The organism is Desulfosoma profundi (genome assembly GCF_055387865.1).
Genome location: NZ_AP042420.1, coordinates 1,555,807 through 1,600,000, shown reverse-complemented (window position 1 = coordinate 1,600,000; position 44,194 = coordinate 1,555,807). Strand labels below are relative to the sequence as shown.

At 55.8% G+C, this 44,194-nt stretch carries 35 protein-coding genes and 2 pseudogenes; 29 read left to right on the top strand and 8 right to left on the bottom strand.

Annotation, left to right across the window (positions count from 1 at the left end):
- The first annotated feature begins 415 nt into the window (after nt 1-415).
- The 15 genes and pseudogenes from ACZ5K9_RS06875 (at nt 416) to ACZ5K9_RS06805 (ending at nt 20,557) form a co-directional block, all read left to right on the top strand.
- On the top strand, nt 416-1,360 hold the full coding sequence (locus ACZ5K9_RS06875; RefSeq protein ID WP_464273685.1) for an acetyl-CoA decarbonylase/synthase complex subunit delta: 945 nt from the start codon (nt 416-418) through the stop codon (nt 1,358-1,360).
- Nucleotides 1,361-1,431: 71 nt separating this feature from the next.
- On the top strand, nt 1,432-3,396 hold the full coding sequence (gene cooS / locus ACZ5K9_RS06870; protein ID WP_464273938.1) for an anaerobic carbon-monoxide dehydrogenase catalytic subunit: 1,965 nt from the start codon (nt 1,432-1,434) through the stop codon (nt 3,394-3,396).
- A gap of 133 nt (nt 3,397-3,529) precedes the next feature.
- Nucleotides 3,530-5,743, top strand: a complete 2,214-nt coding sequence (gene acsB, locus ACZ5K9_RS06865; protein WP_464273684.1) for an acetyl-CoA decarbonylase/synthase complex subunit alpha/beta — start codon at nt 3,530-3,532, stop codon at nt 5,741-5,743.
- An 80-nt stretch (nt 5,744-5,823) separates the two neighbouring features.
- Nucleotides 5,824-7,175 (top strand): annotated as a pseudogene (acsC, locus tag ACZ5K9_RS06860) (acetyl-CoA decarbonylase/synthase complex subunit gamma).
- 106 nt (nt 7,176-7,281) lie between these two features.
- On the top strand, nt 7,282-8,163 hold the full coding sequence (locus ACZ5K9_RS06855; protein WP_464273683.1) for a dihydropteroate synthase: 882 nt from the start codon (nt 7,282-7,284) through the stop codon (nt 8,161-8,163).
- A 141-nt stretch (nt 8,164-8,304) separates the two neighbouring features.
- Nucleotides 8,305-11,046 (top strand): pyruvate, phosphate dikinase, encoded by a 2,742-nt coding sequence (ppdK, locus tag ACZ5K9_RS06850; RefSeq protein ID WP_464273682.1) that lies wholly within the window; start codon nt 8,305-8,307, stop codon nt 11,044-11,046.
- Nucleotides 11,047-11,073: 27 nt separating this feature from the next.
- A complete protein-coding gene (locus ACZ5K9_RS06845; RefSeq protein ID WP_464273681.1) occupies nt 11,074-12,024 on the top strand; it encodes an HpcH/HpaI aldolase/citrate lyase family protein in 951 nt (316 codons plus the stop codon).
- Between the two features lie 157 nt (nt 12,025-12,181).
- A complete protein-coding gene (locus ACZ5K9_RS06840; protein ID WP_464273680.1) occupies nt 12,182-13,870 on the top strand; it encodes an ATP-binding protein in 1,689 nt (562 codons plus the stop codon).
- An 87-nt stretch (nt 13,871-13,957) separates the two neighbouring features.
- Nucleotides 13,958-15,391, top strand: a complete 1,434-nt coding sequence (locus tag ACZ5K9_RS06835) for a sigma-54-dependent transcriptional regulator (RefSeq protein WP_464273679.1) — start codon at nt 13,958-13,960, stop codon at nt 15,389-15,391.
- Nucleotides 15,392-15,664: 273 nt separating this feature from the next.
- On the top strand, nt 15,665-16,123 hold the full coding sequence (locus ACZ5K9_RS06830; RefSeq protein ID WP_464273678.1) for a response regulator: 459 nt from the start codon (nt 15,665-15,667) through the stop codon (nt 16,121-16,123).
- A 361-nt stretch (nt 16,124-16,484) separates the two neighbouring features.
- Nucleotides 16,485-16,712, top strand: coding sequence for a hypothetical protein (locus ACZ5K9_RS06825; protein WP_464273677.1), 228 nt, complete (start codon nt 16,485-16,487; stop codon nt 16,710-16,712).
- Nucleotides 16,713-17,054: 342 nt separating this feature from the next.
- Nucleotides 17,055-18,005 (top strand): hydrogenase small subunit, encoded by a 951-nt coding sequence (locus ACZ5K9_RS06820; protein ID WP_464273676.1) that lies wholly within the window; start codon nt 17,055-17,057, stop codon nt 18,003-18,005.
- Between the two features lie 57 nt (nt 18,006-18,062).
- Nucleotides 18,063-19,703, top strand: a complete 1,641-nt coding sequence (locus tag ACZ5K9_RS06815) for a nickel-dependent hydrogenase large subunit (RefSeq protein WP_464273675.1) — start codon at nt 18,063-18,065, stop codon at nt 19,701-19,703.
- 94 nt (nt 19,704-19,797) lie between these two features.
- Complete coding sequence (locus ACZ5K9_RS06810) at nt 19,798-20,358, top strand: HyaD/HybD family hydrogenase maturation endopeptidase (protein ID WP_464273674.1); 561 nt, start codon at nt 19,798-19,800, stop codon at nt 20,356-20,358.
- Nucleotides 20,318-20,557: a HypC/HybG/HupF family hydrogenase formation chaperone gene (locus ACZ5K9_RS06805; protein WP_464273673.1), complete on the top strand. Its 240-nt coding sequence runs from the start codon at nt 20,318-20,320 to the stop codon at nt 20,555-20,557. The genes ACZ5K9_RS06810 and ACZ5K9_RS06805 overlap by 41 nt, the downstream gene beginning before the upstream one ends.
- 14 nt (nt 20,558-20,571) lie before the next feature.
- On the opposite strand, the gene asnS is transcribed toward ACZ5K9_RS06805, so the two are convergent.
- Nucleotides 20,572-21,972, bottom strand: coding sequence for an asparagine--tRNA ligase (gene asnS, locus ACZ5K9_RS06800; protein ID WP_464273937.1), 1,401 nt, complete (start codon nt 21,970-21,972; stop codon nt 20,572-20,574).
- A 173-nt stretch (nt 21,973-22,145) separates the two neighbouring features.
- Between asnS and ACZ5K9_RS06795 the strand changes: the two genes are divergently transcribed.
- The 3 genes from ACZ5K9_RS06795 to ACZ5K9_RS06785 all read left to right on the top strand — a co-directional run bounded on the left by ACZ5K9_RS06795 (nt 22,146) and on the right by ACZ5K9_RS06785 (nt 24,711).
- On the top strand, nt 22,146-23,384 hold the full coding sequence (locus ACZ5K9_RS06795; RefSeq protein WP_464273672.1) for a 3-deoxy-D-manno-octulosonic acid transferase: 1,239 nt from the start codon (nt 22,146-22,148) through the stop codon (nt 23,382-23,384).
- 97 nt (nt 23,385-23,481) lie between these two features.
- A complete protein-coding gene (larB, locus tag ACZ5K9_RS06790; RefSeq protein ID WP_464273671.1) occupies nt 23,482-24,273 on the top strand; it encodes a nickel pincer cofactor biosynthesis protein LarB in 792 nt (263 codons plus the stop codon).
- Between the two features lie 12 nt (nt 24,274-24,285).
- Nucleotides 24,286-24,711 (top strand): hypothetical protein, encoded by a 426-nt coding sequence (locus ACZ5K9_RS06785; protein WP_464273670.1) that lies wholly within the window; start codon nt 24,286-24,288, stop codon nt 24,709-24,711.
- Nucleotides 24,712-24,719: 8 nt separating this feature from the next.
- Here ACZ5K9_RS06785 and ACZ5K9_RS06780 read toward each other — a convergent pair whose 3' ends face one another.
- From ACZ5K9_RS06780 to thiW, 4 genes are all read right to left on the bottom strand, one after another.
- Complete coding sequence (locus ACZ5K9_RS06780; RefSeq protein ID WP_464273669.1) at nt 24,720-25,283, bottom strand: P-loop NTPase family protein; 564 nt, start codon at nt 25,281-25,283, stop codon at nt 24,720-24,722.
- A complete protein-coding gene (locus tag ACZ5K9_RS06775) occupies nt 25,283-25,924 on the bottom strand; it encodes an energy-coupling factor transporter transmembrane component T family protein (protein ID WP_464273668.1) in 642 nt (213 codons plus the stop codon). Before ACZ5K9_RS06775 ends, ACZ5K9_RS06780 begins: the two co-directional genes overlap by 1 nt.
- 62 nt (nt 25,925-25,986) lie before the next feature.
- Nucleotides 25,987-27,444, bottom strand: coding sequence for an ABC transporter ATP-binding protein (locus ACZ5K9_RS06770; RefSeq protein ID WP_464273667.1), 1,458 nt, complete (start codon nt 27,442-27,444; stop codon nt 25,987-25,989).
- Complete coding sequence (thiW, locus tag ACZ5K9_RS06765; RefSeq protein WP_464273666.1) at nt 27,441-27,923, bottom strand: energy coupling factor transporter S component ThiW; 483 nt, start codon at nt 27,921-27,923, stop codon at nt 27,441-27,443. Before thiW ends, ACZ5K9_RS06770 begins: the two co-directional genes overlap by 4 nt.
- A 417-nt stretch (nt 27,924-28,340) precedes the next feature.
- Here thiW and ACZ5K9_RS06760 point away from each other — a divergent pair, with 417 nt between their 5' ends.
- The 7 genes from ACZ5K9_RS06760 to ACZ5K9_RS06730 all read left to right on the top strand — a co-directional run bounded on the left by ACZ5K9_RS06760 (nt 28,341) and on the right by ACZ5K9_RS06730 (nt 35,428).
- A complete protein-coding gene (locus tag ACZ5K9_RS06760) occupies nt 28,341-29,603 on the top strand; it encodes a glycosyltransferase (protein ID WP_464273665.1) in 1,263 nt (420 codons plus the stop codon).
- Between the two features lie 36 nt (nt 29,604-29,639).
- Nucleotides 29,640-30,713, top strand: a complete 1,074-nt coding sequence (locus ACZ5K9_RS06755; protein WP_464273664.1) for a mannose-1-phosphate guanylyltransferase — start codon at nt 29,640-29,642, stop codon at nt 30,711-30,713.
- On the top strand, nt 30,691-31,245 hold the full coding sequence (locus tag ACZ5K9_RS06750) for an NUDIX domain-containing protein (protein ID WP_464273663.1): 555 nt from the start codon (nt 30,691-30,693) through the stop codon (nt 31,243-31,245). Before ACZ5K9_RS06755 ends, ACZ5K9_RS06750 begins: the two co-directional genes overlap by 23 nt.
- Before the next feature lie 111 nt (nt 31,246-31,356).
- Nucleotides 31,357-32,439, top strand: a complete 1,083-nt coding sequence (gene rfbB, locus ACZ5K9_RS06745) for a dTDP-glucose 4,6-dehydratase (RefSeq protein WP_464273662.1) — start codon at nt 31,357-31,359, stop codon at nt 32,437-32,439.
- Between the two features lie 34 nt (nt 32,440-32,473).
- Nucleotides 32,474-33,574 (top strand): glucose-1-phosphate thymidylyltransferase, encoded by a 1,101-nt coding sequence (locus tag ACZ5K9_RS06740; protein ID WP_464273661.1) that lies wholly within the window; start codon nt 32,474-32,476, stop codon nt 33,572-33,574.
- Between the two features lie 127 nt (nt 33,575-33,701).
- Nucleotides 33,702-33,905 carry a hypothetical protein gene (locus ACZ5K9_RS06735; protein ID WP_464273660.1) on the top strand — a complete coding sequence of 68 codons (204 nt, stop codon included), beginning with the start codon at nt 33,702-33,704 and terminating at the stop codon, nt 33,903-33,905.
- A gap of 164 nt (nt 33,906-34,069) precedes the next feature.
- Complete coding sequence (locus ACZ5K9_RS06730; protein WP_464273659.1) at nt 34,070-35,428, top strand: phosphomannomutase/phosphoglucomutase; 1,359 nt, start codon at nt 34,070-34,072, stop codon at nt 35,426-35,428.
- Between the two features lie 12 nt (nt 35,429-35,440).
- Here the strand turns inward: ACZ5K9_RS06730 and ACZ5K9_RS06725 are convergent, their stop codons facing one another.
- The gene (locus ACZ5K9_RS06725) at nt 35,441-36,754 is read right to left on the bottom strand and encodes a nucleotide sugar dehydrogenase (protein ID WP_464273658.1); all 1,314 of its coding nucleotides are present in this window, start codon (nt 36,752-36,754) and stop codon (nt 35,441-35,443) included.
- Between the two features lie 102 nt (nt 36,755-36,856).
- Here ACZ5K9_RS06725 and ACZ5K9_RS06720 point away from each other — a divergent pair, with 102 nt between their 5' ends.
- From ACZ5K9_RS06720 to ACZ5K9_RS06705, 4 genes and pseudogenes are all read left to right on the top strand, one after another.
- A complete protein-coding gene (locus ACZ5K9_RS06720) occupies nt 36,857-37,828 on the top strand; it encodes an NAD-dependent epimerase/dehydratase family protein (protein WP_464273657.1) in 972 nt (323 codons plus the stop codon).
- 157 nt (nt 37,829-37,985) lie between these two features.
- Nucleotides 37,986-38,573, top strand: a pseudogene (locus tag ACZ5K9_RS06715) (superoxide dismutase); the annotation flags it as partial.
- A 465-nt stretch (nt 38,574-39,038) separates the two neighbouring features.
- Nucleotides 39,039-41,639 carry a [protein-PII] uridylyltransferase family protein gene (locus ACZ5K9_RS06710; protein WP_464273656.1) on the top strand — a complete coding sequence of 867 codons (2,601 nt, stop codon included), beginning with the start codon at nt 39,039-39,041 and terminating at the stop codon, nt 41,637-41,639.
- An 18-nt stretch (nt 41,640-41,657) separates the two neighbouring features.
- Entirely contained in the window at nt 41,658-42,677 is a 1,020-nt protein-coding gene (locus tag ACZ5K9_RS06705; RefSeq protein WP_464273655.1) for a DnaJ domain-containing protein, read from the top strand.
- A gap of 23 nt (nt 42,678-42,700) precedes the next feature.
- Here ACZ5K9_RS06705 and meaB read toward each other — a convergent pair whose 3' ends face one another.
- On the bottom strand, nt 42,701-43,657 hold the full coding sequence (gene meaB / locus ACZ5K9_RS06700; protein WP_464273654.1) for a methylmalonyl Co-A mutase-associated GTPase MeaB: 957 nt from the start codon (nt 43,655-43,657) through the stop codon (nt 42,701-42,703).
- 19 nt (nt 43,658-43,676) lie between these two features.
- The gene (locus ACZ5K9_RS06695; protein WP_464273653.1) at nt 43,677-44,096 is read right to left on the bottom strand and encodes a cobalamin B12-binding domain-containing protein; all 420 of its coding nucleotides are present in this window, start codon (nt 44,094-44,096) and stop codon (nt 43,677-43,679) included.
- Between the last annotated feature and the right edge of the window lie 98 nt (nt 44,097-44,194).

Sequence of the window (44,194 nt, the reverse complement as noted above, 5' to 3'; positions counted from 1 at the left end):
GAGCACAGGACGTGAGCACAAAACCGACTTAACGGCGCCGCAGAGGCGAGTCGGGCCTGCGAAACGAGTTGACAAGCCTCTAGGGATCTTATATGCATAGGTGTCTCATAAGTCGCGTGGGGTCGTTTTGATTACCGGCGCACTGCCTTTATGCCGGAACCTACCTCGAAACCAAGCGTTTACATCGATTCGGATGGTCATCATGAAAAAGGGCTGCAGATGTGAGCGATGGGATCATGGGGCCGAGTCGGCTTCTATCTCGGCGCTCTCAAGGCGGCCCTTTCCATTTGACTGGACCAGGCTTTCCATTCCTAATCCGTGATCACAAAAGGAGGTCTGTGGCAAAGATCCATTAGGCACAATGGGCTGAACTGTAAAATGAAAAAAGGCACAAGCATCGAAAGGAGGGACAACCTTGGCATTCCAACCTGTACAGCAAAAGTATACCGGAAGCATTCGTGAGGTGACCCTGGGCGTCGGCGACAAAGCGGTGGTCATTGGCGGTCGATCGGCTTTTGCATTTTGCACATTTGAAGGCCAGGTGCCGCATCCCCCAAGAATCGCCATGGAAATTTGGGATAAAGACCCCAGTAATGAGTGGTCCGAAGCGGCCAAGGAGCCGTTCAAAGACGTCCTTGGCGACCCGGTGGCGTGGGCCAAAAAGTGCGTCGACGAATATGGGGCGGAAATCCTTGTGATCCAGACCAAAAGCGCCGATCCCAATGCCGACAACAGGCCGGCAGAAGAAGTCGCCGCGGTGGTGAAAAAGGTCGTGGATGCTGTCAATGTCCCCGTGGTGGTCTGGGGTGTGGCCAATCACGAAAAGGACACCCAGGTGATGCGCCTCGTGGCGGAACAGTGTGCTGGGAAAAACCTGGCCATCGCCCCTGTGGAAGAGGGCGACTACAAACAAATTGCGGCGGCCTGTTTAGGCTACAAGCACACGGTGGTCGCTTCGACGCCCATTGATGTCAATCTCGCCAAACAGCTGAATATTCTTCTCGGCAATTTGGGCGTGAAGGAAGACAAGATTGTCATGGATCCGACAACGGGCAGTCTGGGTTATGGTTTGGAATACACTTACTCCGTCATCGAACGCATCAACCAAGCGGCTTTGACCCAAGGCGACGAGAAGCTGCTTCAGCCCATGATCTGCAACGTCGGCAATGAGGTGTGGAAGACCAAGGAAGCCAACCAAACCAATGAAGAGGCACCGCAACTTGGGGATCAAAAGACCAGAGCCGTGATGATGGAAGCCATTACGGCCGTGGATGTCCTGCTGGCCGGAGCGGATGCTGTGATCTTGCGTCATCCTGAGTCTGTGAAATTAGTGAAAAATTTCATTCAGAAAATGTGCTGATCCGGACACAGACCATAGGGGCGTGGGGAACGGCTCAAGAGACCTCATGAAGAGGAAAAGAGGGAATGGCCATGGCTGAGGAAAAAGAGAAGAAGCAGAAGGCATATAATTTCCGTGAGTTTTCGACGTGTGAGGCGACCATTCAGATGCTGCAGAAGGCGGCGGCGGATGGTGTGGAGACGGCGTTTCAGCGGGCGGCGGAGATGAAGGCGTGTCCCATTGGGGCGGATTCGGCGTGTTGTAAGCACTGCGCCATGGGGCCGTGCCGGTTGAACCCGAAGGATCCGTATTCGAAGGTGGGGGTGTGCGGGGCGACCATAGACACGATAGCGGCGAGGAATTTTGCGCGGATGGTGGCCTCGGGGTGTGCGTCGCACACGGACCACGGGATGACGATGTTGGATGTGTTTCGTGAGGTGGTGAACGGGAAGATCGCGGACTACAAGATCAAGGATGAGGAGAAGCTGCGCAGTGTGGCGCGCAGTGTGGGCATAGAGGTGGAAGGTCGCGAGACCATGGAGATCGCGAAGGATCTCTACAAGGAGTTGGAGCGGACATACACGCAGGTGGAGGGGGAGATTCCGTTTGTGAGCCGGGTGCCGGCGAAGACGTTGGAGACGTGGCGCAAATACGGGGTTGTGCCACGTGGGGCGATGCGGGAGATCATGGAGATCATGCATCGGACCCATATGGGGGTGGACCAGGATTACGAGAATTTGGTGCGGCAGTGTTCTCGGACGGCGTTGGCGGACGGTTGGGGCGGGTCGATGGTGGCCACGGAGATTTCGGACATTTTGTTTGGGACGCCGAAGCCTTTGGTGGCCGGGGTGAACATGGGGTTTTTGAAGGAAGACCATGTGAACATCATCGTGCATGGTCACGAGCCGAATTTGTTTGAGTCGATGATCGATTCGGTGAACGATCCGGAGCTGGTGGCGAAGGCGAAGGAAGCTGGGGCGGCGGGGATCAATTTATTGGGGATGTGCTGTTCCGGGGCGGAAGTGCTTTCTCGGCACGGGGTGCCGCATGCGGGCAATTTCATGAGCACGGAGGCGGTGATCGCCACGGGGGCGGTGGATGCCATGGCGGTGGACGTGCAGTGCATCAAGCAGGCTCTGGTGCAGATGAGCGAGTGTTATGGGACGAAGTTTTTCACGACGAATCCTCGGGCGAAGATCGAGGGGGCGCAGCACATCGAGTTTCATGAGCATCATCCGCGGGAGTGCACGAACAAGGTGGTGGAGTTGGCCATTGAGCGGTTCAAGAACCGTCCTGGGCGGGTGGTGATTCCTCAGCGACGGGACATGGGGGTGCACGGGTTCAGCCATGAGTACATCAACTACATGTTGGGCGGGACGTTCCGTGGGAGCTACACGCCGCTCAATGAGAATATCATCAACGGTCGGATTCGGGGTGTGGCCGGGGTGGTGGGGTGCACGAACCCTCGGGTGAAGCAGGATTGGGTGCATGTGGAGTTGGTCAAGGAGCTGATCAAGAACAACGTGCTGGTGGTGCAGACGGGCTGTTCCCAGATTGCCCTGGCCAAGGCGGGGTTGATGAAGCCGGATGCGGCGGTGTTGGCTGGGGATGGATTGGCGGAGGTGTGCGAGACGGTGGGGATGCCGCCGGTTTTGGGGTGTGGGTCGTGTGTGGACAACAGCCGCATTCTCATTGCGTGTGCGGAGATGGTGCGCGTGGGGGGATTGGGCACGAGCATAGCGGATCTTCCCGTGGCGGGGGCGGCTCCGGAATGGATGAGCGAGAAGGCCATCAGCATCGGGCAGTATTTTGTGGCCTCTGGGGTGTACACGGTCTTTGGGGTGACGTTCCCGATCCTGGAGGGGACGAAGTTCCACAAGCTCTTGTTCGAGGGTTTGGAGGAGATGGGGTTTGGCAAGTGGGGGTTTGCGTCGGATCCGTATGAGATGGCCCACATGATGATCGCCCACATTGACAAGAAGCGGGAAGCTTTGGGGATCATGGGCCCGCGCGAACGCAAGCTCTTCGATATGGCCGACCGCCGCGCCCTGGATTAGGCCGCAGGCGTTTTTGGGAAAGGCGGCGCCGGGCCTCCGGCGCCGAGCCTACAGCGTCAAGAAGATCCGGCGAGAAGCTGGAAGGGTTCGGCTTTCAATCAACGGCAGCGTCCTTAAGAAAAGGAGTCTTGCTATGTCTCGGTTGGTGGCCTTTGCGGCGATTCAAGGTGCATACAATATCGTGTCCAAGGTTGAGGGCAAGTTCAAGGAGGCCATGGACAAATACGGCCCGAATCAGCCCTTGGAGTTTCCGAACACCGCGTATTATCTGCCAATTATTTACTCAATTCTGGGGATTAAGGTGGAGAAGCTGGCCGATGCCGAGCCGGTTCTTGAGCGGTGCAAGAAGCTCTTGCCGCCGCACATTAAGGGGCGGATCCATACACCGTATTTAGGAGGCACATTGGACGCAGGGATGGCGGCGATTTTGGCCGAGGAAATTTTTGAGGCCATCCGCTACGTTGAAGATCCCGACTTCTATCAGGCAGTGGAAGATCCGGATGTGGAATCCGGTAAGCTATGGGTGGGTGCCGCCGATGACACGATCATGCGGAAACGCGGGATCGAATTCGTGGACGGGAGTGCGCCGGGCTTTGCGGCCATCGTTGGGGCAGCGCCCGATCCAGAGACGGCGAAGATGATTGCCGAGGAGTACCAAAGGAAGAACCTGTACGTGTTTATGTGCGCCAACCAAGCGGGGACCACGTTTACGCAGCAGTTGCTGGAAGCTGGAGTGCAGATTGGATGGTCCACGCGGCTTGTGCCCTTTGGGCCGGATATTTCTGCAGCCGTTTTCGCTTTGGGCTTCGCCAACCGCGCAGCCATGGCTTTCGGCGGCGTGCAGCCTGGCGATTATCGCAAGATCCTCCTTTACAACAAGGATCGGATCTTCGCCTTTGTCAACGCCCTCGGTGAAGTGAACGCGGAGTGGGCCGCCAATGCGGCCGGGGCCATCAACTGGGGGTTCCCGACCATTGCGGATACGGACATTCCGGAAATTCTGCCCACCGGTATTTGTACGTACGAACATGTGGTTTCCAGCGTTCCGCACAGTCAGATTTGTGCCAAATCCATCGAAGTGCGCGGCTTGAAGGTCACCATCACGGAAGTGCCCGTTCCTGTCTCGTATGGTCCCGCTTTCGAGGGTGAGCGTGTCCGTAAGGAGGATGTCTATCTGGAGTGCGGCGGCGGAAAGACACCGTGTTTCGAATTGGTGCGCATTGCCGAAATGGACGCTGTGGAAGACGGCAAAGTGGAAGTTTTCGGACCAGACATCAAAGACGTGCAACCAGGAAGCCGCCTGCCTTTGGCAGTGATCGTCGAGGTTGCCGGGCGGAAGATGCAAGAAGACTACGAGCCCATTCTGGAACGCCAGATCCACCACCTAGTGAACTATGCTCAAGGTGTCATGCACATCGGGCAACGGGACATTGCATGGTACCGCATTGGTAAGGGAGCGGTGGAAAAAGGCTTCACCTTGGAACATATTGGAAAGATTCTCCATGCCAAGTTCCATCAGGATTTTGGGGCGATCTTTGACAAATGCCAGGTGAAGATTTACACGGATGAAGCCAAGGTCAAAGAATTGCTGCCGATGGCTCAGCAGATGTATCGAACCCGCGACGAGCGGATCGAGGGCATGACCGACGAGACCACGGAAATTTACTATTCCTGCACCTTGTGTCAATCCTTTGCGCCCACCCACGTGTGCGTTATCAGCCCGGAGCGCACCGGGCTCTGCGGTGCGTACAACTGGCTCGATTGCAAAGCTTCCTACGAAATCAACCCCACGGGGCCGAATCAGCCCATCGCCAAAGGGGAGACGTTGGATGCTCGATACGGCAATTGGAAGGGCGTCAACGAATTTGTGGAAAGGGCCTCCCGCGGCGCCGTCACCAGTTATAATTTCTACAGCGTCGTCTACGATCCCATGACGACCTGCGGATGCTGTGAATGCATCGCGGCGGTTCTTCCCATCTGTAACGGCATCATGACCGTGAACCGGGATTATCCGGGCATGACGCCGTGCGGTATGAAGTTCACCACTTTGGCCGGAACCATCGGCGGGGGCAATGTCACCCCAGGTTTTGTGGGCCACAGCAAGTACAATATCACCCAGCGTAAGTTCATCGCGGGTGACGGCGGCATCAAGCGGTTGGTGTGGATGCCCAAGATGCTCAAGGAGGAAATCCGCGAGCGACTCATCCGACGTGGTGAAGAGATTGGCATTCCCAATTTCATTGACATGATTGCCACGGAAGAGCAGGGCGTCACCGAAGATGAAATCCTGCCGTTCCTCCAGGAAGTGGGCCATCCGGCACTGACCATGGAACCGATTCTTGGTTAAAGAGTGGGCCGGGGGTGTCGTGGAGTGCCCCCGGCCTCTTTACGTGTTTCTCACGAGAGAGGCGATGAGGAGAAAAACAGATGGGCCTGACAGGAATTGAAATCTTCAAGCTTCTTCCCAAAACGAACTGTGGTGACTGCGGCGTTCCCACGTGTTTGGCCTTTGCCATGAATTTGGCGGCAGGAAAGGCCGAGTTGGATGCGTGCCCTCATGTGTCTGAGGCGGCGAAAGAGAAGCTGGCCGCGGATTCCGCGCCTCCTGTGCGGCCGTTGGCCGTGGGTACCGGCGAGTACACGGTGAAGGTAGGCGGCGAAACCGTTCTCTTCCGACATGAAAAGACCTTCGTCAATCCTCCGGGGCTGGCCACCCTGGTGACAACGGCGGAAGATGCCGCATCCGTGGATGGGAAAATGGCCCGTTTCAAAGCGTGCCAGTTTGAACGGGTGGGCCTGAATCTGCGACCGGAAATGTTTGCCGTTCAAGACGCCAACGGAGACGCCGCGGCATTCACTGCGCTGGCGAAAAAGATTTCAGACGGAACAGGCGCGGCTCTGATTTTGATTTCCGACAAGGTGGATGTGCTCAAAGCCGCCGTGGAGCAATTGAAAGACAAAAAGCCTTTGCTTTACGCTGCGACGGCCGACAATGCGGATGCTTTGGGAGCGCTGGCGAAGGAAACCGGATGTCCTTTGGCCGTGAAAGGTGAAGGCACAGTGGAAAGTGTCATCGCCGTGACGGAAAAATTGGCCGCCATGGGCCTGAAAGATCTCGTGATCGACACAGGCACACGGGATCTCAAGAAGGCCTTCGAGGAACAGATCCAGATCCGGCGTGCGGCTATCAAGAACCGTTTCGTCCCCTCGGCTATCCAACCATCATCTTCGCATCGGAAATGGCCGATGATCTGCTCAATGAGGCCATGGTCGCGGCAACATTCATTGCCAAGTACGCGGCATTTATTGTGATGAGCGACGTGAAGCCGGAAATTCATTTCCCGCTTCTGCTCGAACGTTTGAATATTTACACGGACCCGCAGCGCCCCATGACCGCTGAACAGGGCATCTACCCTATCAACAATCCGGATGAGAATTCTCCTGTCCTGGTCACCTGCAACTTTTCTCTCACCTATTTTATCGTCAGCGGCGAAATCGAATCCAGCCGTGTGCCGTCCTGGTTGCTGGTGCAGGACACGGAAGGGCTTTCGGTCATGACAGCATGGGCTGCAGGGAAATTCAACGGCGAATCCGTGGGAACGTTCGTCCGAAAATGCGGCATCATGGACAAGGTGAAACACAAATCCATCGTCATCCCCGGCTATGCGGCGGCCATCAGTGGTGAACTGGAAGAAGAAATTCCAGGATGGAACGTTGTGGTGGGGCCTCGAGAGGCGAGCCACATTACGAAGTTCCTTAAGGAGTTCAAACCGCAATAAATTTTCGGGATAGGGGGGGCCTGCCGGCGGGAAAATCGCGCCGGCAGGTGGAGCGACTCCCGGGCCTTACTGAGCCAATGCAAACCCACAAGGAGGGTGCGATTCCATGAAGCTTATCGGCGAAAACCTCAATATTATGAGCAAGAAGTACGGCAAGGCACTGAAGGAGCGCGACGCCAAAACGCTCCAGGAGCTGGCCGTTCAAGAGGCGCAGGCCGGCATGGACTACATCGATCTCAACATCGGTCCGGCGGGCAAGACGGGCGAAGAGCTCATGTCGTGGTTGGTTCCGGTGATTCACGAGGTCGTCGATCTCCCCCTTGCCTTGGATACTTCCAACATCAAAGCCATAGAGGCGGGTCTGAAAGCCCACAAAAAATGCCCGGCCATGATCAACTCCATCATGGTGCGACCGGAACGTATGGAAGCCCTACTGCCCTTGGCCAAACAGTATGACGCGGAATTCATCGGCCTTCTTTGGGGACCTGAAGGGATGCCCCGGGATGAAAACGAACGAGGCGCTCTCTGCGCCGAGATTCTTTTCCGAGCCACGGAGATGGGTATTCCTCCGGAGAAAATCTATATCGATCCCATTCAGACACCTGTCAATGTCCAGCAGTCACAAATCATGAGCGCGCTGAACTTCATGAAAATGTTCCCGGATATGGCTCCGGGGTGCAACAGCACCATCGGGCTTTCCAACGTGTCCAATGGAGCGCCCGAACACCTGCGCCCCATTCTCAATCAGGTCATGCTCATTTTGTGGAAACGCTGGGGTATGCAATCGGCCATCGTCGATACCTTCGATACGGAGCTGCACAAGATTGCCCGCGGCCAAAGGCCTGAGCTGGAGGCCTTGGTGGCCAAGGTGGAGGACGGCGAAGAAATTGACATGGCCTCTCTCACCAAGGAAGAGCGAGATTTTGTCAAGACAGCCCGTGTCATTCTCGGACATACTCTTTATTCCGATTCCTGGCTGGAGGTGTAGCCGCTCAACGAACCTCGCTGCTCACATTCGATCAGTGCAAAAACCCCATCCGTGCGAGGTGGGGTTTTTGTGTCTCTGATCGCCCCGGGGTGAAGACCAGCATCGAAAACCGTTTGCACAACGAGGAGGGAAAAAGACTTTATGGGAACGCGTTATGTGTACTTTTTCGGGGAAGGCAAAGCCGACGGAAGTGCCGCCATGAAACCTCTTCTGGGGGGGAAAGGCGCCAATCTGGCGGAGATGACCAATTTGGGCATTCCCGTCCCCCCAGGTTTCACGATTTCTACCGAAGTCTGCACTTATTACTACCAGCACAAAGGGTCTTATCCTCCGGGACTTGAGCAGGACGTTGAAGCGGCCCTCCGTCGGCTGGAAGGTGTCATGGGCCGACGCTTCGGGGATTCTCAGAAGCCCTTACTGGTTTCGGTCCGATCAGGTGCGGCCGTCAGCATGCCGGGCATGATGGACACAGTCCTCAACCTCGGGCTCAACGATGACACGGTGGAAGGCCTAGCCCGGGAAACCAACGATCCTCGTTTTGCTTACGATTGCTATCGACGGTTTCTTAGCATGTACGGCGACGTGGTCTTGGGATTGAAGGCGGAAAGCCATGACGCCATCGATCCTTTCGAGGAGATTATCGATGAACTGAAAAAAGCCCGGGGGGTCGAGTACGACAACCAGTTGAGCGCGGAGGATCTTAAGGAACTGTGCCAACGCTACAAACAACTGATCCGAAAAAAAATCGGGAAAGATTTTCCGCAGGACCCAAAGGAGCAACTTTGGGGAGCCATCGGGGCGGTTTTCGGGTCTTGGGATAATCCACGGGCCATCGCGTACCGACAGATCAATGGCATACCAGACGATATGGGGACGGCGGTCAATGTGCAGGCCATGGTCTTCGGCAATATGGGAGATGATTGTGCCACCGGGGTCGCCTTTACCCGAAACCCAGCCACGGGGGAAAACGTTCTGTACGGTGAGTACCTCGTGAATGCCCAAGGGGAAGATGTGGTCGCCGGCATTCGGACGCCGCAACCGATTAACATTCGCCAGAAAACGGAACCCCACATGGTCTCTTTGGAAGAAGCCATGCCGGAGGCTTACGCCGAACTGGAACGGATTCGAAAGATTCTCGACCGGCACTACCGAGATATGCAAGACATCGAATTTACAATCCAACGCCGAAAACTATGGATGCTCCAAACCCGAACGGGGAAGCGCACGGGTTTTGCCGCCTTCAAGATTGCCGTGGACATGGTCCGGGAAGGTATTCTCACCCCAAAAGAGGCCTTGCTCCGGGTGGAGCCCAATCAGTTGAACCAGTTGCTGAGGCCCATTTTCGATGCCCAAGCGAAACAAAAAGCCATTGCCTCCAAGGCCCTGTTGGCTAAAGGACTGAACGCCGGGCCAGGTGCTGCGAGCGGCCGCGTGGTGTTCAATGCCATTGATGCGGAAGAGTGGGCGGGAAGGGGTGAACAGGTCATCCTGGTGCGCCTGGAGACGTCCCCGGATGATATTCGAGGGATGCACGCAGCCCAAGGGATTTTGACTTCCCGAGGGGGGATGACGTCACATGCGGCTCTTGTGGCCCGCCAAATGGGGAAAGTCTGTGTGGTGGGATGCGGGGACCTGGAGATTGATTACAAGCAGCGGCAGATGACCGCCAACGGCCGTGTGGTCAGAGAAGGCGACTGGATTTCCGTGGATGGATCCACCGGCGAGGTGTTTGTGGGCCAGATTCCCACAAAGCCCTCTGAAGTGATTCAAGTCCTCTTGGAAAAGACACTGAAACCTGAAGATTCTACAATCTATCAAGATTACGTGGAGCTCATGCGATGGGCGGACGAGCATCGGCGCCTCGGCGTTCGCACCAACGCCGACCAGCCGGATCAGGCCCAGACGGCATTGTTGTTCGGAGCGGAGGGGATCGGGCTGTGCCGCACCGAGCACATGTTTTTCGAAGGGGAGCGGATCCACGCGGTGCGCGAAATGATCCTGGCAGACACGAAAGAAGGGCGCGAAAAGGCTTTGGCGAAACTGCTGCCGATGCAGCGGGAAGATTTCAAAGGCATTTTCCGGGTGATGAAAGGGTTGCCCGTAACCATCCGGACTCTGGACCCGCCTCTGCACGAATTCCTACCCACGGAAGACGCCGACATCCGTACAGTAGCGGTGCAAATGGGGGTTTCGGAGGATCGCGTTCGGGCGAAGATTCAAGCTCTTCACGAGGCTAATCCCATGTTGGGACATCGTGGGTGTCGACTCGGGATTGCCTACCCGGAAATCACGGCGATGCAAGCACGGGCCATTTTGGAAGCCGCCTGCGAAGTCAAAAAGGAGGGCATTGACGTTCACCCTGAAATCATGATCCCTTTGGTGGGGCATGTGGCGGAACTGGCCCATCAAAGGCAGGTGGTCGATGAGGTGGCGCGTCAGGTGATGGAGCAGTACAGAGTCCAGGTGGACTATGTGGTCGGAACGATGATTGAGGTGCCTCGAGGTGCACTGACGGCCGATGAGATTGCCAAGGAAGCCATGTTCTTCTCCTTCGGCACCAACGACCTCACCCAGACCGTTTTTGGCATCAGCCGTGACGATGCCGCAAAGTTCTTGCACGAGTATTTGGACAAGAGGATTTGGGACTTCGACCCCTTTGAGCGGATTGATCAGGAGGGCGTCGGGCAACTCATGAAAATGGGGGTGGAAAAGGGGCGGGCCACCCGGCCGGATCTTAAGGTGGGCATCTGTGGAGAACATGGCGGGGAGCCCTCTTCTGTGGAGTTTTGCCATCGCATCGGCCTCAACTACGTCAGTTGCTCACCTTATCGGGTCCCTGTCGCTCGGCTGGCCGCCGCCCGCGCCGCTATCCGGGATCAGTAAGGAAAAATTCGGGACGAGGGAAAAGTCATGGAGCGCCCCATCCGATTGCGACGGTCGATCCTTTCTGTTCCGGCCAACCGGGAGAAGATGGTGCGGAAAGCGCTGAGTCTTCCCGCCGACGTCATTATGCTCGACCTGGAAGACAGTGTCCCCGTGGACGAAAAGGAAAAGGCCCGCCATGCGGTGGTGGAGGCGCTCACGGCCTCCGGCTGGGAAGGTCGGGTTCGGGCGTACCGCATCAACGACATGGGCACGCCTTTCGCCTATCGGGACCTCATCGATGTGGTAGAAAAGGCGGGTTCCTCTCTCGATGTCATCGTGGTGCCCAAGGTGAACGATCCGGCGGAAATCCAGGCCATTGACTACTGGCTGACCCAAATGGAAGCGCGGTTTGGTTTCCCCAAGAAAATCGGCTTGGAGGCGTCCATCGAAACGGCTCAAGGGATGCTGCGCGTCCGGGACATCGCCACGAGTTCCCCGCGTCTGGAGGCTCTGGTATTCGGGATCGCCGACTACGGGGCATCTGTGGGGATGCCCAGCGGCGGGATCAGCGGTCATGGGGACGCGGAGGACGGCCCAGAGACGCTTCGCTGGCTTTTCCCTCTCAGTCGAATGGTCATGGCGGCCAAGGCTGCGGGTCTCGCCGCTGTGGATGCTCCCTATGGTGATTTTCGCAACCCCCAAGGCCTGGCTCGCTCGTGCGCCATGAGCCGCGCCCTTGGCTACGATGGTAAATGGGCCATCCATCCCGATCAACTGGAAGTGATCAATCGGGCCTTCACCCCTTCAGAGGAGGACGTGGCCAGGAGTTTACGCGTCGTTGAGGCTTATGAATCGGCACGCTCCCGAGGTGAGGGGTCCGTGGCCGTTGACGGTAAAATGGTGGATGCGGCTTCCGTTCGGGTTGCCCAAGTGACAGTGGCGGTGGCAAAAGCCGCCCGCCACCGGGATGACCTTAGCGGGACCGTACGGTCTTAGAAAAATGCTGTGAGGGAGGCGATTACACGTCTTTCGGCAAGCTCACCGTTGCTGCGATACCTTCAACCCCGGCTCACGTCCTGTAGCGCATCCTTCTATGGTACTCCCTCGTAAAAGGTGTTTAACCTCATCAAAGGATGGGAACCATCGAGGAAAAATGAAGAGGATCATGTCACCGGAGTGGACTGCGCTGCAAAATCCCTCCCCAATCGAGGGCGGGGAGTTCGAGACTCCATCGGTGCTCAAGGAACAAATCACCCGCCAGAACAATGAGCTGCAGATCCTGTTCGATATCTCTTCCGCCATTCATAGCTCACCGCGCCTAGAAGACGTGCTCCAGCAATCGCTGATTGCCATTCTCCGCACCTTGCAGCTCAAAATGGGGGCCATTTATCTGTTGAAATCCGACGGCCAAGGTGTGGGGACCATGGTATTGGCCGCTCAACATGGTTTTTCGTCAACTCTTGTGGAGAACATCCGGTCCTTTCGCGTGGGTCACGGATGGTCCGGGGCCGGCCGTTTGAAGAACCCTGTGGCGTGGCTTAAAAGGGAGCAGCTTTTCTTCCCGGCCTTGAGAGACCGCATGGCCGCAGAGGACATCCACGAGATTATCCGTATCGCTCTCTTTACCCAGAAAGGAATTCTGGGGCTCCTCTATGTGGCTAACCATGGAGCGCTCCAGATCCGTCATGACCGTCGAGAGTTTCTGACCACCATCGGGCAACAGATCGGCGTCGCCATTGAAAACGCCCAGCTCTTTGAGTCCGTCCAGCGGGCGAAAACCGAACTGGAAATCAGTTTCGACGCCATCCAGCACAGTATTTTCCTCCTGGAAGCTTCCGGGCGCATCCTCCGGATCAACGAAACCACAGAAAAAACCTATGGACACAGGGACCAGCTGCTGGGCCGGAACTATTGGGAGATTCTGTATCAAGCTTCAGAACCGCCCAGCGGATGTCCCGTCCGTGAATGCTTCCTCAGTCGCCGTCCCGTGCAGAAGGAAGGCCCGCATCCGCGCTGGGGAGGATTTTACCGCCTGTATGCTTTTCCGGTGCTCAATCTGTCTTCCCAATTGGAGCGCATCGTGTATTACGAAAAGGACGAAACCGAGGCGAGAAAGTTGGAGCAACGTCTCCAGCAGACGGAACGCCTCCAGTCCTTGGGCACCTTGGCGGCCGGGATCGCCCATGAGATCCGAAATCCGCTGGCCACGATCAACTTCAATGCGCAGATGCTCCAGCGGGAATTGGATTTGGACGACAATCAGGCGCAAATGCTTTCGGATCTGATTCAGGAGGTCCGGAAAATCGACAATATCGTCCGTGAGGTGCTTAACTTTGCTCGTCCCCGAGAGCCTCAATTCCTGCCGGCCAATCTGAACGACATTGTGCGCTATTGCCATAATTTATCAAAAGTCCACATTCGGAAGGCCAAGATCGAGTTGTTTCTGGACCTAGACCACGCCATGCCCGACATCATTATGGACTCCGACCAGATCGGCCAGGTGGTCATGAATCTCATGATCAATGCCGTGGAGGCCATGCCGAACGGCGGTCGCATGGAGGTCCAAACGCGTGTGGACGAGGCCCAAGAGCGGGTGGTTCTCAGTGTGCGAGATACGGGTGAGGGGATTCTTCCGGAGGATGAGGGCAGAATCTTCGATCCTTTTTTCACCCGCAAAGCGGAAGGCACAGGCCTTGGATTGAGCATCTGCAGGAGAATCCTCGAGCGGCACGGTGCCCATATGGAAGTCGAGAGCCATGTTGGGAAAGGGAGTCTTTTCCGTGTCGTGTTTCCGCTGACCAAGAAAACAAACATGCCGGCGATGGAAGAAACCATCAACTGATGCTGCGGTGCGTCTGAAACATCCTCGAAGAAGTCTTCTCACCCTGTCATGCGATAACTCTGAGCGGACGAGGTATAATGCGAGCCCATGCGAACAGCGCCGACCATTCTCATCATTGACGACGAAACCGGATTTCGCGGAGCCATCAGTCGGTTCTTGAGCAAAAGCTACCACGTTCAGGAAGCGGGCACCGCCGCTGAAGGCCTGAGGTTGGCTGGAGTGCTCGAACCCGATTTGGTCTTGCTGGACATCGGCCTTCCCGACCAGAGCGGGCTGGATCTGCTGCCGCTGCTCAAGGAATTAAGGCCATCGCCCACGGTGATCATGGTCACGGCCTACGAGCAGGTCCGGGACGTGGTTCAAGCCATGAAGAAAGGGGCTTTCGATTATCTGGTCAAACCTGTTGATCTGGAAGAATTCGAGGTCACGATCAAACAGGCTCTGGAATATGCCAGCCTAAGGCATGAGGTGGAGCGGCTGCGGCAAGAAATGCAAAGACTCCATCAGGTTTCCACCTTGGTGGGCAGCAGCCCAGCTTTTTTGGAAGCCCAACAATTGGCTATTCGCAGCGCCCAGAGTCCGGACGCCGGGGTTCTTCTCCAGGGAGAAAGCGGGGTCGGGAAAGAGTTGTTCGCACGGCTCATTCATTCCACAAGCCCCAGGTCCTCCTACCCCTTCGTGGCTCTCAATTGCGCTGTCTTTACTCCGGAGATCATCGAAAGCGAGCTTTTCGGTTACGAAAAAGGAGCGTTCACCGGGGCCCGTGCCGAAGGCAAGAAAGGGCTCTTAGAGGCCGCCGATGGAGGCACGCTTTTTTTGGATGAGGTCATCGACCTGCCACCGGAGGTCCAGGCCAAGCTTCTTCGGGTTTTGGAAGAACATGAATTTTACCCCTTGGGCTCCACGCGAAAGAAAAGAGTGGACATCCGGGTCGTGGCGGCATGCAACCGCGACTTGTGGCAAGCCTGCGAGGAGGGCCTGTTTCGAAAAGACCTTTTTTTCCGCTTGGCGACCATTCAAATCGTCTTGCCGGCTCTTCGGGATCGCCGTGAGGATATCTTGCCTTTGGCCCGTTTTTTTCTTGAGCAGTTCAACGACAAGTACAGGAAAAGATTTCGGGATATCAGCGAAGAAGCCAAGGAAGTCCTCCTCACCCACGACTGGCCTGGGAACGTCCGGGAACTGAGGAACAGCATCGAGCGCATTGTCCTCCTGGAAGACGACGACCTGATTCTAAAGCGGCATTTCCATTTCCTTAAACCGGCCATCTCCCCGTCGCCGGCTTCTCCGGTGTCCCCCGATCGAGGGCGTTTTTTGGTTTGGGACAACATGCCGGAAGACGGCATGTCCCTGGAGGAGCTGGAACAAAACATAATCCGGGAAGTGTATGAAAGATGCGGGAGAAATAAGTCCAAGGCGGCCCGTTTCCTGAGGATCCCTCGACATGTGCTCATTTATCGGATGAAAAAATTCGGCTTGGAATCCTCCTCCGACCCTCGCAAGAATTTTCCAAAGTCCTGAGTGGAGAATAGTCTCCATTGTCCTGGCCACTGGGGAATAGTGTGCACTGGGAGCGAGCCCGCGCCGCGAGGCTGTGCGATAGGGATCGTGTCCCGAGAACGAGGGGGACAATGCTTCTGTGTGAAGAAAATTCTTCACCCCAGAGATCGTCAGGGGGTGAGAGATCTTTTTACCGTTGGGGAAAACTGGGAAACTCGCCGTGGTAACTCGTCTTCTTTGCAATCCACCAAATGGCATGTCTATTGCTTATGAAAAGGTTTGAGTGGAGGCGGTATGCAGCGGAATCTCTCTTCGGGTGCGCGAATTCTTCTCGTGGAAAGTGATGCCCCATTCAGGCGCTCTTTGGAAAATTGTGTAAAGCGGGCCGGGTATCTCTATGACAGCTCCAGTACGTGTGATCAGGCGCGGCGGTTGGCGACGTCTCGGCGATACGACCTGTGTGTAGTGGAATATCATCTCAGGGACGGCAACGGGGCACGGCTTGTTGAGGAACTCAAGAAAGTTCAAGCGACACTTCGAGCGGTTCTTATCTCCTTCTACGATTTCGAGTGGATTTCTCGTGATGTGGTTCCCGTGGCGGATGAATTTCTGAAGAAACCTTTCGACCTGTTGGATTTCGAGCGGATCCTCCAATCTTTGGCACCGACGGTTCATTCTCCATCTTCAATTCGTAGGCTCACAAGTTCCTTGGACCAAGCACCGGCCCCCATTCTCAGGGAAGGGGTTCTTTAGTCGCTTTGCAAGCTCATGCGATTGCGGTTTCTCAATGACCTGCGGATGCAGCAAACATTCTCCTGTGGAAAATCATCTTCTTTTCGTTACAGCGACACCTGACGTTCCAGATCATCTCGTGACGGCGTTCGGATCTCCTTAACTCTTTCTGTTTCCGGATGAAGCTCCAGAGAACCCCTTATTCCTCAAAGGGCCGCAGAGCTCTTGCTCTGCGGCCCTTTGCTTTTCGAAGCCCTGCCGGCGATGTGGAGGGACCCGACGGCACCGGCACTTTGTGACTCTTTTCCCTTGAAACCTGGCTTTGCCATTGGTATATACGCTTACATCAGTGGGCGCCGCGGAGAAGCACGGCAGATGATAAATGAATGGAGCTGGCTCAGGGAAGCGGGCAAAAAGCAAGGGAAGGATGCCTATGCTAGAGGTTAAAACCGAGCTTTTGCAAAAAATGGCCCAAAAAGGCATAGATGTTCAAACACTCGCCCAGACGATGGAATTTGACCCCGTCCTTCTGAAGCTATACCTCGTCAAAGATGAATATCCAATTCCTGCGCGCATCATTAAAAAGATTGAAGAAGTACTAGCCAACTGATCTGCACTGTTCTCGAAATCATAATGCAATGTTCAGCCGTGGGCCTGGGTCTTTAAGCCCACGCCTCGTGAGAATTGTCTGGCACGTCACGCACCGCACGGAAACGGAAGGCCGAGAACCTAAAATGCCGCGGCCGGCGCGCTCTATGACCGATGCGGCGCTGAATCCATATCGAGGGAAGCTCGGCCGTTGTTTCATGGGTGCGAAGTCGGGGCACCCACGTGGTTTCCAAGCCGACACATTGGCAGGGACACCAGACGGTTCTCGTCGGCACAGGCGGGTTCTCCGGGGCTGGAAGCTCTGGGGTGATAGGGACACAGTCAAGGAAACAGGAGGTCGTTGATGGAACAGGAACGGAAGCTTCAGAAGGGCTCGGCGCCAAAGGGTGTAACACGACGCGATTTCATGAAGTTTTGCACCATGGTTTCCGCCACCATGGGATTGGCACCGTCTTTTGCGCCTAAAATCGCCGAAGCGTTGTCTTCAGGCCCACGCCCCCCAGTCGTGTACTTGCATTTTGCCGAATGCACCGGGTGCACGGAAGCGGTGCTCAGGTCAACCTATCCATGGATTGATGAGCTGCTTTTGGAGACCATTTCCGTGGACTACCATGAAACGATCATGGCGGCGGCGGGCCACAGTGTGGAGGAAGTGCTCCACCAAACCGTCAAAAAGTACGAGGGCAAGTTCATCTGTGTGGTGGAGGGCGGTATCCCGACGGCCGATAACGGCATTTACGGCATGATCGGCGGGAAGACCATGCTGGAAATTGCTCGGGAAGTGTGCCCCAAATCGCTGGCTGTGTTGTGTATCGGAAGCTGTTCTTCTTTCGGTGGCGTGCAAGCGGCGGCTCCCAACCCGACAGGCGCAAAGGGTGTTTCGGACGCACTGGGGGATGCCTTGAAGGTCCCCGTGGTGAACATCCCTGGTTGTCCTCCGAATCCCATCAACTTCGTTGGGACGATCGTCAATTACCTCCTTTTCGGCAAGCTGCCTGAGCTGGACGGCAATAAGCGCCCCCTGTTCGCCTACGGGAAGACTGTGCATGATCAATGTCCTCGTCGGTCTCATTTCGAAAACGGCGAATTCGTCAAGGAATGGGGTTCCAAGGAAGCCGAAATGGGCTACTGCCTCTACGAAATGGGCTGCAAGGGTCCAGAAACCTACAACAATTGCCCGCTGGTGAAGTTCAATGACGGCACGAGCTGGCCGGTAGAAGCGGGCCATCCATGTATTGGGTGCAGCGAACCGAATTTCTGGGACGCCATGTCGCCGTTTTATCAAAAGCTTTAATGGACCTGTGGGGACTCAAAACTAAATCAGCAAACCCGCCTCAAGGAGAGACGAAATATGGCACAGCGTATTGTCATCGATCCCATTACCCGAATCGAGGGACACCTGCGGATCGAGGTGGAAGTTGCCAACGGAAAGGTGGCCAACGCGTGGAGCAGTTCCACGCTGTTTCGGGGTTTGGAAATCATCCTTAAAGGGCGCGATCCTCGGGATGCGTGGCTTTTTACGCAGCGCGCCTGTGGGGTGTGCACCTATGTCCACGGATTAGCCTCCATCCGATGCGTGGATCATGCGGTGGGGGTGACTATTCCCGACAACGCCCGACTCATTCGCAACCTGCTCATGGGGGCGCAGTTTCTGCACGATCACATTGTCCATTTTTATCATCTTCACGCCTTGGATTGGGTGGATGTCGTCAGTGCCCTCAAAGCGGACCCTGTGAAGGCCTCCAAGATCGCCAACGATGTTTCCCCGGCCCCGAAGAACGGACCAGGCGACTTCAAGGCCGTTCAGGCCCGACTGAAAAAGTTCGTGGATAGCGGGCAATTGGGGCTCTTCGCTAATGGGTACTGGGGTCACCCTGCATACAAGCTCCCGCCGGAGGTCAACTTGATCGCTGCCGCGCACTACTTGGAAGCGCTTCGGCTGCAGGCGCGCGCGGCTCGGATGCACGCCGTCTTCGGCGCCAAGAACCCGCACCTCCAAAGCCTGGTGGTGGGTGGGGTCAGTTGCGCAGCGGACCTGAATCCCGACCGGATTTCGGAATTCTTGTATCTGTGGAAGGAAACCATGGATTTCGTCAACAACGTCTATATTCCGGACGTGTTGGCCGTGGCTGGTTTCTACAAGGATTGGGGATCCATCGGCGGGACGACCAATTTCCTCTGCTACGGAGAATTTCCGCAAAGCGCCAAAGAGCCGGATAGTTTGTTCATGCCTCGCGGGGCCATTTTCAAGAGGAACCTGACGAAAGTGGAAGCCGTGGATCCGGCTAAGATCACGGAACACGTCAAACACAGCTGGTATGAAGGCGATGGCGCTCTCAACCCCGCTCAGGGAGAAACCAAACCGAAGTACACAAAACTGGATACCGGCGATCGATACAGCTGGATGAAGGCGCCGCGCTACAACGGTGAGCCCATGGAAGTGGGCCCGCTGGCCCGAGTGCTTGTAGCCTATGCGAAAGGCCACGAACCGACGAAGAAAGCTGTGGACGGCGTCCTGAAACAGCTCGGTGTCCCCAAAGAAGCTTTGTTCTCCACCTTAGGACGCACTGCGGCCCGGGCCATTGAAACGAAGGTCATTGGCGAGGCCATGGAAGGCTGGATCATGCAACTGGTGGAGAATATCAAGAAGGGCGATAAGAAGACCTTCGAGCCATACCAGATGCCGGACAGTGCGCAAGGCATGGGCCTCAATGACGTGCCTCGTGGCGCCCTGGGGCACTGGATCGAGATTAAGGAGAAAAAGATCGCCAATTACCAGTTGGTGGTGCCGTCAACGTGGAACTTGGGACCAAGATGCGCCGGCAACAAACCCGGCCCCGTGGAGGAGTCTCTCATCGGGACACCGGTGGCGGATCCAAAGCGACCGGTGGAAATCCTCCGCACCGTCCACTCCTTCGACCCGTGTATCGCGTGCGGTGTGCACGTGATTGATCCCAACAGTAACCAAGTGTATAAATTCAAAGTCGTCTAGTATAGAGATCGCTGAAGACAGGAAACCAGAGAGGGGGACCCCGGCTCTCTAGGCGGGTCCCCTTCTTCCATTCCGAGGGGGCGGGTCGAGGGCCATGGTGTCGCAACGGATTTTGGTCCTGGGAGTGGGGAATGTCCTTTTGAAAGATGAGGGGATCGGCGTGCATCTTGTGCACCGTCTTGAAAGTTCTTACAACTTTTCGGAAAACGTGGAGCTGTTGGACGGGGGCACTTTGGGTCTTAAGCTGCTGGGGCCCATTTCGGAAGCCGATCACGTGATCGTGATCGACGCCGTGCAAAACGGCGCCGAACCGGGAACCATTCATCGGATGTCCGCAGACGTATTGGCAAGGAGGGTCAGTTTCAAGAACTCCCTGCACCAGTTGGATCTGGTGGAAGCTTTAACCTATGCGGAAGTCCTCGGGCGGCGTCCCTCATGTGTCATTTTAGGTATTGAGCCCTTGGACATTGAGCCGTGGGGCATATCGCTGACGCCTCCTGTGGCGGCCAAGGTGGCGGTTTTGGAAAGATTGGTTCTGGAGGAAATCGAGAAAGCGGGCGGCTCTTGGGTTTTCAAGGCCCAAGGATCAGCCCGGACCGATGAGGCAGAAGGCTATGTGTTTGGCGATTCCGGCGGAAATCATAGAAATCCATGATGAAATGGCTACCGTGAAGGTTGGGGGAGCCGTGCGCAAGGCGGTTCTGACGTTGTTGCCCGAAGAAGCCCGCGTTGGCGATTATGTAATCGTCCATGCGGGGTTTGCACTGCACAAGGTCGATCCTCGCGAAGCCGAGGAATCTTTACGGCTGCTTCGTGAGTTGGCGGCCCACGTCTCCGATAGCCCCGATGCATGATCCTTCCGCCGCCTTCAGAAGTCGGCATGGCCTGGAGTGCGGGGAAACGGGATGACTTCACGGATATTCGGGAGGCCGGTGACGAATTGCACGAGCCTTTCCAGCCCGAGACCGAATCCGCAATGGGGAGCTGACCCGAATTCCCGCAGTTCCACATACCAGGTATACGCTTCCGGGGCGATTCCCTTGCGGTGCATTTGCTCCAGCAGCACATCCCGTCGTTCCTCTCTCTGGGATCCACCAATGATTTCTCCAACTCGAGGAACCAAAACATCCATTGCGGCGACCGTCTGGCCGTCTTCGTTGACTCGCATGTAAAATGGCTTGAGGTCTCTGGGAAAATCGATGACGGCGACAGGCCTCCGGAATTTCTTTTCCGTGAGATACCGCTCGTGCTCCGACTGCAAATCGGCACCCCACGTTACAGGAAAGGTAAAGGATTCTTTGCTTTTGTTTAGGATTTCTATCGCTTCGGTATAGGGAATCACCTCGAAAGGTTGTTCCGCCAAAATCCTAAGAGATTCCGGGAGAGAGGGTTCCACAAACTGGGTAAAGAACCGGAGATCTTCCCCTGCGTGTTCCAAGAGATCGGTGACCACATACTGAAGGAAACGCTGTGCCAACGCCAGATTGTCCGAAAGGTCCGCGAAGGCCATTTCCGGCTCCACCATCCAAAATTCGGCCAGATGGCGGCTGGTGTTGGAGTTTTCCGCTCGGAATGTCGGCCCGAAAGTGTAAACCTTTCCTAAGGCCAGGGCGTAGATTTCGGCCTGAAGCTGTCCGCTGACCGTGAGAAATGTGGGTTTTTGGAAAAAATCCCTTTCATAGACCAGTTCCTCCGGCCCTGGGACCGGTTTGGCCGGATCCAAAGTGGTCACGCGGAAAACCTCCCCGGCCCCCTCACAATCGCTGGTGGTGATAATGGGCGTATGAATGTAGATAAACCCTTCTTTTTGAAAAAACGTGTGGATGGCATAGCTCAACCGGTTGCGGATGCGGGCGACGGCCCCGAGCGTATTGGTCCGAGGCCTCAAGTGGGCGATGGTTCGGAGGAATTCAAAGCTGTGTCGTTTCTTCTGCAATGGGTACCGCCCTGGATCGGCCCATCCAAAGAGAACGATCTGCCGAGCCAAAAGTTCGATGCTTTGGCCTTTGCCTGGAGAAGGCGTAACGGTGCCCTCAACCTGGACTGAGGATCCCGTGGTCAGCCGGTCTGCCATGGCCGCCATGTCCTGACGGTTCGTTTCCAAGACGACCTGAAGGTTTTTGATGCACGAGCCGTCGTTCAGCTCGACGAAGCTGACACCGGCTTTGGAATCTCTTCGAGTCCTCACCCACCCGTGGACGAGGACATCCTGACCTCGGAATGCAGATTCGTTTCCAAAAATTTCCGCGATACGTACGGCCTTTCTCATGTCGTGAAAACCTCCGCGCGCTGGGATGGTTCCTGGGGTATCCCGCAGTTGCCTCTCTTTGCGGATTTTGGTAACGGTGCCGCCGGTCTTATAGACTGATTCTTCCGGTAAGGCGGCGTTGGACAAGAATCTCATAAAATGGAACACTTTGAGAGAGCAAGGAGAGAATCCACATGGGGCAGGGCGAGAGAGATTTTTGGAAGCGGCGATTGCTTGCAAATTGGGCCCCGGGTGCCTCCTGCTTTGGTCCTCGTGTGTGGTTTCATGCAGCGTCGGTGGGGGAAGTCGCTGGGGCCCTTGGAGTTTTGAGGCGACTGCACGATGCACATCGCGAAGTCAAACTGTTTCTCTCCGTGGGGACGCCTCAGGGTTACCGATTTGCCCGGTCTCGTGTCCCTGAAACCGTTCATGTCCTTGCGGCTCCTTTAGATGTCCCTTGGGCCGTGTGCCGCACTATTTCACGGCTCCGGCCGGATCTTTTCGTGGCGTTGGAAAGTGAGTTCTGGCCTATACTCCATTGGTGCCTCCGCAAGCATCGGGTGCCAGTGGTCCTTTTGAATGGGCGGGTGTCTTCCCGGTCGTGGCGGCGCTATCGGCGTTTTTTTTCGGTTTTTCGACATGTTTTTCGTTCTGTCCAATGGGCGTCCGTCAAGAGCGAGGAAGATAAAGTTCGTCTGATGAATCTCGGGGTCCCGGCCCATCGGATTGCTGTGACGGGGTCCTCCAAGTACGACGCCCTTGGGGAGCGAGCCGACCGTGACTCGATAAGTCTTTGGAAGCAACGGCTTACGCTCCCGGGCGGTATTCCCGTATTGGTGGGAGGAAGCTTGCGCGGTGGAGAATGCCTGGCTCTGTTGGAGATTTTTTGGAAACTCAAAGAGGAAAATGCGAATCTTGTGGGTATCTTTGCGCCGCGTCACTTGGAAAAGGTGCCCCAAATGGCCGAATGGCTGAAGAACCGAGGACTCAGCTACGACCTTTTATCTTCAGTGCTTTCTGGAATTCAGAGCCGGCGGTCGTCTGATTGCCTTCTGGTGGATGGCATCGGCTATCTCTTTGAACTCTACGGCGTGGGCGACCTGATTTTTTGCGGTGGAACGTTGGCGCCTGTGGGAGGACATAACATCGTGGAACCTGTGGCCTGGGGAAAGACAGTGTATTATGGACCGCACATCCATAAGGTCTTGGAGGAGCACCGGGTTTTACAGAAATACGGTGTGGGGATCATGGTGGACAGCCCTGAGGGGCTGTATCGACGATGGCAGGACATTCTCTCGGCGCGTCTCCTTCACGGGTCGGATGAGACAGCCGCCCGCAATGCCTTGAATGAGCTCTGTGGAGCGGCGGAGCTCCAGATCAAGGGGCTTGAGCCTTTCTTGAAACGATTTGCATCGCGCGGCAGTTCACAATGAGCCGGGCGATCCGGGCAAGACCCATAGAATCCGGTCAATGACCGCCGGTTCTCAAGTCTGGATATCGGCCGAAGGGGAAAGGGGCACGGAAGCGCATATGGAACGACTGATCGCCTTGCTGAGGGCCTACAAAGAGGGCTCCACAGATCTCGAAGACGTGTTGGCTTTTTTGCGGCGGTTACCTTTTGAGAACTTGGAATTCGCCAGGGTGGACCATCATCGAACTCTTCGGCGTGGCTATCCCGAAGTCGTCTATGGTGAAGATAAGGACGCCTCGCAGATTCTCCGAATTTTGCAAGCGATGGAAAAGACGGGCGCTCCGCTGCTGGTGACGCGGGTGAATCGGGAAAAAGCCGCGGAGGTGTGCCGCATCTTACCGGATATCCAATACGAGCCGACGGCCCGGGTGCTCTACAGAAAGCCTCCAATTCAGGGGCCCGAGGACAAGGAGAGACGCCCCGTACAGGTGTTATCGGCGGGATCATCGGATATTGCTGTCGCAGAAGAGGCTGCCGTGACGGCGGAAGTCTTAGGGCAGCGTGTGCAGCGCTTTTACGATGTGGGTGTCGCCGGCCTTCATCGACTGCTCCACCTCTTGGATGAACTTTCGCACGCCGCCGTCTATGTGGTGGTTGCCGGGATGGAAGGGGCGCTCCCTAGCGTGGTGGCGGGTCTGGTGAACCGCCCCGTCATCGCTGTGCCTACCAGTATCGGCTATGGGGCATCGTTCAAAGGCCTCGCCTCACTTCTAGGCATGCTAAACAGTTGTGCTCCCGGAGTGGCCGTGGTAAACATCGACAATGGTTTCGGGGCAGGCTATCTGGCGAGTATGATTGCTGATATGGCCAACGCCCCGTGGCAGGGCGGTTCCGGAGGTTCGGGGATGTGATAAGGAGAGAGTATGGCCCGGGATTATCGACCCAACGTTAGGGAAATGTCCGTCATCTCGAAGCTGGATCAAGCCAAGGAAGTGCAGCGTGTGCGGGCATTGCAACTGCTTCGGGACCATGTGGACGACCTCAGCGGGCGTATCGCAATGAAGCTCATTGAGAACAAACTTGTTGAGACGACGAGCAAAACGGATTTGGAGGAACAGATCCACCGCTGCCTCACCACCTTGCTGACCGCTGAAGACTTTGAAGTGCAGTACCAAGTGGCCAATATCCGAGACCTTGTACCCCGCCCCCACTTCGTTAGCCTGTATGTGACCGCCTTCATCATCGAAAAACTTATTGATCATCGTTGCATCGTCGACATCTACGGCACGGATGAGGAAATTTATCGGTGCGTCAATGCCCAAGTGACGCGACTCATCCCGTTACAATAGCCCGCCTCCTAGAGCCGCACCAACCGGTCGCAGCGCCGCATCAGTTGTTCCATGCGCAAGCGTTCCAGAAGCGAGAAAGCGTCTAAGCCGAGACTCCGTCCGAAGTAACCGTTCACCACGCGTGTGGCGAAACCGTCCAGCCATTTCAAAAATTTTTCGACGGGGCGCGCCTGGAGATAGAGCGAGACGTCGTTCACAAAGACGTGGGGAATGCAGGCCGCGCTCACCTGAGCGAACAGGGTGTCGATACGTTTCGCGTTTTCTTCTGCGAGTCTCCACCTCTCTTCGGCGCAAGCGGCTTGAAGTCGGGGGGCGGCTAGGTTCGTGGAGAAACAGTGCACATGGACCGATTCAGGCAACACGAGGCGTCCCCCGATGCCGGGATGGAATGCCGGATGGGTGCTCGAGCAGGGAACCTGGGGTGCGAGATCAACGACGGCAACGGGTTCAGGGAATCGGCGAAGATAGTCCGCAAGCAGCCGCGACATGAACGTCGTCTTTCCCGAGTTGACTTCGCCGACAATCAGGACAAAGTGTCCTCGGCAATCGTCGGCGGATAACGTTTGAGCCATCACCGGCTCCATCTTTCCCAGAACAACAAGGCCAAAACAGTGGCGATCCCCAGAGCGGTGCATAGGATGTCCCGGGGTGTCAGTGAGCCTAGCCGAGCCTCGGTGTTGGCCCGACGGGCGAAACCTCGGGATTCCATGGCCATCGCCAAATTTTCCCCCAGCATGAAGGCTTGAACGAGCAAAGGCATGACGAGGGCAGACAGTCGCCCCACATTGGTCAGGCGTAAACGCACGTCGATGCCTCTTGCCGTTTGAGCATCATGAATGTTGCGGAGTGCTCGGCCGAGCAAGGGCACATAGCGCACCGCAGTGAGTATGATGAATACCATAGAATGGGGGACTTTGAGGGATCGCAAGGTGAGGGCGAGTTCTTCCGGCCGAAGAGTTTGAAAGAAGGCGGCCGAAACGGCGAAAAAGTTAATCAACCGGATGCTCAGATCTACGGCGGTGTCCAGATCGAACGCCAGCATCGAGATAAGAAAGACCAGGCTCACCATAGGCCAGACCATGTGAACGGTCCCGAAACGGAGCCCAGCCCGGCCGCGGGCCAGGATGGCGCCGAAAAGAAGAACACTTTCGGTGACGAGCACCGGTCTGGTTCTTGTCAACAAAACAGCCGCAACGGCCGCCAACCCCAACATGAGGCGCACCCTGGGATCCAGAGGGCGCGGCCGTTTTATCCTTGATGGAGACCCAGGGCTGCTCATGAGCACTCCGCAGAAGCACACATGGACCGATCCTCCACCAGACGCCCCTGTTCCAGGACAAGGCGGCGATGGCAGGTCGCCTGGGCAAAGTCCGTGTCATGAGTGACGACGACGATGGCGATCCTGTGCCGGCATGCAAGTGTGTTGAGAAGTGCCGCAAGCTCTTGGCGAAATCGGCCATCTTGCCCTGCCGTCGGTTCGTCCAGGACGAGAACCTGAGGGTTAATGGCGAGGACCGAGGCCAAGGCGACGCGTTTTTTTTCCCCTTCGCTGAGCCGGTACGGACTTTCGTGTTTGAGGGAGGACAGTCCAAAGAGATGGATGACATGGTCAACCCAGGCCGGATCCACCGCGTAGCCTTTTTTCAGCAGAAACTTAGGCCCTGCCCACACTTCATCTTCCACGCGGACTTTGAAGAATTGGTCGTTCGGGTTTTGGAAGCTCAGCCCAATGTGTTGGACACGGAGCGGTGGGGGCATCTTGTGGATGTGTTGTCCGCGCCACAAGGCGGATCCTTCGTGGGGTTTGAGTAAGCCGCCGAGGATTTGGACTAAAGTCGTTTTCCCGGAACCGTTGGGGCCGGTGACGGCCACCCGTTCACCCGCTTGAAGCTGGAAGGATACCTTATTCAAGATGGGTCGATTTTCCCGATAGAAACTGACCTCGCGAACCTCGAGCAGGTTTTCCTCATCCCCACGGTAGGACGCGGGTTGAGGTCGAGGATACTGAGGAATGAGCCCGATGTCCATCAAATGGGAGTGAGCTGCCTCGGGCGGACCGTCAAAGCGAATACGACCAGATTCCATCACAAGGCACCGACTCCCAATGAAGGCAAAATCCTCCACCAGATGTTCCGCCACAATGACGGTTGTGCCTGTGCGATGGATTGCTTCTAAAGCATATCGGACGCGTTCCCGGTTGGGAGCATCCAGATGAGCAAACGGCTCGTCCAAGACGAGGAGGCGAGGGTTCACGCACAGTGCCGAAGCGACCGCTGCCAATTGCTTTTCGCCGCCAGATAGATCCTGGGGGGCTCGATGCTTGAGATGCTCGATTTTCAGGAAACTGAGGATCTCCTCAATTCTTTGAGGAAATTGGGAAGGAGAGATCCTGGAGCGTTCCAGACCGAAAAGGAGTTCCGCCTCCACGGTGCCGCAAAAAAGGTACGCATCCGTGTTTTGCAGCACCAAGGCGACCTGTTCGCTGAGGACCGTCGGAGGGGTGTCGGGAATGGGGCATTCACAGACTATGCCCGTCCCGGCGAAATCTCCCCCGAAAAAATGAGGCACCAACCCGTTGAGCACATAGCTCAAAGTCGATTTTCCCGATCCGCTGGGACCGAGGATCGATACGTATTCCCCCGGAGGGACCTCCAGGTCGATACGGTCCAGTGCCCATTGGGACCTCGGCGTGTCACCCGGGTATCGATACGCGACGCGTTTGAGATGAATCACGGTCGCCAGAGGCCCCCCTTGCGCAGAAGATGCAAGGCGGCCAGTCCGAGAAGGGTGCCTCCCAAGGTGCTGACACCAAAAGCGATCATGAGTGTTGCGAGAGGTATGGTTTTTCCCATGAAGACGGGGGCCACGATCCACACGCTGACGAGGGCGCCCAGAAGCCCTGTGCCCACGAGTTCCCCGGCGGCGGCGACATAAATGTTCTTCGTCATCTTGTAGGCAAGGCCGGCCAGAAGTGCGCCAATCATACCCCCGGGGAACGCCAGCAGGGTCCCAAGCCCAAGAAGATTACGAATAATTGCGGCGGCGGCGGCGACGGCGACGGCATACCATGGGCCAAGCATGACGGCGCTCATCACGTTGATCATGTGCTGTGCGGGAAAGCATTTTGCGATTCCCACCGGAATGAAAAGAGGGGACAAAGCCACCGCGAGGGCCACAAAGATGACGGCTCTGGCAATGTGACGCGTCTGCATGATTTTTCCCCGCACGCCTATGAAAAAAAACCAGAGAATCCCGAAACGGGTTGGCAGCCTTCCCGCGGATGGTCAAAAAACAGCGTTTCATGCCGAAAAGATGATAGCAGAAACTCACCCACGGACCCTTTTGGGGCCACAGGGTCTCTCGTCACAGTCTCTGTGCCGCCGAGATCCCGAAGAACCCAAAGGAAAAACTGTGAGCCGCTCTCCTCGCACATTTCCACACATTCATAACATGGGCCTGCCAGGAGCGCAACGGAGCAAAAGGGACGCAGCCGGCTTGGTTGACATCAGCCGAACTCAAAGCTATGGTGATTTCCATGTTTTTGGAATACTGAGGAAAAGCGCCAAGCGAGGCGTCACGTCCCCGAGAAGACCGGGGGCGATGTGGTGCCAACTGATTGAGGTATATTGATGGGAAAGAACATTGGCTTTGTGTCCACGAGGTTTGCGGGCACCGATGGTGTCTCCTTGGAAGCTGCCAAGTGGGCGCAGATGCTTTGGGATCACCACCATGTGTCCTATTGGTTTGCGGGCCTTTCAGATCGGAATCCCGATGTGAGCGTCGTGGTTCCAGAAGCTTTTTTCGACCACGAAGAAAACCAGTGGATCAACCGTCGTGTGTTTGGCGTTCAAAAACGGTCACCTTATATCACCAGTCGTATTCATGCCCTTCGCGAATATCTAAAAATAAAACTGTATGAGTTTGTTTCCAAATTCGACGTGGATATTTTGATCGTTCAGAATGCTGTCACCATCCCCATGCACATTCCTTTGGGGTTGGCCGTGACCGAACTCATTGCCGAATCGGGCATGCCGACGGTCGCTCATCATCATGATTTTTACTGGGAGCGCACACGCTTTTCCGTCAATGCCATTCAAGATTATCTGCAAATGGCCTTTCCACCCAAACTGCCCAACATCCAACATGTGGTGATCAATTCCATCGCCCAGGAATCCTTAGCACTGCGCACCGGGATTTCGTCCATCATCATTCCCAATGTCTTGGATTTTGAAAACGAGCCCCCGGTGGACTGGGAATTCACGAAAAATTTCCGAAAGGAATTGGGTTTTCGGGAAGACGATATCCTTTTTCTACAACCTACCCGCGTGGTGCAGCGTAAAGGGATTGAGCATGCCATCGACTTAGTCCACGCGCTGGGGGACCCTCACATCAAACTCATCATTTCCCACGCCGCGGGCGACGAGGGTATGGAATATTATCAGTGGCTCCAAGATTATGCCGCTGACCACAATGTGGACATGCGCCTCATTTCCCATTATGTGGGCGACAAACGCGGATGGAACGAAGATGGCACAAAACGCTATTCCCTGTGGGATGTCTATCCTCACTGTGACTTTGTCACTTACCCCAGCACTTATGAAGGCTTCGGGAATGCATTTCTAGAAGCCATTTATTTCCGAAAACCTCTTTTGGTCAATCGCTACGATGTTTTTGTGAGGGATATTGAGCCCCAGGGATTTGATGTGGTGGTGATGGATGGGTACGTGTCGGAAAGGGTCGTGCGGGAAGTCCGTGAAATCCTGGACTCGCCGGAACGACGCCGGCGTATGGTGGACCACAATTATGCTGTGGCGACGCGCCACTATTCCTATTCGGTGTTGCGGAGGAGACTAGCGTTCTTGATTTCCAACTTTTTCGGCATCGAAATCTAGAGCATCGCGCGGCGGCGTTCTGAGGAGGGAATACCCATGGTGGCCGTGATTATGGCCGGAGGCTCGGGAACTCGGTTTTGGCCTTTGAGCCGGGCGACTTATCCGAAACAATTTTTAAAAATCGTCGGCGGTATGCCGCTGCTTCGAGTGACCTACGAGCGCATCCGGCCGCTTTTTTCTGACGAAAGAATCCTCGTGGTTGTCGGTGCGGAACATGAAGCGGAAACTCGACGGATTCTGTCTCATACCGGTGTGCGTGTCCTGGTGGAACCCTTTGGAAGAAATACGGCGCCCTGTGTGGGGCTTGCCGCACGTTACGCATCCTGGTTAGGGATCGACGACCCTTTGGTGATTTTGCCGGCGGATCATTACATCGCTGACGCGAACGCTTTTCTGCGGGCGATCCAAAAGGCGGGCACAGAGTGTGTTCAAGGGGGGATTGGCACGCTGGGCATTGTCCCCACTCGTCCGGAAACGGGTTATGGATACATTGAAGCGGCGAAAGAGGAGACTTTGTGTGACGGGGCCTATAGGGTGATCCGATTTGTGGAAAAGCCCCCTCCCGAATTAGCCGCCGTCTATTTTCAGAGCGGGCGCCACTACTGGAACGCGGGCGTATTTTTGGCGACACCGCAGACCCTCTTGCAAGAGTTTTCCCGGCATATGCCGGATTTTTCGGAGCGCCTTCAAACCTTGGATGCGGTTTTCCACACTTCGAAATTCGCCGAACAGTTGAAGTCCATCTACGAGGTGGTGGAAAACATTTCCTTCGACTACGCCATCATGGAAAAGACTAGCGAAAGGGTCTTTGTTGTTCCCGTGGAGTGTGGATGGAGCGACGTGGGATCCTGGCTCAGTGTTTATGAGGTACGGCGGAAACAGGATGGAGATCCTGCAGGGAACATCGTTCAAGGAGATGTCCAGACGATCCGCTGTCAGGAATGCTTCGTTTTGGGGGAGAGTCCTCGCTTTGTGGCGGTCCTTGGGCTTCACCGGGTTTTGGTCGTCGATACCCAGGATGCCCTTCTTGTGGCCAACTTAGATCACAGTCAAGAAGTACGGGCCGTGGTGGAGTATCTCAAACAGCATGGACGAGAAAAGCTCCTATAATTTTTGTCCCCACTGCGGGGCGCCGCTCGGACGAAACGCCAAAGGTCGACCGTATTGTGCGGCCTGTGCCAAGGTTTTCTATCGGAATCCTACGGTGGGAGTAGCAGTAGTCGTCCTGGAAACCGAGGGACTACTTTTGGTTCGCCGTCGCGGTAGCTACTCGGGGCGGTGGTGCATCCCGTGCGGCCATGTGGAATGGGGAGAAGAGGTGCGGGCAGCCGCTGCGAGGGAACTTCAAGAAGAGACGGGGATCAGTGTGGAAGTGGGCCCTGTGATGGCTGTGCATTCCAATTTTCATGATGCGGCCCAGCTCACAGTGGGGATCTGGTTCTACGGTCGCCGGACGGGTGGGGTGCTTCGCCCAGGCTCAGATGCCGAAGCAGTGGGCTTTTTCCCTCTGGACCGCCTTCCTGAACCAATGGCGTTTCCGACAGATGTCCTGGTGTGTGATATGCTGCGCACGCGGTGGCGCAACGGATCCCTGGAGGAATGGATCCGATGCCTCCAGAATGGAGAGAAGCTGAGCAGGTGATGTGAGGAGCGAGCTCATGGGGTGGTTTCCCGTTCATCCATGAAGCGGGAAGTCAACCTCACGGAGCCGGGCTCTTGAAGACATGAGTGGGCGCGAAAGGACAGTGAACCTATGGAAACATGGCTCGTGACAGGAGGGGCCGGTTTTATCGGCAGCAACTTTGTCCATCTGACCCGCCGGCTGAACAGGGCTCGAGTGGTCAACTTGGACAAGTTGACTTATGCCGGCCACCTTGAATCTCTTGAGCCCCTGAAGGATGACGTTGACCACATTTTTGTGCGGGGCGACATTGGCAACGTGGAATTGGTCTCTTACCTTCTCAAGACGTTTGACATTTCCTGCGTGGTCAATTTCGCCGCAGAATCGCATGTGGATCGGTCCATCGACGGTCCGGAGAATTTTGTCCAAACCAACATCGTGGGGACCTTCCGGTTGCTGGAAGCGGCACGCCGTTATTGGAACACATTGGACGCGGAGAGGAAGGGCCGTTTTCGCTTCTTGCATATCTCCACCGACGAAGTGTACGGATCGTTAGGGCCCGAGGGATATTTTACAGAATCGACGCCTTACGCTCCCAATTCTCCTTACTCTGCGTCGAAGGCAGCTTCAGACCACCTGGTGCGGGCTTATCACGAAACATATAAACTCCCAACCCTGACGACCAACTGCTCCAACAACTATGGGCCTTACCAGTATCCGGAAAAACTGATTCCCTTGACGGTTTTGAACGCTTTGGAGGGAAAGCCTCTGCCAATCTATGGCGACGGGCAGAACGTCCGCGATTGGTTGTATGTGGTGGATCACTGTGAAGCGATTCTCCGCGTTTTGGAATCCGGCCGAGTGGGAGAGACATACAACATTGGGGGCGCGAGTGAAAAGACCAACGTGGAGGTCGTTCAGACGCTATGCGCAGTCCTGGAAGAATTGGCGCCCTCCCGTGACAACCCGGCGCTGCGAGGGAAAGGGGTGCGGTACGCGGACCTGATCACGTTCGTGGCGGACCGGCCCGGACATGATCGACGCTATGCCATCGATGCGTCCAAGATTGCCAAGGAACTGGGCTGGCGACCTCGGGAGACTTTTTCGTCGGGTGTGCGCAAAACCGTCCAGTGGTATCTAGATAACAGGGAATGGTGCCGCAGAGTGACCGAAGGGGTCTACGATCGCACGCGCCTGGGTCATCCCGGTTCTTGAGAGAATCTCGGCATACGGACAAAGGAGCGCCTTGATGGACAGCATCAAGCCTGAAAACATGAAGGCTTTAGTTCTCAGCGGAGGCTCGGGGACGCGGCTTCGTCCCCTCACCTATACAGGGGCGAAGCAGCTGGTTCCCGTCGCCAACAAGCCCATCCTTTACTACGTTTTGGAGAACATCGCCGCAGCAGGTATTCGGGATGTCGGTCTCGTGATCGCTCCGGAGACGGGTCAGGAAGTTATGGAAGCCGTAGGGAACGGGAGCCGGTGGGGGTTGAACGCCGAATACATTCTCCAGGAACGGCCCTTGGGCTTGGCCCATGCAGTGCTCACAGCCAAAGATTACCTGAAAACCTCACCGTTTCTCATGTACCTCGGGGATAACCTCATCGGGTGCCGAGTGCGCTGCGAGGTCGAGAGCTTCCTCAAAGAGCCGTCGCTGTCAGCGGCGATTTTCCTCAAGGCCGTGCAGAATCCTAGGGCCTTTGGAGTGGCGGTGGTCAACGGAGATGGGCAGGTGGTGGATTTGGTGGAAAAACCTGCCGAGCCCCCATCGAACCTCGCTTTGGTGGGCATTTACCTCTTCAGGCCCGAAATTTTTGAGGCCATTGCGAACATCCGCCCTTCGGCCCGCGGGGAACTGGAAATTACGGATGCCATTTCTTGGCTCATCAAGAACGGCCGTCGCGTGCATAGCCACATCATTGACACCTGGTGGTTGGATACCGGCAAGAAAGACGATCTGCTGTTGGCCAACGACACCGTGATGGACGATTGGCTGAAGACCCACATCGGCGGCATTGTGGATCCGCACAGCCACGTGACCGGGCGTGTGCACATCGAAGAGGGCGCTCAATTAATCCGTTCTGTGGTTCGAGGTCCTGTCATCATCGGGGCGGGAGCGAAACTTGTGGAGGCGACCATCGGTCCTTTCACCGCCATTGGGCCCGGGGTGTTGATCGAACGTTCGACCGTGGACCATTCCGTGATCATGGAAGGATGTCACATTCGAGATATCGCCCGACTGGAAAATTCGGTCCTGGGCCGCCGGGTGAAAGTGTGCCCTACCGCCACCCCGCACGGTGCCATCAGCTTAATGGTCGGCGATGACTGTGTGATTGAGGTGAAACGATGAAAGATTCTCCGACGGATATTCGTTGACGAGGAACCTTCGCCTTTGCTAGAAAAAGCGGAGAGTCAGAAAAGGGGAACAGCACAAAACTGCCGCCATAGGAGATGCACAGCCTGAAGAGGAGGCCATCATGTGGGAGATGGATTTTCTATGCGCAGCGCTTAAGCGCAGTTTGGCAAGTATGCTTCCATGGGACATCCCATGGTATGATCCCAGCCATGCCGTGTTTTTCGCCGCGCTTTACGGTGCCCTAGGAGTGATCGGCCTTGGCGTGATGGTCGCCGTGCTCGTGACCCTCAAGCAATTGAGAAAAGGCGACAGCGCGCACCACTGATCGCCTCGAACGACTCGGTCAAAGATGCCTTGAGCCTTTCCGTGGCTTTTACAGGCTTTGCCTTCACGGCGGTCTTTCAGACCGCCTTTTTTATCCCCACAAGTTGAAGCCTCAAGATCGTGGTCATCGGGATGAACAAACCGGATGGGAAAGGAGGGCGGTTCATGGACCCCAAAGCGTTTCGCGAGTATGACATTCGCGGTGTGGTGGACAAAGAGATCCACGACGAAGATGTGGTGCGGCTGGGGAAAGCTTACGCGACTTATTTGGCTCCTTTGAACAGACGTCGTGTGGTCGTGGGACGGGATTGTCGCCTCAGTTCGGATCGTTATCGGGATCTCTTGGTCCAAGGGATGCTTTCCGCCGGATTGGATGTGGTGGACGTGGGGGTTTGTCCAACGCCGCTCTTCTATTTCGCCATTCGCCATTTGGACCGAGAGGGTGGCATAATGATTACAGCGAGCCACAACCCTCCGGAATATAATGGGTTCAAGGTCTGCAACGGTTATGACACTATTTCGGGTGCTGAAATTCAGAAACTTCGGGAAGTGATGGACGCAGGCGATTTTATTCAAGGTGCCGGCACGGTCGGCCACTACGACATCGTGACACCCTACTGGGATTTCGTCAGTGCAAATATCCGGCTGGATCGGCCTTTGCGCGTCGGTGTTGATGCCGGCAATGCCGTGGGAGGTCCTGTGGCTGTTCCTCTTCTGGAACGATTGGGGTGCCGAGTCTACCCGCTGTATTGCGACATGGACGGGACTTTTCCCAACCATGAGCCGGATCCCACGGTGATGGAAAATCTCAAGGATCTCATTGAGCTTGTCCGCAGAGAATCCTTGGATGTGGGGATTGCCTACGACGGAGACTGCGACCGGTTGGGAGTGGTGGACCACAACGGCCATGTGGTTTACGGGGACAAGCTCATGATTATTTTCGCTCGAGAGATCCTCAGTCGCAAACCCGGGGCTGTCTTCATCTCCGAAGTCAAGTGCTCCAAGACGCTCTACGATGACATTCGACATCGGGGAGGGACGGCCATCATGTGGCGCACGGGCCATTCTTTGATCAAAGCCAAGATGAAAGAAACCGGGGCGGACTTGGCGGGAGAGATGAGCGGTCACATGTTTTTCAAAGACCGCTATTTCGGGTTCGATGACGGGATCTACGCCTCCTGCCGACTTCTGGAGATTTTGGCTCGCAGTCGGAAAAGCATTCCGGAACTGCTGGAGGGCATTCCCGAAACGGTGACGACGCCGGAAATTCGGGTGGCGTGCCCCGACGAGATCAAATTCGCCGTGGTGGATCGCGCCGTAGCTCACTTCAAGAAGGAGGGCTACGATGTCATCGATGTGGACGGAGCCCGCATCGTGTTTCCTGATGGCTGGGGGTTGGTACGTGCATCCAACACCCAGCCGGTGCTCGTGTTGCGCTACGAGGCGGAAACGGAAGCGCGGCTCAAGGAAATTCAGGGGCTGATTGAGGGCACCATTGAAAAGATCCGATCGGGGGCTCTGTGAGCCCCCAAGGGATCAGGCTTTGACGATTTTGTCACGACCCTCGGTGACGCCTTTTGTGGCGTTTCGGGTGTCGATGACCAGCTGGGCGTGGCGCACAATCCAGCCGTAGTCGTAAGCACTGTGGTCCGTGAGGATGACCACGGCGTCCATGGAAGCCAAGGTCTCTTCCGTGAGCCGCACAGATTCCAGCTCAAATCGATGTTTGCGGCCGGGTTTCAGTTTGGGGATGTGGGGGTCGTTGTAATGCACAATGGCCCCCCGTTCCTGGAGGAGCTGCATGACCTCATAGGACGGGGATTCTCGGTCGTCATCAATGTCTTTCTTGTAGGCCACTCCAAGGATGAGGATTTGCGAGCCTTTGAGGCATCGAAAGCGGTCATTCAGAGCCTCCGTGATCCGTTCCAGCACGTAGTAGGGCATGGAGACGTTCACTTCCCCGGCCAGCTGAATAAATCGGGTGGCGAAGTCGTATTCCCTGGCCTTCCACGATAGATAAAAAGGATCGATGGGGATGCAGTGTCCGCCCAAGCCGGGGCCGGGATAAAAGGGTGTGAAGCCGAAGGGCTTGGTGGCCGCCGCCTCGATGACTTCCCAGATATCGATGCCCATTCGAAAGGCCAACACTTTGAGTTCGTTGACCAGAGCGATATTGACGCTGCGATAGATGTTTTCCAAAAGCTTGGTCAGTTCCGCGACCCGAGTGCTGGACACGGGCACGACCCGTGAGACGGCATGGCTGTATAAAGCTTTGGCGCACTCAAGGCAGGCGGGGGTGACCCCTCCCACCACCTTTGGTATATTGCCCGTGTGGAAATGGGGATTGCCTGGATCTTCTCGCTCAGGGGAAAAAGCAAGAAAAAAATCCCGTCCCACCCGCAGCCCGGTGCGTTCCAGCTTGGGCAGCATGAGTTCTTCGGTGGTTCCGGGATAGGTGGTGCTCTCTAAAACCACCAGGTGACCCGGTCTAAGGTGTTGTGCGATGGTGTCCGTGGTATTCTCAATGAAGCGGAGATCGGGTTCCATTTTGTCGGTGAGCGGTGTCGGGACGCAAATGACGATGCAATCCGCTTCGCGAAGCCGCTCAAAACTGAGGGTGACGTCCAATTGTCCAGCTTCCAAGAACCTTTGGACCGGTTCGATGGGGATGTGTCGGATGTAGCTTCTTCCATGAAGCAGGGCATTGATCTTTGCACTGTCCACATCGAAGCCGATGAGAGGAAATCCCGCTTCTCCGAAACGGATCAGCAGGGGTAGCCCGACGTACCCGAGTCCGATGACGCCGACCGTGGCTTTGCGGTCTTGGATCTTTTGGAGCAGATTCTCCATGGGTGAGCGGCCTCCGTTGTTGGGTTAATGTTGTGTCCAAGGAAAATTCAGCAATGGAAAGCATTTTGGCCAAGAAAGAAACAAAGAGCAACGGAGAAAAGCATGGACCATACCCGAAGATGCCTGGTGACGGGGGCTGCCGGATTTGTGGGCAGCCACCTGTGCGAAAAGCTCCTGGCCTTGGGGCACACGGTGGTAGGAGTGGATAATTTTTTTTCTGGGCGCCGCGAAAATCTGGTGACTTTCGCCGGACATCCCAACTTTTTTTTCCATGAAAGGTCCATTACCGAACCGGAACTGCTCAAAGAACTCAGCGGTAGCCACGGCCCCTTTTTTGCCGTTTTTCACCTGGCCGCCATTGTCAGTGTGCCCTATTCTCTAAGATATCCCGAAGAGACTCATCGTGTGAACTACCGAGCGACCGTCGATTTGTTGCGTGGGGCCCAAGAGTTCGGTGTGGTTTCCTTCGTCTTTGCGGGATCGGCGGCGGAATACGGGGCCAAGGACCGCATGCCGTTATGGGAGGCGGATGCCGGGGACGGGACGCAGTGGTTGAGTCCATACGGAGAGGCCAAGTATCGGGCCACTATGGCTGTGGCCTCTTGTAAGGAAAATCTCCGAGGGATATCCCTGCGGTGTTTCAATATCTATGGTCCTCGTCAGGACCCTTCCAGCCCGTACAGCGGGGTCATCTCACGGTTTGTGGACATGGCCGTTGCCGGGATGTCATTGACCATTTACGGCGACGGTTTGCAGACTCGAGATTTTGTTTTCGTGTCCGATGTGGTGGAGGCCTATTGTCTGGCGGCCTTTCGCGAAAACATCCCAACGGAAGGGGGGAGGATTTACAATGTGGGTTCCGGACATCCAACATCCATACTTGATCTGGCCAGGTTGATTTGCCGCTTGACACGGCGTCCGGAATCCATAACGTTTGGTCCAGAGCGTCCGGGGGATATCCGACACAGCACGGCGAGTATCGAGGCCATTGCGAGAGATATGGGGTGGACTCCACGGATGGGTTTGGAAGATGGCCTCAAGAGGACAATTCAGTGGGTGCGTGGTTCACCGTAACCTTTTGGCATGATAAGATTTTCTCAGAAGTTCACCTCAGCCTTAGCAATTGAAGGAGGATGCCGTGAAAAAGCTGATCGTTTTGGGTATGCTGGGCCTCACATTGACAGCTTTCTTAATAACCTGCAAGCCCGCTGGAGATAGCCGCAAGTCGGCCATGAGTCCGGCCCTTGAAGCCTATCGTGCCATGGATTTCAGTCATCTTTTGGGCATGGAAGGATTCAGCGACGCCCTCCTCAAGATGCATTTCACCTTGTACCAAGGCTACGTGACCAACACCAACGCCCTGTTGGATAAAATCCGCGCTCTGGGGAAGGAAGGAAAGGCCGACAGCCCGGAATATGCGGAATTGAAACGCAGGCTGGGCTTTGAGTTCGATGGCATGAAGCTGCATGAATACTATTTCGGCAATCTGGGCGGATCCGGGGTCCTCCCCAAGGACAATGCCCTGTATGCTGCCATTGAGGAGAATTTCGGAAGCTATGAAAACTGGAAAGCGGATTTTGTCGCTACCGGCAGGATGCGAGGCATCGGCTGGGTTGTCCTTTACCAGGATCCGGCGACAGGCCGCCTTGTGAACACATGGATCAACGAGCACGAAGTGGGCCATTTGGTCGGCTGCCTTCCCCTGGTTGTCATGGATGTGTTTGAACACGCCTATGTGACGGATTATGGGTTGGACCGCAAGGCCTATATCGAGGCGTTCTTCAAGAACCTGAACTGGAAGGTGGTGCTCCAGCGTTTCGGTGTTCCCCTGAGCGAGGCAGACTTTCCAGAGCTCAAGCCAGCGGCCAGAGCCGTGGTGACGAAGGAACAAGGGGCGGCTTCGAGCCAAGCGGAAAAACCGGCAGGGACACCGGCGCCCCCTCAAGAGCGCAAGCCTTAGGCGTTTGCGGACGATGGTCATGCCCATGAGGTCGGGGGGATATTCCCATGCTGTTCTGAAGGGCGCTAAACGCGCTTGAGAGGATGCGCCGATGAATGGAAGCCCATTGACTCATGGGGGTCGCTGACGCACCAAGGAGCGGGTCCCGGTTTCGGAAGACGTCCAGGAGAGGAGGCACTGGAAAAAGCCTGGTTCACTTTGGCATGCACGTCCTCGACTGATTTCGGTTTTAGTAAAATTCTAATGATGACCCGTCCGGCCTTCGGATATCGGCTCGGGCGGGATTCTTTTTAAGACGGCATCGTTTCCATTGGAGAAGATGTGATGGAAAGCATGGTCGAGTCGCTCAAAAGGCAAAGGGAGCAGGTTCTGCAAAGTTCCGATGAGGAAGTTTTGAGACGGCACATGAGCCTCCTTGAGATTGCCGTCATCAGCCTGCACAACCGTCTTGTGAACCGGATGGCCTCGGAGTCTGAACGTTTTCGCTCCAGCGGGGCCATTCTCGCCACGGGAAATCTGGGTCGGGGCGTGCTCGGACCTCAAGATCCGGTCACCCTCTTGTGGCTTCGTACGGAAACCTTCCCGTGGGACGAAAGCGCCCAGCGGGAGATTACAGCCCCTCTGGTGGATGCAGGGTGGCAGGTCAGTGTGCGATGCGCCACGATCCCTGAATTGCTGGAGTGGGGGGAATCACACCTGCCTTTCTTTTTCGAAATGCTCGATGCTCGCTATCTTTCCGGGAACCGCCAACTGGTCAGTGAACTGGATCACGCGTTGGATGATTTTATCGCCAGGCATCAGTCGGTGCTCTTCGAACATCTCTATCAAGGGATTCGAACCCGGCAGGCACGGTTTTCCATGCCTGAAGATTGGTTGGAGCCGGACATCTTGGAGAGTCCCGGGGCTCTCAAAGACATCGATTCCATCCGCTATGCCGCGCGCGTGCTGCTGGATGTGCGGTGTTTTGACGACGCCATCTTTCAAGGATATCTCACGAGAAAAGAGGTGGATCGTCTCCAAACGGCCGAGAAGAAGTTCCTCAAATGGCTGAACCTCCTGAGAAGCGTCAGAGGGGACCGTCACAGTGTATTGGATTTTCAGATCCAAGAAATCTTGGCCGAAAAACTGGGCTACAGCGGCAGATCCGGCTTCCTGCCCGTAGAGTCGTTTATGCAAGAGGTGCACGAGACGCTCTATGACGTCTTTTGTGTCAGTTCGGAGTTTTGCGAACGGTTGCAGGAGACGGGAAAAATTGGAAGCGCCTCCATGCCTCGCGCCGAAAAGGTCCTCATCGAGGAAGGGGTCACCTTGATGAATGGGAGGCTCCAGGTGGATCCGGGGAGATTCGAACCGACGGCGGCCAACGTTATCCGCCTCTATGCATTAGCGGCTCGATATCGCGCCGGGTTTTCCAGCGCCACTCGACGTTGGCTGCACCATCATCGCAGTGTGGTGGAAACCTCTTCCGGGGATCCCGGGGTACAGAAAGCCTTTTTCCAATTGTTGGCTGACGATGACGGGCACGTTTCCGTCATCCGGAAGTTTTATAACGATGGGTTTCTGCGGGCGCTTGTTCCTGAAACAGCTTCAGTGCACGCGCTGGTGCAGCATGACGCTTTCCATGTCTATCCCGTCCATGAACATCACCTGAGGACCCTGAGGGAAATCAAACGGCTTCAGGCGGGAGAGTATCTTGAAGAAGAACCCGAACTGACGGCTTTGGCTCGGGAGACAGGTCAAAATCCATGGCTTTTTTTGGCGGCCCTTTTCCACGACATTGGCAAACATGCGGGAAGCCACCACGCCAAGCACGGGGCCGACATGTTTCCTTTGATCGCCAGACGCCTTGGTCTGAGTCCGGAAGGGGCGGATCTTGTAACTTTTCTTATTCGCAACCACTTGCTTCTCATGGACACGGCCTCCATGAGGGACCTCGGAGACGTGGAGCTCCTTGTCCAGTGTGCGCGTACCATCGGGGATCCAGAGAGACTTCAGATGCTTATGATCTTGAGTTTTGCGGACATGGTGGCCACCGGCCCTCGAGCGATTCAAAAGTGGAAAGAAACGCCGATTCATGAGCTTTATCGGCGCTTATCGGATCTTCTGGAAAAGGGTGAACCGGGTGAGGAGGTCTTGGCCGAGCGTCTCCAGAGGTTGAAGGATGCCGTGTATGAAAGAGTGGCCGACCTGGTGGACCGATCCCGGCTGGAAGAGCACTTCCGCGAATTGGCTCCTCGATACGTTTTGACCACTTCGCCCGAAGCGGTGGCTCGTCACCTGCGGCTGGAAATGGAGCTGGGTTCCGACCCCGACGCGTTTGTCTGGGAAGTCGAGAAAGAAAGCGGCGGAGTGGAAATAACGGTGGTCAGCCGCGAAATACCTGGGTTTTTGGCGAAGGCCGCCGGGATTCTCACCTTGCACGACCTGGATATCCGGGATGCCCGGATCTTTACCAAAAAAGACGGCGTGATGATTCTCGTGTTTCGGTGTCATTACGTGTTCCCGAGAGAGGAAGAACCGGATTGGGCGGCTATGCAGGGGGATTTAAGGCGCGTTTTGGAAGGGCGATTGGCCTTAGATTATCGGATCGCGTCTCACGCCGCGACCAAAGGACTCGGAACATCGAAAACCTTGATTCCAAGCCCCAGCCGTGTTCTGGTGGATAACGAGTCGGCGACGGAATACACCATTGTTGAAGTCTATACCATGGACCGTCCGGGACTTTTGTACACCATCACACGGGCACTGTCGGATTTCCAGGTACGAATCGACGTGGCCAAGATCACCACCAAAGTGGATCAGGTGGCGGATATCTTCTACATTAAGAATCACCGCGGGCAGAAAGTCACGGACTGGGAACAGGTTGAAGAGCTCCGGCAAGCTCTCCTGTTTTATCTGGACGGTCCGAGGCGGTCTGCGCCGTAAGAATCGAGGAAATGCCCCATGTCTCTCTATATCCGTCGCACGAGTGAGGGCTGCCGAACCCATTATGTCCTTAAGGAATCCTACTGGAACGGGTCATGTTTTGCCGCGAGAAACATCCTGGATTTAGGACCGGAACCTGCCGCACATATCATTTATACGGGGGGCAATGGATTCTATTTCAGCGACACGGTGGAAGAGGCCTTCGCCCGTATGGGGCTTGAGCGCGAAACCGAAGATCTGGAGAAGGCTTTTCTCCTTTACGTCGATCCTTACATTCGCCGAATTATCGAAAACTTCACAATGGGGAGAACCGGGTCACATCCATCATGGAATCATGAGGAATCGGCCTATCATCAGCGGTTTCTCCACCCCTTTGACAAAAGACGCATGCACTTTCTTCGGTGTGGCCGTATGGACATCGGCACTCTGGAAGGCAGGAGTTGGAAGTTCTTGAATGTGTTGTGTGACAAGAGCCGCGACGAAATCGAGCATGTCATCGATGGAATGGAGAAAGACTTGCGGCCACAAGAAAGGCGAAATTACATTTTCACGGCCTTGCAGCTCCAAAAGTATTTCCCGAGTCACCTCATGAAAAACAATCCGGCCGCCTTGGATCCGGAGAAGGTCGATGCTTATTTCTTAGAGGAAATATGCAGGCTTAATGAAGATAAAGATTTTTTCTTAGGGGTAGAAGACCACGATTTCCGAAGACTTCATCCCTTTCTCGTGAAGTACGTCATCATGTACTTTGATTACACCTTCACCCCTCAGTCCTTATGGGACAGGATTTTCCATGATTTCGTGCGACACCGGCAGCAACGTTTTCCGTTGCCGAAGGCTTTGTCGGAAGAGGAGGCGTGCGAACGTTTAGGTCTTCATCCAAAAGAATACCGGGCCATGAGCGCTCAGGCCCTGGCCCGGCATTATCGACGCCGGGCGAAAAAACTGCATCCCGATGCGGGAGGGGATCACGAAACCTTTATCCATCTCACCGAGGCTTACGAGTGCCTGGCTCGCCGGAAGACCCGACGGCCATAAGACATGTTACGGGCCGTGGGCTATCACCGAAGTTCACACTGTAACAGATCCTGCACCACGGTATAGGGATCTGTTCGCCGCTCCGTGACTTGGCGCACCAAATCATCCAGGTTCTGCCCCCTCTTTTCCATGCGCCGCATCAGTTCCGCGAGGGCCTCTTCCCGCAAGGTTTCCAGGAGCTGGGTTTTGGCCCGTTTTTGTGTCACCGCTTCCCATTGGCTTCTGTCGTTTTCCAGAAGATAGAGGCGATGGCGTTCTACAGCTTCCATGAGTTCAGGGATACCTCGACCCTTTAGGGCCTCGGTTTCGATAATAGGCGGCTCCCAATGCTGGTCGCCCGTGCGGCGGAGTCCCAGTTCGATGAGGTTTCTCAGTTCGCGCACGGTCTTTCGGGACCCTTCCCGATCCGCCTTGTTGACCACAAAGATATTCCCGATTTCCATGATCCCGGCTTTGATGGCCTGGACTTCATCTCCCATGCCAGGAATGGTCACCAACACGGTGGTATGGGCGCAGTTGGCGATATCCACTTCATCTTGCCCCACACCGACCGTTTCCACCATGATAACGTCCTTGCCCATGGCGTCCAACACGGTGATCATGTCGTTTGTGGATTTGGTGAGGCCGCCGAAATGGCCACGAGTGGCCAAACTGCGGATAAACACGCCACCGTCTAGGAAATGGCGCTGCATGCGGATCCGGTCTCCCAAAATGGCCCCGCCGGTGAACGGACTTGTCGGATCAATGGCCAGGATGCCTACGGTCAGCCCTTTTTTTCGGTATTCCATGGCCATTTGATCCACCAGGGTGCTCTTGCCGACACCCGGGGATCCGGTAAACCCTAAAATGTAGGCCCTGCCGGTATGAGGATAAAGTTCTTTGAGGATCTCCCGGGCAGAGGGCATCTGGTCGTCAATGTCCCGCAAGAGTCGCGCCACGGCCCGCACATCTCCGGCCAGGATTCGTTCCACGATGCTCATCGTCTGTGCCTCTTTCTCTTTAGGCGACCATGGCTTTCCGAGGTCTCACATGAGTGCGGACCCAGTGGACGATATCGTCCAATTTGGCCCCGGGCTCAAAAATCTCCTTGATGCCGATGGCCTTGAGCTTGGGGATGTCTTCCAGAGGGAAGATACCGCCTCCGATCACGGTGATGTCTTCGGCATTGTGTTCTTTGAGAAGCTCCATGATTCGCGGGAAAGAGTAACGGTGAGCCCCGGAAAGAATGCTCAAGCCGATGAGGTCCACGTCTTCCTGAATGGCCGTACTCACAATCTGCTCAGGGGTCTGGTGGCAACCGGTGTAAATCACTTCAAAACCGGCATCGCGAAAAGCCCGGGCGATCACACGTGCCCCTCGGTCATGTCCGTCCAGTCCTGGCTTAGCGATCAATATGCGAAGTTTCCTATCCTCAGCCATGGAAACCTTCCCTCCTGTGTTGTCGTCACCCGATTGGTTGAGCCTCAAAAGGGGGCTGGAGTCGGCACGCCCCGCAAGTTGGTAGACTCCGTTTGAGC

Bases quoted from the DNA above. Each gene is read 5' to 3' on its own strand.
- ACZ5K9_RS06780 (WP_464273669.1), bottom strand. From the start codon at position 25,283: ATGGCTCAAACGTTATCCGCCGACGATTGCCGAGGACACTTTGTCCTG.
- ACZ5K9_RS06805 (WP_464273673.1), top strand. From the start codon at position 20,318: ATGTGTTTGGCGATTCCGGCGGAAATCATAGAAATCCATGATGAAATG.
- ACZ5K9_RS06840 (WP_464273680.1), top strand. From the start codon at position 12,182: ATGAAGAGGATCATGTCACCGGAGTGGACTGCGCTGCAAAATCCCTCC.
- ACZ5K9_RS06835 (WP_464273679.1), top strand. From the start codon at position 13,958: ATGCGAACAGCGCCGACCATTCTCATCATTGACGACGAAACCGGATTT.
- ACZ5K9_RS06785 (WP_464273670.1), top strand. From the start codon at position 24,286: ATGGCCCGGGATTATCGACCCAACGTTAGGGAAATGTCCGTCATCTCG.
- ppdK (WP_464273682.1), top strand. From the start codon at position 8,305: ATGGGAACGCGTTATGTGTACTTTTTCGGGGAAGGCAAAGCCGACGGA.
- ACZ5K9_RS06795 (WP_464273672.1), top strand. From the start codon at position 22,146: ATGGGGCAGGGCGAGAGAGATTTTTGGAAGCGGCGATTGCTTGCAAAT.
- ACZ5K9_RS06740 (WP_464273661.1), top strand. From the start codon at position 32,474: ATGGACAGCATCAAGCCTGAAAACATGAAGGCTTTAGTTCTCAGCGGA.
- ACZ5K9_RS06820 (WP_464273676.1), top strand. From the start codon at position 17,055: ATGGAACAGGAACGGAAGCTTCAGAAGGGCTCGGCGCCAAAGGGTGTA.
- ACZ5K9_RS06760 (WP_464273665.1), top strand. From the start codon at position 28,341: ATGGGAAAGAACATTGGCTTTGTGTCCACGAGGTTTGCGGGCACCGAT.
- rfbB (WP_464273662.1), top strand. From the start codon at position 31,357: ATGGAAACATGGCTCGTGACAGGAGGGGCCGGTTTTATCGGCAGCAAC.
- ACZ5K9_RS06830 (WP_464273678.1), top strand. From the start codon at position 15,665: ATGCAGCGGAATCTCTCTTCGGGTGCGCGAATTCTTCTCGTGGAAAGT.
- thiW (WP_464273666.1), bottom strand. From the start codon at position 27,923: ATGCAGACGCGTCACATTGCCAGAGCCGTCATCTTTGTGGCCCTCGCG.
- ACZ5K9_RS06730 (WP_464273659.1), top strand. From the start codon at position 34,070: ATGGACCCCAAAGCGTTTCGCGAGTATGACATTCGCGGTGTGGTGGAC.
- ACZ5K9_RS06825 (WP_464273677.1), top strand. From the start codon at position 16,485: ATGAATGGAGCTGGCTCAGGGAAGCGGGCAAAAAGCAAGGGAAGGATG.
- ACZ5K9_RS06750 (WP_464273663.1), top strand. From the start codon at position 30,691: ATGGACGAGAAAAGCTCCTATAATTTTTGTCCCCACTGCGGGGCGCCG.
- ACZ5K9_RS06810 (WP_464273674.1), top strand. From the start codon at position 19,798: ATGGTGTCGCAACGGATTTTGGTCCTGGGAGTGGGGAATGTCCTTTTG.
- asnS (WP_464273937.1), bottom strand. From the start codon at position 21,972: ATGAGAAAGGCCGTACGTATCGCGGAAATTTTTGGAAACGAATCTGCA.
- ACZ5K9_RS06705 (WP_464273655.1), top strand. From the start codon at position 41,658: ATGTCTCTCTATATCCGTCGCACGAGTGAGGGCTGCCGAACCCATTAT.
- ACZ5K9_RS06735 (WP_464273660.1), top strand. From the start codon at position 33,702: ATGTGGGAGATGGATTTTCTATGCGCAGCGCTTAAGCGCAGTTTGGCA.
- ACZ5K9_RS06720 (WP_464273657.1), top strand. From the start codon at position 36,857: ATGGACCATACCCGAAGATGCCTGGTGACGGGGGCTGCCGGATTTGTG.
- larB (WP_464273671.1), top strand. From the start codon at position 23,482: ATGGAACGACTGATCGCCTTGCTGAGGGCCTACAAAGAGGGCTCCACA.
- ACZ5K9_RS06710 (WP_464273656.1), top strand. From the start codon at position 39,039: ATGGAAAGCATGGTCGAGTCGCTCAAAAGGCAAAGGGAGCAGGTTCTG.
- ACZ5K9_RS06855 (WP_464273683.1), top strand. From the start codon at position 7,282: ATGAAGCTTATCGGCGAAAACCTCAATATTATGAGCAAGAAGTACGGC.
- ACZ5K9_RS06725 (WP_464273658.1), bottom strand. From the start codon at position 36,754: ATGGAGAATCTGCTCCAAAAGATCCAAGACCGCAAAGCCACGGTCGGC.
- acsB (WP_464273684.1), top strand. From the start codon at position 3,530: ATGTCTCGGTTGGTGGCCTTTGCGGCGATTCAAGGTGCATACAATATC.
- ACZ5K9_RS06815 (WP_464273675.1), top strand. From the start codon at position 18,063: ATGGCACAGCGTATTGTCATCGATCCCATTACCCGAATCGAGGGACAC.
- cooS (WP_464273938.1), top strand. From the start codon at position 1,432: ATGGCTGAGGAAAAAGAGAAGAAGCAGAAGGCATATAATTTCCGTGAG.
- ACZ5K9_RS06775 (WP_464273668.1), bottom strand. From the start codon at position 25,924: ATGTTGGGGTTGGCGGCCGTTGCGGCTGTTTTGTTGACAAGAACCAGA.
- ACZ5K9_RS06755 (WP_464273664.1), top strand. From the start codon at position 29,640: ATGGTGGCCGTGATTATGGCCGGAGGCTCGGGAACTCGGTTTTGGCCT.
- ACZ5K9_RS06845 (WP_464273681.1), top strand. From the start codon at position 11,074: ATGGAGCGCCCCATCCGATTGCGACGGTCGATCCTTTCTGTTCCGGCC.
- ACZ5K9_RS06695 (WP_464273653.1), bottom strand. From the start codon at position 44,096: ATGGCTGAGGATAGGAAACTTCGCATATTGATCGCTAAGCCAGGACTG.
- meaB (WP_464273654.1), bottom strand. From the start codon at position 43,657: ATGAGCATCGTGGAACGAATCCTGGCCGGAGATGTGCGGGCCGTGGCG.